Below are 57,671 nucleotides of genomic sequence, written 5' to 3'. Positions count from 1 at the left end.
CCGGTTTTCTAATCAGATACCCCTGTTCAACCAACTTATTGATTGCACTCTTTACTGTCATTCGATTGACTCCATAGGTCTCTGCCATCTTTCTCTCACTGGGTATTGCTTCCCCTGGTAAATATTTTTTTTCTTCAATCTTTTTGATAATAATATCCTGCAACTGAATATATAGCGGCATTCTATAATCCATAGGCTGCCTCCTTTATCTTTTCTTCTATTTTTTTATTGCCTTTCTCAAACTCTACCCAATCCATATTCATTACCGAATGAAGATACTGCAATATATTACCCTCTTCATCATAGGTAATGCCATGTTTTTTTATCAACGCTGTCATCTGATCTACTTTTAACGCTTTTGACTCAAATTCATTGGCATATACAATTTCAATAATCTGATCTTCTTTTTTCGGAATTCTTCCATATTGTGTTCTCAAAATTTCAAATAAAGAATTTTCCTCTAAGTTATATTGTAACAATTTATCTGCCAATGCTTCAGGGATATACGAATACTCAATAGCAATTGGGAAATCCCCGTCCTCTCTTACAACATTTCTAATTCTTGTAATTTTATATACAGATGTACCAATCGGCAATTTCATCTTTTTATATAATTCTTTATCCAGTTCAATAATCTCAAAGGAAATCAGTTTATTTTTCACTTTCATTCCAATATCATTTAATTTCTCCCGAAACGATTTAATCTCCTCCAGATTTTTTTTAATTCTGGTATGTCTCATGTATCTTCCACTTCGCTCACGAATCTCGATAATACCTTCCTCTTCTAAAATATGGTATGCATCTCTAACGGTCGCTCTCTGCACTCCATACTGTTCAGCCATTTCTCTCTCCGAAGGAAGTTTATCTCCTTCCTGATATTTTTTTTCAATGAACATATATTTTATTTCATTGGCTATAAATTCATCCTTATTCAATAATTTCATATAATCCGTGCCTTTCAGATAAAATATGGTACTTATATCTATTTTTACAATATTTTGATTAATACAATTATTATAGCATTTTTTCATTAATATTCAAATTCCTTTTTCTAAAATCGAGTAGGCTGACTCCTACTCGATTTCGCAAGCGAGCATCTCGAAGCACAGCTTCTCGTTGTTCTTACGCCCTGCAAATGATATTTTGTGCAAGCACAATATCGCTTGCAGGGCTTTTGCAACAAAAACCCCCTCGCCACAAGGCGAGGGGTAAAAGTAATTAATACTTTTAGAGAAAGTTATGATATTTATATTTTAAAAAATCTGATAATCTGTAATAAATCATCAATTACCACATCTGCCATATCCTGCTCAAAATGAAATCTGTCATCTCTCTTTGCAAATGTAGTAATCCCTGCACCTTTTGCCGCCTGTATTCCATAAGTAGAATCCTCTATGGCAATACACTCTTCCGGCTTTAAGTTCAATTTGCTTAATGTATAATTATAAATTTCCGGGTTTGGTTTACTTTCCTGAAACATCTCACCACTTACAATAACATCCACAAACTCCACAATGCCAATTTCTTTGATAACATATTGAATACCATCCATCGGTGTAGATGATGCAATGGCAATTTTGTAACCATTCTGCTTCAGCGTACACATGACATCATGAATATCTTTATCCTTAATATCATTATACGAATACGGATGTTCTTTTACATATTCTTCATAAAATTCATCGAATAAACAAAATATCTCTTCACCGGTTTTATGATCTGCTTTCGCCTCATTCCACCATTTTGCCAAAAGTTCTTCTTCCACCTTTGCATAGGCACCGGCGATTTTATTAAATTCTCTATCTTCTACAAAAATATTATTTTCTTCAAGAAACTTCCTATACCACCCCAGATATAATGGTTCACTGTCGATAATGACACCATCCATGTCAAATATAACTGCCTTAATCATGATTCCTCCATTACCAGCATAATTTTCTTTCAATCTCTATCTTCTTTAAAAGTTCTCCTCCTCTTCGTTAGTCTCCACTGCCAAATTGTTGCAATAAATAATCATGTCTTTTGCACCGGCTACCGCCTCTTCTATCATCTGTTTTGTCGGGGTACTACTGTCTGACATAACAATCGAAATTACAACAGCCAGATTGATTCCGGTAACAACATGGACTCTTTCATTTTTAGTCATCAGCATAGCATTATTATTGACACTGCCACCAAATAAATCTGTCATAATAACGATATCATCCTCCGGATTTTCTGCAATTATTTTTTCGAATTCCGGTATCGGATCCTTACACTCATCCGTATATGCATTAATAATTGTAAGGTTTTCCTGCGCACCAATCAACATATTCAACGTTGTATTGATTCCGTAAGCCATATGTCCATGCGTAGCAATAATATATTTTCTCATCTGTTTTGTCATCACCTTTCACTTCTCATTATTTTTATTTTATAAATTTTCAATTTTTATTTCGACTCCCCTTCTACAATGGCAATACCAGCACTTGCTCCAAGAGCTGATGCCCCTGCATCAATAAATGCCTTCGCCTCTTCATAATTATGTATGCCACCGGCAGCTTTGATTTTCACTGCATCTTTCAAAATACTTTTCATTAATTTTACATCATTTAAATCTGCTCCTTTAAAACTTCTTCCTGTGGAAGTTTTCAGATAAACAGGTTTTGCTTTTAAGGCAATTTCACATACTTTTCTTTTTGCTTCTTCATCGCCATCTAATTTACACATTTCAACGATAACTTTATCTTTTATCTTATTCTTTCTGCAGAATTCTGCAATCGTTGTCATCTCTTTTTCAATCGTTTCAAAATCTCTTGATTCTACCGCTTTCTGATTCAAAACATAATCTATTTCAGGAACTCCCATTGCCGCCATTTTTTCAAAATCTTTCATTTTTTCCTCTAAAGACATAACACCTTCCGGGAAGTCGATTGCTCCTGCTAAAACAATATCTGTTCCTTTTAATATTTCCAAACCTTTTTGATAACTATCCAGATCTTCCCCATCGAAAAATACGCATCGGAAATTATACTTTTTCGCTTTCTCTAAATATTCTTCATATGTATCATTTGGATCATCTATATAATCAATATATTTTTCAACTGCCATACCAATACCTCCTTATAACTGGAGACCTGCCTGCTATTCAGACAGGTCCCTATATTTATCTGCCAATTATATCTAACCGTTTTTACTCATCCTAAGCCAGGAATCCGAAGAATGCACCTGCAATACCAAGAATCATGGTACCAATAATAAGAATCATCGGGTTTACCTTCTTCTTTAACAACCAGTAATAAATACCAAGTGCTGCAATTCCTAACATACCAGGCATAATGCCATCTAATATTTTCTGAAGTGTTGTTGCTGAATCACCACTTCCAATCTTTGTAGGGAGTGTTGCCGAGAACATATCACTACTCATTGCACCGATAACCATTGTACCTACAATACCTGCGGCGTACATAATCTTATCCATCAATCCACTCTTTTGTGCATTGGTCAGGAATGAGAAACCTAAATCATATCCAAGGCGTGCGCCAAAAATACGAACTAAAAATGCAGGAATATTGTAAATAAGGAAATAAAGGATAGGTCCTAAAATATTTCCCGTTGCTGCCAATGATGCACCTACTGCTACAGCAATTACTCGGATACATCCAAGGAATATCGAATCACCAATACCTGATAACGGTCCCATCAAAGCTGCTTTTACTGAATCTACTGCGGCTCCCTCAAGTTCCCCTGTGGCAACCTTTTCTTCCATAGATACTGCGATACCACCAACAAAAGGTGCTAACTGTGGTGTAACATTAAAGAATGCAACGTGTCTGGTAAGTGCTGCTGCATATCCTTCCGGATCATCTTTATATATTTTTCTTAAACATTTCTCAATCATCATACAGAATGCTAAGTGCATCTGTCTTGGATAGTTCCATGAATATTCCATACCTAATGCACCGGCATTGACTGCCATCTTTGTCATGTCTTTTTTTGTAAACATTTTTTCATTAGAAGTCTTCATCGTCAACTACCTCCTCATTTCCTGCTGCCGTAGCTGTTTCTACAGCAACTTTATTTTCAAAGAATCCGAACTTAACTGAAGCAATAACGATTGCTATAAGTGCAACACCAAGTACCGGAATATTTGCATAACTTATCAATACAAAACCTAAAATTAAGTATGGAATAAGTCTCTTGCTGATAACCATTCTTAAAAGCATTGCAAAACCCATTGCAGGAAGCATATTTGCTGCAATACCCATTCCATCAAGTATGAAATCCGGAATTGCATCTAATGCTGACTGAACTGCATTGGAACCTGCATAAAATGCGATTGATACAAGTAGGAAATTCTTTATTAAACCAACATGACCCATAATCCAATGTGTCAAACGAATCTTTTTGTAATTACCTTCTGCTGCACCCTTATCTGCGATTGATAAGAATACCGGCATAACTGCTGATAAAAGGTTTCCAATGCCTAATGCAATCACTGCGATTGGCATTGCAAGTGCTACTGCTGCTTCTGTTCCCTTACCTAACTGAATTGCAAAGGCTGTAGCAAGAGTGCCACCTACTGTAACATCTGGTGGAATATATGCACCTACGGAAACTGAACCCATAAACATTAATTCCAATGTTGCACCGATTTCTACACCGGTTTTTAAATCTCCCAACACAAGACCTACTAACGGTCCTAGTGTGATAGGTCTAAATGCATATAATGAACCTAACTGATAATCAAAACATCCATATGCAGCGATTAAACCTATTAAAATTGCTTTTAATAACATGTTTCTTCCTCCTATTTTTTATAAAATTTTATCGTTCACTACCACATTGCAACGTCCCACAATGTGATTTGTAACCTGAATTTGCACTATAATGATTTTGCAACATCTTGCTTTGCATCATCAGCCAGTGCCCGAATTTCACACTCGATACCCTTGCCAATTAACTCGCGAAGAATTTCTTTCTCTTCTTCCTCAAGGAAAACCTGTTTGCTGACCTGTGTTGTTGTTTTACTTTCTTTTGTATTTCCTAAGTTAAGGCTCTTAATCTGAGGACATCCCTCAATTAATTGTTTTGCTTCCTTAATGGTCTGAACAACAACAATCAGTTTATACTTATCTGTCACGCCACTGTTAATGGCTTTTATAGAATCTTCCATATTTTTCATAACGAGCTTCACGCCATTTGGTTTTCCAAGTCTCAAAGTTGTTTTCCAAACTTCATCATTGACAACCATATCACTTGCTACCAGAATACAATCAGCTCCGACACCATTGGTCCAGCTAAAAGCTACCTGCCCATGTAATAAACGATGATCCACTCTTACTAATTTAATCATATCTCTCTCCTTTCTCTCTCCTTTTAATATTCGAACTGACGATAATAACGACGATAGTTCAAATTGTGCTTTGTATATGTCTCGTAGTAACTTGCCAGTCTGTCTGTAAGCAATGCTGTTACAATCATTGGTGAAATAATCGGTCTGAATTCCTTGTCGATTCCATCTAATGCAAACTCTGCCAAATCAATTACAACAGAATCTTCATGTCCAATCTTCTTCAAGAATCCTTCTACTCTTGTATCCTGAGCACGGTACTCATCTTCACCTTTCACTACAAATACCGGAATACCCTTTTCTACCAGCTCTAATGTTCCATGGAAGAACTGTGCCGATGTGACCGGACGGGTTCTTACCCACTGCATTTCTTCTAAAATACACATTGCAAAGAGAATTGTCTCTCCCCATGCTGAACCACTTCCGCAGAAGATACTATAAGGAGCATTGTAATATTTCTTTGCAATCTCTTCTGCTCTGGCATCAAACTGTACTCTGATATCATAAAGATTTTTGAAGATTCCTTTTAATCCGTCAGCAAATTCATTGTATTTTGGAAAATCACCTTTATTGTAAAGAATTCTAAATGCAAGCAGATCAAACAGTACATAAGAATATTCACACATTCCTGTTGTCACATTTGCTTCGATGACTGTCTGAGCAATCTGTCCAAGCTTTCCTTCTTTTTTTGTGAAAGCAACAATATTTGCTCCGGCTTCAACCATCCATGTAGCGGCTTCTACGATCTCGACTGTGTCTCCGCTGGCACTTGCTGTGATAACAAGTGTGTCCTTCGTTAATTTCTTTGGATGAACTGTATTTGCATCTGCTGCGTTTACCAATTCTATATCGATATCGCTATACTTCTTCACCTGATATGCAATTGGTCCCAATTCAAATTCAGTTCCGCCAATTCCTAAAAGAATAATGTTCTTAAATCCGTCGTTCCAAACTTTATCAGCCACTGCTTCTACTTCTGCACGCTGTGCATAAATCTTATCACCTTCTGATAAATATTTTTCACCATCGAATTTCGGTAATACTACTTTTTCTAAAATCTCTGACATTTTCTTTTCTCCCTTTCCTTCATATTTTTTTGATAATTTCCATTATCATTTGTTTTAACGATTCGAAGTAAAATACGATGTATACAGTATGCATCCTGTGGTTCTTCGTATATTCCACTTTCTAAATTCACTATACCAGTTCTATTTTAATTATTCAAGTACTTTTTTATATTTTTTTAATAATTTTTTCATATTCTTTATATACTTTTCATTAAAAACGTTTTTCATTATTTATTTTTACTGGTAATCTTGTCAGTCTAACAGATTGTTTTCCATCCAAAACTATACATTTTGCATAACGCTCTCTTTTTTCTCTCTATGAAAGAATGTGCTAAAGCACATTCGCGCGCCAAGCGCGGTCGCTTTTTGCTACAAAATTCCTTTTCGCGCTTGTGCGCATCCATAGCGGAGCGTTTTTTATTATATAAAAAAACTATCAAATAAAAATTTCTTTTCTATTTGATAGTTCTTTTATCATTACAAATATCATCATAAAATGCACAAACAAAGCTACAACTTCATTTATTTGAAACATTCTATAACATTTGTCTACTCAATTGTACGATAAACATCCATGGATTTTTTATCCGCCTCACCTGGTTTTGCGAAATCCTCACCATTCACACACTCCACAGACAAAATACCACGGTAACCATTTTGGGCAAATGCCTGAATATCCTTTGCCATATTTCTTTTGCCATCGCCCCATGCCAGATGTGTTGTTTCTTTTTCCATATCTACATCTACAAAATGTGCATGAATTACCTTATCGCCAAACACATCGAAATATGTCTGGATTGTATCTTTTGCCCTCGCCATTGCACCGGTATCAAGACATACCTTTAATGCCGGTCTGTCTACTTCATCTATCAATTTTTTCAGTTCCAAAGCGGTATTCGCTATCAGTGATTCTTCCGGCTGCAACGCTTCTATCGCCAGATTCATACCTTTTTCTGCGGCATACTCTGCCACCTTTCTCAGCATAATGACACTTCTATGATATGCCTCTTCCACACTTTCACTTAAAAATCCCCATCCACTGGTGACCACGACCTGATTGGCTTTCACTTCACATGCCACATCTATAGCATTCTTAAAGTATTTCAAAACCCTCTCCTGCATTTTTTCATCCTTTGCAGCCATATTATTCGGCTTCGGATTCGTCTGCTCCGGACAGATTCCAATGACTTTAATTCCATACTTTTCTTCTAATCTTCTCAGTTTTTCCACACTTTCATAACCATTGTAATCCATAAAAAAATGTTGTGGTCCGGTCCAGATTTCTACATACTTATATCCATTCTCTTTTGCACTTGCAAAGAAATCTTCCAACTCATAAAATCTATGATGACAGTTCATTGCTGCCAATTCTATTTTCTGTGTACTCATCTTTTATATCCTCCAATTTCTTATTATAGGAAGGGAGGACGGAAAAAGCAAATCTTCCCGCCCTCAAGAGTTAGACAATATCCATATTTTAATATTCAAACTGACGATAATAACGACGATAGTTCAAATTGTGTTTTGTATATGTCTCATAATAACTTGCCATTCTGTCTGTTAAAAGTGCTGTTGTAATCATTGGTGAGTAAATCGGTCTGAATTCCTTATCTACTCCATCCAGTGCAAACTCTGCAAGATCGATAACCACTGCATCTTCATGCCCAATCTTCTTCAAGAAGTTCTCAACTCTTGTATCCTGAGCACGATATTCATCTTCACCCTTAACAACAAATACAGGCACTCCTTTTTCTACCAATTCTAATGTTCCATGGAAGAACTGTGCGGATGTCACCGGACGTGTTCTTACCCACTGCATTTCCTCTAAGATACACATAGCGAAGAGTAATGTCTCTCCCCATGCTGCACCACTTCCACAGAAAATACTGTATGGAGCATTGTAATATTTCTTTGCTGCTTCCTCAGCTCTGGCATCAAACTGTACTCTGATGTCATAAAGATTTTGGAATACACCCTTCATTCCATCTGCAAATTCTTTATATTTCGGGAATGCTCCCTTGTTATTCATAATCTTAAATGCAAGAAAGTTAAACAGTACATAGGAAAACTCACATCCACCAGTTGTTACATCTGCCTCAATGACAATTTTTCCTTTTTCTGTTAAGAATTTTCCTAACTTTCCTTCTTTCTTTGTAAATGCAATAACCTGAGCACCTGTTTCAACAATCCACTCTGTTGCTTCAACAATTTCTACTGTATCACCACTGGCACTTGCTGTAACAACAACTGTATCTTTTGTGATATTTTTTGGATGTACAGTATTTGCATCTGCCGCATTATACGCTGAAATATCAATATCACTGTATTTCTTTACCTGATACTCGATTGGTGCCAATTCAAATTCTGTTCCACCGATTCCAAGAAGAACGATATTCTTGAATCCGTCAGCGCAAACCTTATCTGCTGCTTTCTCAACTTCTTCACGCTTACCGTATACAATTTCTCCATCCTTAAAATACTTTTCCTTGTCAAACTTTGGTAATATTACCTTCTCTGTTACTTCTGCCATTTTTTCCTCTCTTTCCGCGACTTCTGTTTCGCTTTTTGTTTTTGATTTTTCCGTTTTGAATTTTATTTATTTCATTTTCCGAAGCAGATTCGAATATGCCCAACGTGCACTTTGGTTCTATTAGTAATCCACTTTGTATTTTTAATATACCAATTATTTTTGTGGAATGCAACCCTTTTTTTCATTTTTTATTTTTTTCATTACATTTTTGCGATTAACAAAATGATAAGAATAGCGATTCCAATAACTAAGAAAATATGTTCAAAAAGATACATAACAATCTCCAGTCCGATTTTTGCCATGCGATTCAATATTTTTTTCATAATACACGTTCCTCCTTTTTTCTTTATTCTACTGCAAGATTTCGGCACCATTTTCCACGCTTATAGAAATATGTAGCAATAAATATCTTTAACAAATATGTTGCTTCTGTACACATATATACAATCTGTATCGGCCAAGCTGTGCAATATGTTACAAGCGTGCTAATCAAAAACGGTCCATACAAATTAAATAACCCATCTAACAGCAGAACTGCTTTTACATCTCCACCAGCCCTTAAAATAAAATACACGGTAAGACCATACCCCTGTCCCCAGCTAAACAAAGCTTTTGTTCGAAGAAGCGTCGTTGCCATGCCAAATAAATTTCCTGTAAGAGAAAACAGCATTGGCACGAAACCGGATATTGTAACCACAACAAAACTGCACATCAGACTGACCACCAGCCCTAACACAATTAATTTCTTCGATTTTGCTTTGGCTTCTTCGATATTACCGGAACCAAGAACTTTCCCAATAACAATTCCTGCCGCATGGGCACATCCCATAAACGCTACATTAACCAGATCAAATACGTTGTCCACCACCGTTACTGCCGGAATATATGCCTCATTTACCACGCAATAATTTCGAAAAACTAACGTTAAGGCAACAGCATAAATTCCTTCATTAAACATTAACGGAATTGTTTTTTTCATAATTTCCATTTTCATTCTTCTGCTTAATGAACCATATCCTCGTGTAAAAACTTCTTTTTCCCGACCAATCACCAGTATAATTATCAATAAAGTACTACATTCTATACATCTGGACAATAGAGTAGCTGTCGCTGCACCACTAACACCAAAAGCCGGCATTCCCAGTTTTCCATAAATCAAAATATAATTCAATATAATATTTACTCCAACGGAAACAATACTTACATTCATTGGAATATGCTGTTTTTTAAACACTCTGAAATAAACTGCACAAATCTGATTTATTGCAAAAGGAACATAGGACCATTTTACTACATCCACATATTTCAGTGCCAGATAAACAATCTCATCGCCATTTACAAAGATTCTGATTAAAGGCTCCGGCATAATAGTCAACGCTCCAAGAAATAATATTCCAATTATAATACATGCCTGTAATCCAAACTTATACGTATTTTTTGCCTTTTTTATATTTTCTGCACCATAGTACTGACTCATAAACATACTAATGCCACTTGCCATTCCAAATGTACATAAGGAAAAAATCATAAAAATTTTATTTGATACTGTTACTGCACTGATTGCAATGGACGATACCTTTCCAACCATCATAGTGTCACAAATATTTAAAATATTTCCAGTCAAAGACTGCAACATAATTGGAAGTGCCAGTGCCATAAATTCTAATATAAATTTTCTATTACTGTTCCTGTTTCGCTTTATATATTTCTTCATATTCATCGGTCTTTATCTTTATAGTTTTTTCAAATTTCTCAAAAAACGGGTGACATTTAAAGTTATTTTTTTCGATTGTTACCGTGGCACTAATATACTGAAACAACACTACAGTAAACAACGGTGTCAGCTCTGGAAGAACATCTACATCAAATTGTAGTATATTCTCCCCATCTTGTACTGGTTTGTTGGTTACCAGATATGCGTGACGTATCACCTTTCCTGTTGCCTTAAAGACATCATACATTCTGTCTGTCTTTGGATTCGTATCAATAAAAAACACAGAATACTCCGGCGTCAACTGCATATTCGGTCCATGAACATACTCCTCACTTTCACAATACAGCACAGGAATTTTTAGCGTTTCGCCAAATTTCAGACTAGCCTCTCTGGCAATTCCCATATTAGCCCCATCTGCCACAATAATCGCTCGGTCCATTTGAAATAATTCTTTATAATATTTCTGTGTAAACACCACAGATTTATCATATGCCTCTTTGTTTGCACCACAGCAGAGAATCATATCTTCCACTATTTTTTTATATTCTCCTTCAGAAATAACCTTTCTAGAAAGTGAAACCTCTAGTGCAAACAATATCAGATATTCCACCAGTGTTATCATACCCAACGTCACATATTCTACCGTCTCATTTCCCACACCATATTCTATCAATGTATCAACATATCTTTTCAGACTTCCTTCCATATCTCCTGTCAATGCCATAGGTACAATTCCATCCTGCTTCATATCCAGCACTGCTTCAATAATATTGGTACTACATCCACTCTGGGAAATCACAATAATAAAATCATCTTTCACTAACGCTTTTCTGTAATACATATACTCCGTAGGACTGATAATTGTAACTTTTGCTCCCAAATATTTATTCATAAACATTTCTGCTGTTAGTGCAGCGTTTAAAGAGGAACCTGAGGCTACAATACATATATTATATTTGCCAGAAGATAAATATTTTTCCACCAGGTCTTTTGTCAATGCCTTTCTTCTATGAACATTTTTAAGCATTACCTCATTTGATATTTTTACATAATACTGCATATTCTTTTCCATATGTATCAACTCCCTTTCCTTTTACCATGCACCTTTATATCCAATCGTAACACTACTGTTTTTTGCTCCTTTTATCATACTTTCCTTGATGGATAATCCCTCTGACATACCATATAAAAAACCTGCAATAAAACTATCTCCTGCACCTAATGTATCCACAACCTCACAAGGTTCTATTCCATGATAGATAAATTCCTTACCATCATAAACCACACTGCCCTCTTCTCCTCTGGTAACGACGACCATTCCTTTTATTCGCTGATAAATATCCTTCATAAAATTTTCTAATTTCTTGTCGCCCTCTTCAAAGGAGAAAAACGCATAATCTAAATAAGGTCCAACTACGTCAATGATTTCCGAATCTAATTCTGTAGAGAAATCCATGGCTGTAACAGCACCCAGTTTTTTAATTTTTTCAAAATAATGTTCTGCATAACTCCACACGCTGCTTACAACCACATCACAGTCTGCCAGTTTACTCAAGTCTTCTTCTGTCAAATACAGTTTGGGCAATACGCCCTCTTCATATTCGCCAAACACCCTTTCTTTCTCAATTAAATCAATATGACTGATGGCTGTAGTGCCTTCGATTGTTTTTACCATAGAAACATCTACACCTTTTTTGTTCAGTTCTTCTTTCACCCATTTTCCATAGCCATCGCTTCCTACCACACCTGCATATATTGACTCTCCACCAAGTCTTTTAATATATACAGCCACATTCACTGGATTTCCTCCAACATAAAGTTCACCGATATTATCGTACATATCTACACAGTTATCTCCAACTGCACCTACTCGAATCATATTCTACCACCTAAAATCTTTTGATACTTACATTGAAAACCAAGGCGAAGATTGAAAGTATCTTTCAGTCCCCACCTTCCAATCATTTTATATAAAAACAATTATTCTGTTAGGTTTCTACACCATTTCTTTCTCCGATAAAAATATGTGGCAACGATAATTTTAATAATATATGTTGCTTCCGTACAGAGATAAACAATCTGAATCGGCCAGTTTGTTCCATAAGAAACAATTGTACTCATCAAAAACGGTCCATATAGCATAAACAATCCATCAATTACCAAAACTGCTTTTACATCCCCACCTGCTCTGATAATATAGTATATTGTCTCACTATACCCCTGCGTCCATCCAAACATTGCTTTCATAATCAGCAATGTAGTTGCCATCGTATATACACTTCCCGTCAATGAGAAGAATCTTGGTAAAACTCCCGATGTGGCACAAATTAACACCGTGGCACTGATACTTGTTGTAAGGCAAATAGCAATGAGTTTTTTCGATGTCGTCCATGCTTTTTTCATATTACCTGTTCCAAGAACTTTTCCAATCACAATACCTGCTGCCACGGAACAACCATAATAGGCTACATTCAACAAGTCAAAGACATTATCTACTACAGTTATCGCAGGAATATATGTCTCGCTTACACGGCAATAATTTCTGAATACTAAACTCAATGCAATTGCCCACATTCCCTCATTGAACATCAACGGAATGGTTTTTCGAATAATCTCTATTTTCTTTGAAATACTTAATTTGACAGCACTTGCTTTAAAAATTTCTTTTCCATTATGAAACAGCATAAGAATTGTAAATAAAACCATAAACTCAAGATATCTTGCTACTGTAGTAGCTAACGCTGCTCCCTCGATTTCCAGTCTTGGCATTCCTAGTTTTCCGTAAATAAGCATATAGTTAAATAAAATGTTTAATCCTACAGAAACCATACTCATTACGCCTGGAATATTCTGCTTTTTAAAAACTCTGAAATACACTGCCAGTATCTGACTTAATGCCATGGGGATATAGGACCATACAACAATCCTAATATACTGGGTACCTAAATCTAATATCTCTTTTCCGCTCACAAAGATATGTATAAAAAAAGTTGGAAAAAGTACAATTGCAATAACAAATATTGCTGTTATAATGATACATACCTCCAAGCCAAACTTTAATGTATTTTTCGCCAATTTGTATTTTTTAGCCCCATAATACTGGCTCATAAACATCATAATACCGCTACTGATTCCATATATGAATAATGCGTATATTAAATATGTCTTGTTTGCTACAGTTACAGCACTAATCGCTTTATCTGATATTTTTCCTACCATAATTGTGTCACAAATATTTAAGATCGTTCCTGATAATTGTTGAAGCATGATAGGAAGTGCTAAAACAAAAAATTCTTTCAGGAATACCTTTCTGCCAGATGGCATAATTTCACCTGCTTTCTTTTCTTTTTGGTTTTATTTACATTCCAATTCTTGCTATTATTATACCAGTTGTGTTATACTATTTCAATAGAAAGTTTTTAAGGAGGTATCAAATGATAATATTTGCAAGTGACTTTGACAATACGCTGTTTTACCATCAGGGAGAAAATGGCTATATTCGAAAGGAAGACATAGAAAAAATAGAACAGTTTCAGGCAGTGGGAAATCTCTTTGGTCTCTGCACCGGACGCGCACTTTTCGATGTGTTTTTTGATGCAAAAGATATTATCGATTTTGACTTTTATATTCTTGTGTCAGGTGCATTGATTTTGGATAAAAACTATAAGATACTACATAAAGCCTCCATTCCCTTTTCTGTCATTAAAAATATGTATTTACATTTCAAAAATAAATATGGTTACAATCCATTGCTTGTAACAGAAAAGAGTTTTTGTTGCGTTCAGGAAAAAGTATATGATGTTGACACGGATATTTATCAGTCCATCTATGATATGTCTGATTTAGAATTTATCGGTGTATCCTATGTTTTAGACAGCTTAGAAGCATCCCGCACACTTTGTGAGGAACTCAATGCCCGATACGGAGATACAATCATCGGATACCAGAACTCAACCAGTGTGGATATTGTCTGCAAAGGAAATTCCAAAGGAACTGGCATTAAATTTGTGAAAAAACATTTAAAGGCAAATAAAATTTATGGTATCGGCGACTCCTATAATGACCTTCCAATGTTAGAAACCGTGGATGTCTCATTTACTTTTCATTCTTCACCGGAATCTGTCCAGAAACAAGCTACCCATCTGGTAAGTGGTATTGCCGAAGCAATAGACATCATCGAGCAGGAAAACGAATATTAAAAAGCGAGAAGTAAACAATGAATAATAGAAGTATAGTATATTGATACATTGAATAAGTAAAATTGTTTGTAGATAAAAGAAATTAAGTTATGGAGTATCAATATACTATACTTCTATTATTCATGATACTCCCCTGTCTATCTGACCTGGGCGTATCATAATGCCCGCTACTTTTCTAATATTATATATCTTTATTTAACTGTAACTTTCACTTGTTTGTACACACCATTCTGTGCATAAACATAAACTGAACACTTGCCTTTCTTCTTAGCTGTAATGACTCCCTTTTTGGATACAACAGCCACATCCTGATTATCTGATTCGAAGGCTGTCTTTCTATGTTTCTTTAATTTAACCTTCTTTGATTTAGCAATCTGTTTAACTTTTAACTTGAACTTCCTGCCCTGCTTTAAGTTAACCTTTGATTTGTTCACTTTAAGTTTCTTACAGTTACCTACTTTTCCACCCTTTGTTGCCACATGAATTAACCTGGATATTGCTACCACTTTGCCCTTTTCATTTAATGCAACAGCCATGTACTTATAATAAGTACCTTTCTTTAACTTCTTATTAGTAAATGTCTTGCTGTGAACAGTTGCAATCTTCTTATATGAAGTTCCACATTCTGCACCATATATAACATATGTCTTAGCAACCTGTATCTTCTTCCATGTAAGACTGATAGCCTTCTTCTTGCTCTTCTTAACCTTTACACAAAGTTTTCCGAAAGTAGATCCTGCTAAATCCTTATCATTCTTGCAGTTAAGTATTTCGCTGTCAACCTTACCTGCATCGCTTCCTTCTCCGATTGCTACTGTTGAAGTTTCACTCTGTGTTGTAGGCGCCATTGTTGTCGGTGCCTCTGTAGTAGGAGCAACCGTTGTTGGTACCTCTGTCGTTGGCGCAACCGTTGTTGGTGCTGCTGTTGTAGTATTTTTTCCTACTCCCCCCTTCTGGTTTGCTATTGCAATTACCTTACACATTTCTTTCTTCCTCCTTATACATTTTTTAGAATGAAAACTCATATCGGCTCTGATTATTGTGTTACATTTTCGTCTTACTAAAGAAACAGGAAGACTTCTAAGAGCATGGGGTGAAACCTGCTCCATATATATCGGTTTACGATTTTCTTTTACAGACTCATAATCTTCTCTCAAATTAATTGATTTTACAATCTTATTTATAATTGGTGCAACATTATATCTTGTTGCTGCTGAGCCCATAGATGATGTAAATACTAAATCAGATAATCCTTCTTCATTTTCACTTCTATATCTTTTTCCTAATTCCTTTTTTATCTTATTCTGATTCTTTTTTTGAAGTTTTAACATTTTTTTACAATCCGCCATCATTGGAATATCTCTTACCGAATTAATAGTCTTTGTTGTTGTAAAATGTAATTTCTTTTTGCCATATTCATATTGACTAAATAATGCTCTTCTAATATGAATTACATCATTATCATAATCAATATCTGCCCAACATAATCCGCCCACTTCACTAATACGCATTCCTGTAAGCAACATAACTTTCAGCATAGGGTAATACCAACCATATTCTGTTTCTGCTGTCTCCAAGAATTTTTTCTGCTCATCCACAGTTAAAAATCGCCTTTGTTTGGAATCTGTTTTTTCTAGAAGAATAATCCTTTACCTTTGTATTTTTATTAAACTCTTCTGTATTATTACCTATATTTTCCTGTGAATTATTCACTGTTGTCGCTTCTCCTACATCTGTAATATTATCGTTTGATTTTCCATTACTACTGCATCCACTAATAGTTATGGCTAGCAATACCACAATTATAACTGCCCACTTTGTCATTTATCGACACTCCTTAAACCAATATTCAATCTTTAATTAATAGTTTCTGCCGATTTTATTATAGAAAAATTATGGTCCTTTAAGAAGTCTCTCTTAATTATGCAGTTTTAACCTTTTAGTTATGAGGTTTCATATAAAAATTAGGGTGTCAAGACACAAAAATGTCATATACAATCGCAAAAAAATGTAATAAAATATAACTATATAAATTACCCGATAATTTATGAATTTTATATATCGGAAAAGTCTTTTTCCCTTAACAATATTTTATTTATGAAAGGAACGATGAATATATGAAAAAAACATCTTTAAAATTACTGCTATTTTCCTTTGTTATGAGTTTACTTATGATAATTCCTACAAAGGTAAATGCAGAAGAAATCATTCCGGTCAATATATCTGTAAAGTATGGCCAGACAGAAGCCCGAAGAATCTTAGATATGATTAATGAACTGAGAACCAGTCCTACTGACGCATGGGCTTGGGATAAAACTGATACCAAACAAGTTGCATATCCCGGTTTAAAAGAACTTGTCTATGACTATGATTTAGAGCGACTTGCAATGAAACGTGCAACAGAAATTGCACTATCCTACGACCACACCCGCCCAAATGGTCAAAATCCTTTTACTATTTATACTGAAGAAAATATAACCAGACAGGATACAGGTGAGAATATTGCAGTAGCAAGTCCTACTGTTTATTCTAAGGCAGAAGCAGTAAATAACGGATGGCGTGAAGATAACGAACCTTATGCCGGTCAGGGGCACTGTAGAAATATGTTAGATTATAAATTTACCTGCGTTGGAGTTGGTCATGTTACTTACAACGGCTATGACTACTGGGTGGAAGAATTTGCCTCCAGACCTTCCATTAATACAACAGAAACACCGGCAAATGACAGTGAACAAACTGTTACTGTCTCAGTAACTAAAAGTTGGATTACTAATTATAAGACATCTTTTGACCAAGATTCATATGTTCTTAGATTAGGAGAAACAGTAACTCCAAATATTACACCTATACTTTCTCTTATAAATCAATTTGGACCAATCGGAACCGTGTTAGATACTCCAACCGTTTCCATTAATGACCCTTCTATTGCCACCTATAGTGATGGAAAGATTATAGGTCTTAAAGAAGGTACCACCACGTTAACCACATCACTGTACGGATTGCCATCAACAACTTCGGCAACAATAATCGTACATGACTGTGATAATCATTGGAATAAGGGAGTAATTACAAAGGCTCCAACCTGTATAGGGGAAGGCGAAAATAAATTCACCTGCACCATTTGTAATAATACAAAAATTGAAAAAATTGACGTAGATGCAACAAATCATCTCCACTCTGAAATTCGAAATCAAAAGGAAGCTTCCTGCAAAGAGGAAGGATATTCCGGTGATAAATATTGCCCTGACTGTGGAACTAAACTTTCATCAGGCAATACTATTGCAAAAACAGAAAATCATAGTTGGAATAAGGGAGTAATCACTAAAAAACCTACATGTGCAAAGGAAGGCGTAAAGACCTATACTTGTAGCATTTGTAGTAAGACAAAAACAGAAAACATTGCAAAAACAACAGAACATCTTCATACCAAAATTCGTAATAAAAAGGCTGCTACCTGTGGCGAAACCGGTTATACCGGCGATACATATTGTACTGATTGTGGCACTAAAATTTCATCCGGTAAGACCATTGCAAAATTAACTACTCATACTTGGGATGAAGGAAAGGTCACAACAGAACCTACTTGTACAGCGAAAGGTGTTCGAACATTTACTTGTAGTATATGTGCCAAAACCAAAACTGCGAGCATTGCAGCAACAGGACATCAGCATACTGAAATCCGCAAGAAAAAAGACGCAACCTGCGGCGAAGATGGTTATACAGGAAATACATATTGCACTGATTGTAAGAAAACAATTTCATATGGTCAGACCATCACAAAAACCGGTAACCATACTTGGGATGACGGAAAAGTCACAAAAGAGCCTACATGTACAGCAAACGGCATAACAACTTTTACCTGCATTGTATGTAAAAAAACAAAAACAAGAAGCATAAAAGCAACAGGACATAGTTACGGAGAATATGTAGTTGTAAAAAAACCTACAACCACAGAAAAAGGATTAAAATCCAAGACTTGCAGTGCTTGTGGAAAAGTATATTCTGTAACACTTGCAAAAATTTCTTCTAAGACAACTACAAAAACTCCAACGACTTCGTCTCAGAATGCGCAGACACGCAAAATTACTACTAAAAAGATTAAGCTAAACCGTAAGAAACTGACTTTGAAAAAAGGCAAAACTTTTAAATTTAAAGTTACTCTAACACCGATAAATAGTCGTGATAGAATCACTTACGTAACCTCAAACAAAAAAGTTGTCAAAGTCTACAGAAACGGTAGAATCAAAGCCTTGAAAAAAGGAAAGGCTAAGATTACAGTAATTTCAGGTAAGAAAAAATTTGTCTGCAAAATAACAGTAAAATAAAAGTCTTTATAATAAAAGCAAATTAAAAAGTCAATTATTTTTTGAGACTTTGATGATCTAATGATATATTTAATAAAATATAATTTTTCAATATATCATTACTAAAAAATCCTTTATGATATACAAGGCTTGCAAACCTGTATACATAAAGGATTTTTTGTACCATTACAATCTGATGTTGTATCATAATAGTTGACACTTTATTCTCGCATATAATTATATATAACGAGATAAAGGATGTGCTTTTATGGCACGAAATCAGAAACATTATGACACCGATTATAAGGTACAGTCTGTAAATTTAGCTAAGGGAATAGTTCTTAGCAAGGCTGCACGTGAACGTGGCATATCTCCAAGCACATTAAACTGATGGATACAAGCCACTTGTGAGGGACGCCTGACTGTGATCCCCGGCTCACAAACTCCAAAAGAGGCAATGTCTCTTGCCGATGAGCTTACAATGCTCCGCAAACAGGTTAAGAATCTCAGCAAAGAGAATAAACGCCTTAAAGAAGAAAATGAATTTCTTGAAGAGGCAAGTGCTTTTTTCGCAGCGAGCCGTCGGACTTGTTCATCGTCCAAAACGCAATCCCAAAGGCATTACCAAGGCTGACAGGAATGCCCGTAAATCTGACAATAAATTAAAACGAAATTTCAAGTCAGACAAGCCTCTTGAAAAATGTGTTACAGATATCACTGAAATAAAAGGCAAGGACGACAAACTATATGTATCAGCTATTTTTGATTGTTTTGATGTAACCGTCTTAGGTTTAGCAATGGATACCAATATGAAGGCTCAATTGTGCGTGGCAACTCTTAATAATGCCTATACTTCACACCCGGAAATAAGTGGCTGTATCTGCCACTCATACAGAGGAACACAATATACCAGCCAGCTCTATAGGGATAGAATCAATGAACTTGATATTATCCAAAGCATGAATAGTGAAGGTGGCAGATGTCACGATAATGCCCGATGTGAGAGCATGTGGGCAAGACTAAAGGACGAACTGTTCTATAGCTGTAATCTCAAGTCTACTGACTTTACTGTAGCTCAACTCAAGAAAATGGTATGGAGATATTTCATGAGCTACTGGAACAACAGAAGGATAGGCTCATCTAATGATGGGCTTCCTCCTAAAGTTAAAAGAGATAGGTACTATGCTGCTCTACCTATGGTTGCATAGTTGTCTGATCTATACGAGTTAAAAGTGTAAACCATTATTGACAATATCAAATGTATATACTTTAAATTTTTTAGTAGCAACACTTTAATAATATCTTTTTAACGAGTCCACCATAATTGATTATTTTTTGTGAATACCAAATCTGATATAAACTTTTCAAAAGGAATTATAATTTACATTAAAAAAGACAGATTTTTTAATCTGTCTTATAAATAAATATTATTTTACTAATTGTACATACCAATCTTGTGGAAAACCTATATGCTTTAACGATATATCATGCTCATATTCTTCCACGATTGAGTTTAATTCAACCAAAAATGAATTATTCCACTCATCTTTGTCTGGATACAACAACTTTAAAACCAATATTTGTGAAAATAATTTTCTATTTCCAGATAATTCCATTTCCTTTGGCATTTTAGGCAATGCTGGAAAAGACCAATAATATAATCTTGAATAATGAGCACATCTGTTTCTTAACTCCGTAATACATCTTAACCAACTTTTTAAACATGACACAGAGGTTTCATATAACGCTTTTGCTATATGCTTCTGATCTACTGATAGCATATCAGCATAAAAGTACGATAACATTCCCATTGAAAAGAACTCAACTATAACCCATATAGGAAACTTTCCGTTATATTTTTCATTATGATGTTTAACAACCAATGCTCTCTTATTTTCTTCAATACATACCTGAATCAAATTCTTAAATTTTTCATCGTTATGCTTTTCATTATATATGTCTGCATTCATATAGCCTAAAGCACCATGGTTATGTCCACTGTAATAAGCTAACTGCGTTCTCAAATATAATTCAATTTGTACTTCTTTTTAATCTATCCTTAATTAAAATTTTATTCTAACAATGTTATTGTACTGTTTGGTAATAATTCTTTTAACTCTTTTATATTCTCATTCTTTTTTCCCTCAGCCATTGTTGGACTAAACCTTATTTGTAACTCATCAAATGCATTATCTTTTAATTCAACTGCCATTTTAGGGAAAACTATATCTCGTGGTAAAATATCGTAATTTGATTTTACACCTATTTTTAACCTTACCTCCTTCTCAGAAGTCCAATCCTTATCGTACGTTTCAGTATTAGGTCTTTTGCATAATCCATGAGTATTTTTAATTATTCCAACAGCCTCTGGTGTAATAAATCTTCCCCCTTTTAGGACACTATCATCCATCTTTAATACACATTCACCTGACATTTCCCTTTTTAAATTATCATCATATACAATCTTATAAAAATTAAAATCAAAAATAAAATATGGATTGTAAATTCTCTTTGGTTCTTCTAAGATAGCATTCCATGTTGCCTTTAATGCCTCATCGTAATTTTTATATATTTTAAAATTGTCATCTTGAACTTTGTCCCCTGGTCTATACATAAATTTTGCTTTTTTTGATATCCATTCTTTTTTGAAACTGAAAAGGACACCATTTTTCTCATTTCCATATTCTTTCCAATGTTCTTGAGGTATATTATTTTCATATGTAAAACAAGCTACATAAAATGCCTTTTCAAATTCCGGAACTGTTATCCGCTTTACTTCCTCCATATCATTTACATTTTTCAGATTAGAAAGCCATATTTCTTTACTCTTCAATATACTTTTCAACGCCTCCATCGTTGTACACTGATACAACCATTCATGACTTTTCGCCGCCTCTTTTGACTCATATATAAACCTATTGTTTTCAGATAACTTACTACTTTCTACTTTTGCTCCTACTAACTGCCCCATATTAATTCTCCTATATAATATCTAACTAATTATTGCTTCTTTTTCAAAAATCACACCTATGATTTCCCATAAGTGTGATTTTATTTTTACTATCCCTACGCAAACACTTTCATCATATGACTCAATGCTGCATACATATGTTTCTGTTGTTCAGCATTATATTTTCCTAAAGAAATCATTATTTCCGGAATTATAACATTGTTTTCTGATTCACAACCATTAAGTAAGTAGTCCATTGAAGTATTGTATAAGATGCAAACTTTTGCCAATACTTCTGCACTCATAATGCTTTTTCCTTTTTCGTAGGCGTACAGAGAATCCTTTGATATATCTAAGTCTTCCGCTGCCTTTTCTCTGGAACTGTTAGCCTTTTTCCTAAGCATCTCTAGTCGTCTGCCGACCCCTGTTTTGTCATATTCAAACTCTATCACCAAATCACCTCCACTACATCCATACGTTATGTGGAGGACGAGGTCCTTCCTGTCTGACTGCAACTGTTAGTTTCTTTGGCAATGATTCCTCTGCCATCTTTCGGGTACCATACAGTCTGCTTACTCTTACTGCTATTGCTCCATCTGTATCAGCAAATCTTACTGTACAGAAATCTCTGCTTATCTTTATGATTGTAACTTTTCTTACACTACGATTACTCTCAATAATGTAGGCTTCATCTCCTACATTAAATGTATTCTTTCCATTAGTATCTATTCTGTTCAATTGTGTTTCTCCTTGTTATACAAATATTTAATCGTTAAATTTTTGTACTCACGAAGGATGGGAAACTATTCCTTGTAAGCCTTATGTAACCATCATCTGCGCCTGTTTAGCCTTACGCACGTGACCTGTTATTCAGCTGATCTTATACTTCGGTAATTTCCATCTCACACATCTACTGTAATATTGTAATTGCTCTAGGATGTGTAGGATATCTTTTTATGTATCCCTTTGTTTCTAAAGCCTTTAAATGCCCAACTATAGATGATGTGGAAGCTAAACCTGTTAATTTGCACAACTCTCTGACGGTGGGTGCAAAACCGTATTCCTGGATATGAGCTTCCATTGCCTAACTTTTCGATTAATGTATTTATTCTTGGTGTTGCCTCGGTATGAAATAGAACTTCTGTCATTCCGTCTGACTTATTTATGTCAGGAAGTTTTGAATAAAGAATTCCATATTTCTTTGCAAGTTTTTTAAACTTCTTTATGTCTTCTTCTCTGATTTTTAATACCTGCAAACTGCCATCCTTACTTAACATCTTTTTCAATGATGTCTTTCCCTGAAGCTTTTCTCTTGTAAGCAGTGCATAAATGAACACTGCCAGATTTTTTGCCTGCTTCACTGTTCCACCTGTTACGTCCATTCCAAATCTCAATCCGTCAAATTCAAGTCTTATTATCTGTATTGCCTGTGAAATTTCATCTGACATATGCTCACCTCCTCTGCCCATTGTTAAGCATGATTGCTATGTCTATTATTGTTGCCATTGCCTTTTCATCTTTCTTACAATTAATCAGTGAATCAATCTGTTTTTCAGACAGTTTATTTTTTATTGCAATTTTTATCTGTTTCATCTGTGCAATTGTTAAATCTCCATCTGCCAATCTCTCCACCAAATCATTATTGTATTTTTTAGAGAAAAACAATCTCTTAATCAGGGATACCGGTTCTCCTTTTCTGATGTTTTTCTCAATTCTCATATTCTCTTTTCTATTCTTCTGGGCTATCTGAAATTCACTTTTAAATTCCTTTGCCTGTTCCACATAAATCACTTCCTTTTAACATATTTTTTCTCCTGCTCTTCCTGTTTGTTTTTTTCTTCTTTAATTGCTCTTTCCTCAATTTCTTTATTCTCCTGCCTTACTTTTACTTCCTTTATGATTTTGTAACCTACAACAATTTCTTTCCTTAGTTGTTTTGTTTCCTTTTCATTTGCCTGCAAAAGTTCTGTATAATATTCCTTTAATTTTTTGCTTCCTCAAATGACAATCCCTCTTCTTTAAGTGTTGCCCTTGCTTCTGATACAATCTGCTCTGATTCCTTAAATGTGTCATCACCCATCTTATAGAAAATGGTTGCTTTCTTTTCCTTATCTATATTCTCCACTGCCTGAAATACCTTAAGGTGTTTATCCATTTCATTAACAATTACCTTTTTTGCCTTAAGCAATACTGACACCTTTTTTCTCAAATCTTTTTGCACGTCAGATATTTGTTCCACATCAGTAACGTCATACTTTGCAAGGAATAAATACTGCTTTTGTAATAACTGAAACTTCTTAACATCCTTCCTATATTTCCATACCTGTGAGTACGGTTGCTTTCTTATTTTTCCTAAACGATACATTTCCCTAAAATACTGTCTTTGCAATCCTGTCATCCTCGTTTTTCTTACTTTTTTTGACTTAAACATTCTGATTTTTGGAGCTCTTACTACCTGATTACTTCTGTAAGTATTAAGGTTTTCCTTTACAATTCTTTCTTTTAATTCATCAATTCCATAGCCTTGTCCTAACGTCTTTGTACGTCTGAATCTTTCCATTCCCGGCGGTTTTACTGCCAGATATTTCCCCTGCTTTATTTCATATCCTTCTGCTTCGAGCATTTGCAGAAACATTGAATAATCCGAAGCTCTTAAAACACACGCATCTATGTCCTGTTTAATTTGTTCATTCCATATAAACGGCCCGTTCTTTAAAACATCCCATTCTTTTTTGTCTGTCTTTTTAATTGATTTCTCCAGTGTTGAAAGATTGTACTTTTCACATATTCTGTCTATTCTTGGCTGAATATCTTTTTCCCAATCACCTTTTTTGTAATGATATTTATATCCGTCTGTGAAACGCACACTGTTCCAGATGATGTGACCATGAATGTGGTCTGTGTTGGTATGAACTGCATATACTACCTCGTAGTCGCTTTCCAGATACTCGTGAACAAATTCTTCTATAACCTTCATTGCTATATCTCCATCACACTCATTTTCTTCAAATGAAATGATGAGATGATACCCCTGTCTTTTGTCCATTTTTCCATAAAGTCTTTTTGTCTCCTTCATACACTCATAGGCATTTTCTTTTATGCAGTTAACACTTCCTGTAAGCAGACCATTCATGGTCTTTTCATCCTTTAAGATGTAATCAATTGCCACCTGCAGATGTGAGCCTTTAGAACGGTGATGGCTGTTCATGTGTAATATTCTGCTAATCGCCATACTTTTCCATAAAAGCTCCCACCTTAAGATTCAGTAATCGCATGTACTCCATAAGCCTTGTCTTATCACTGTCCATATACAAACCACTGTTATTATTGCGGACAATCTGATTAACGTTATTACCTATGTGATTGACTTCATTAATCAGTTTAAGAATATGTTTTCTCATATCAGTATTTGGCATCTTTATGTTTGAAATCGCATATCTGACATAGGCTGAGAAATTCATGTTACAGGCATTTGCATTTTCCATTACTATCTGATATTCCCTGTCATTGAATCTTATAAGTTTGGTAATGTCTCTTTTATCTGAACTCATGTGTCCACCTTCCTTCTGTAAAATAATGTAGGCTATGTCTTTTGCAAGATACGCATTTGTATATACAAATGCATTCTTGTTAGGAAGAATCCTAAAACCTCTGTATCTAGCCTTCAGGCTTTGTCACTGCTACTGCTCAGGGTTATCCACTGGATAACCGCACCGTAACACTCTTTTATTTATCTGACCTTTACTTCTTCGGCTATTCTTATGTCCTTATCTGTCTTAAAATTTAAGAATTCTAACCTGTCCGAATATGCACTGCTTTTTCTAAAATCAACTAACTGCTTATCCCTCATGCTGAAATACCTCCCCTTCTCCGGACCAACAATAATGTGGTTCAGAAGGGGTATATCCATCAGATTGCAGATATCAATCAATTTTGCTGTAGTCTGAATGTCTTCCTTAGACGGTTCTAATATATTGGATGGATGATTATGTAAAATCATCATGTTTGCTGCATTTGACAATATTGCTGATTTTAGTACTTCTCTTGGTGAAGCAATTGCATAATTTATGGCTCCAATGCTTGCCAGATTAAAATTTATTGGTTGAAGCTTGCTGTTAAAGTTGATTACACACAAAACTTCTCTGTCTATGTTTCTTATGTAATCTCCAACAGTCATTGCCACCTTTTCAGGAGATGTGAGTTGTTCTTCTGATAACAGTGGACGCTCTTTTACAAGTCTAATTGATACCTGATTTACCTTTTCCATCCGCTACCACCTCAACTTTTATAAAAAACTCTTCATTCTTGCCACAGTTAGCAACTTCACTTTTTATTCTCTCTGCTAATTCTTTTTGAAAATCTTCCATGACTATCTGACCTCTCTTTCCGGGGTTGATATTACTCCACGGTCAACGTCATCAAGGCTCTTGTTTATCGTGTCTGTTGCAAGTCTTAGTGTCCTTAAATCCTTGTCATAGCAATATACCTGATTTGAAAGGCGGTCATTAATGTCTACCTGGTCCATATTGATTTCATAAACCATTTCTGCCAATTCATCAGGTGAACCAAAATCTGCTGATACGGCAATAACTTCATGGATGCTTGATGGCAAAATATATAGGTCACTTCCAATTTTTTCTGCCAATTTGTGTAGTGGCTCCTCATACAACATCGAAGCTGCTCCGAACAATTTGCTTTCATTTGTTATAACGTACATTGAGCGTTCATCCTGAGTTTCCATCATTACTTCTTTGAATTCTTCCTCCATTTCTCCACTAAGTTCACTTTCACCAAATATGATTTCACTAATGACTTCGTTCATGTTCTTAATTGACACCGGAAATAATTCCTTTGTGTTCTTATTTGCTGCATTGTATAAGTCATTTTCTGTAAGACCTTCCTTTGCTGCTAAATCATTGTTAACAAGATTTGTATATGTTCCTAATGAATCATTTCCAAGATTCCATCTGTACACAATTGCAAGGTCCTCAAACTCCCTATGGGGAACCGTCTTTAATAACTCTTTGTTCTGCTCGGCATTTATTAAAGTAAAAAACACGTTATCTTTAAGTCTTGATGTATCCAAAAGCTCTGCCTTGATTTCATCATTAAATGACTTGATTCCTCTTTCCATTGTTTCAGCTGCAATTCTTATGATCTCTTCATATTTTCCTGTTCTTTCATATTCTTCATAAAGATTATTTACATATATGGTTGGTGTGGCATTTTTTAACCCCGGAATGTCATAGAAATTCAATCCATCAACTTCACGGTTGGTTTTATTAACCTTTCTGATTACAACTCCACAATCCTTGTACTTTTCGTCCATATAATCCTTAATATCATCCTTAATTTTTTCCTTAAATTCTTCGTAATTTAAATTCATGTTCGTCCTCCTAAAAAATCCTTAATTTTAATTTTTGCTCTGTTTCACTCTTATGGTGGAACAACTAAAATGCTTTCACTTTTCATAAGACACCTCCATTTTTGCAATAAAAAATGCCCTATTGAAAAACAGTCAGTTCTTAAACTACTGTTCTCAATAAGGCATTTATTTATTTTTGATTTAAAGTTTTAAGGCCTGTTGCTCTCAAACTTTATGGTTATATTTTACTATTGCGGTGTGTCGATGTCGAATTCTATCGTGGATGGGATTTAGGATAATAAACCATATTGTGGTTTAAATTATTTGGTTGATGTGCAAAAAGGAAAGGTTGGGACACGAGGTCCCAACCTTTTTCATTGGTAATATTATACTTTAATGATAGTATATGAATAGATTCACCCTAGTGTTTCAATGCTTTAAATAGTTCTTTTCTTCTAATTAAAACCAATAGAATATTCCGAATGAATATTTTTTCTACTTAACATCTAGTACTATTATCTATTGACCTATTACCATTTTCCATACATTGCAATACTAGTAGGTGATGAACCTGATTTTAAACCGGTATCAACAAATCCATAATTCTTGCCATCACCAGTTACCTTCACCCATTTTCCTGATGTATTTTCCACATAATGAATCTGTTTAGTCCACTGCTTTGTCTGACCTGCACAGGCATCGAGACATGCAACTCTGCATCCACTTGCAACACTTCCCCAACTGTTACCATTTGGAGTTATTATTGTTTTTTTGCTTCTCATTTTAAAAGTATAATACTTAGTATTATTAATTGTTACTGTTCCATATGGATAATTTGTACACGGTGTAGTAGCTTTTGATGCTGGAGCCTTCAACATTCCTGCAATAAATTTACCATTTGGTCCAAGAAAATGAATACTGGTTAGACTACCTTCATTTCCGTACCTTGCATATGCCTCATTTTTTTCTAATTGTCCAATTTTTTTAGCACCATTACTATCATACACTGGTACCACCTTTCCACTTTTGTTAATTAAAATTGCTGGTGATAATGCCATACATATTCCTCCTTTTGTCTTTTTAATTTCATTTGTTTTTAGTTACTTTATATTAATTATGCACATAAAAAATATCATATTTTGTTATTAGTGTTCTTTCTTTGAAGAACTCTTTACTATTAATAAGTTCCAAACTCAGTATTTAGCAACTAAAAAATAACAAAAATATTAATCTATGTTTAATATTTTTGTATCAAACTGGCTATAACTTTTATAACCGCACTTATATAGAATCTAACAGATTAACATTCTTTAGATTCTATTGCTTTCCTTTTCACCTATAAACACAATAATGTATTTATGAATCACCAAACATTTTTTAATTATTATTTTGTTATCTTCACACTCTTTCTCTTACTCCAGGCACCGTACACTTTTCTTTTATTTATTTTTTTATACCCTCGTATCTTTACATAATAAGTTTTATTTTTGCTTAATTTCTTTAATTATTATAGCTTTTGAACTTGCCTTTACATCCATTATTTTTCTTCCTTTTTTTAACTTCTTATCGTTAGCATACCATATTTCGTATCCTCCTACTCCCTTACTTTTTTCCCATGTTATCTTAATCATTCTGCCCTTTTGATTTACTATCTTTGACAATTTTACTTTTGCTGGTTTTATAATAAATTTCTTATTCATTATCCCTTTATACAATTTCTTAAATTTAACTTTCACCTCGGCATAACCAGGCTTGATATTATTACTATACGAAACCGTATAGTATAACTTTGAAATAACCTTTCCTGAGCTATCCTTTATTGTAACGGCTGGCTTATTTGCCTTCCCATTATATACAAAACTCCCCTTATTTAAAGATACCTTTTTCAATTTCTGAATCAGATCTTTTTTATTATTCCCACATACCTTACATTTATATGTAGCCACTCCCAAGTGTGTTGTCGTGGCTTTTTTTATTACTGACTGTAACGCATATGTATGACCACTCACACTACATTCTCTTGCTAATAGAATATTTACACCTACACTTTCCGGAATTCCAGGGACTTTTCCGCCATCAGTAAACTGCCATATATTATATTGTCTACTATAATCACAGCTTGAATTGTACTGAGCCACCCACTTATCCCAGTTTTCAAATCTTTTGTCTGTCAATCTATTATTCCACCAATAAAGATTTGAATAAATCCCTACTTTATACCCTGCTTCTAATATTTTGTTACAAAAAGTCTCTGCAATATTACCAAGCAAATCATTTGATAACTTTTCCTGTTCATTGGCTTCTATATCATAATAAATAGGATATGTAGGATTTGCATTTGTTTCTCTTACTAGTCGTAAAACATGATTTACTTCACTTTTTGCCATTTCAGTATTAATAGCATGAGAATAAATGTAAATTCCATATTGGATATTATTCTCACTACATCCCTGAATATTTTGCTTGAAATATTTATCATCCTGTCCAATATCATCATCACCATACCCACATCTTATAAGTACAAATTCAATATCTGTCTGTTTTACCTTCCCCCAATCAATTATGCCTTGATGATAACTTACATCAATACCTTTTGATAAAGCTCCTTTTATTACCTCACCTTTATCATTATAAAATACACCGTCAACGTTCGTCCACGCTGTAGCTGCCTCTACCAATGTACTACACCAAACGCAGCAAAACAAAACTACCAAAATCAATTTTATTTATCTCATTAGCTCCTCCTTATTAGATATTATTCTACTATACTTTTTTACATAAGTTTTCTCTACTTTATTTAAAAAAAGGCAGTTTTCACTGCCTTTTTAATCTTTATACTAATTATGCTATTTATACTTATTGATCCCTTCTTCACGCTTGCTACTTAATAAATCAAACAAATATGAATTAATAGTACATCCAGAATTTAACGCCCCTCCAGTGGTATGAATTCCCCATGCTATTCCATCTTCATCAAAGACCGGTCCTCCCGCTTGAGCCTCAGTTGTGCTTGCGTTATAACCAATTATTCGTTCATTTTGTTGTTTTATCTGTCCATAGATTTCAAATAGGTGTATATTCATAGATTCCCATTGTGTGAATCCTGCTACCCTTATATCTTTATTCACTAATGATGAACTTACTCCAAAACCTAACCAACCAGTTGTTGCTCCCACATTCTGTTGCATTGTCACAACACACCAATCATACTCTGGATCACCACCTTGTGTATACGCAGTTGAAGTAATCCATGATGCTGGATAATAATATTCTCTAGAAAGGTTTTGTTCATACATTAAATATGTCCTCACCTCTTTTGCCCAACCATATTTTTTCGACCAAAAGCAGTGACCTGCGGTAACCATTACATCTGGACCAACTATATAACCACTTCCATCACACCAATAATCTGCCTTTCCATCCCCAGTAGTATCAAAACCAATGTCTAAATGTGTTATTGTTGTATATGGAAATTTTGTTCTATCGACCATATTTAAATTATGACCTTGAATAATTGAATATGTTGATACATCCCCATTACAACTAGACATTGAATCTGGAATAAAAGGTTTCGCAATAGATTCTCCAATAGATTCTTTCTTTTTTGTTTTTTGCAATTTTCTATCTAATCCTATAGAATATTTGTGTTCAGTCTGATGCACATAATCATACATTATTAAGTCATTTTCCTCAGCTTTAACATTAATTGCAAAACACCAAAACATGATTGAACACACAATAACACAATACATAATTTTCTAAACAGACAATCTATACAAGATACTATTTATCCTGATAATCTATCTTGTAGTATTCTAGCACTCAATTTTCCATTATGTCTAAAACAAGTGATACTATTGTAACTAACTTCAGATACCAAACTAAAAAGTATCTTCTTTTTTAATTGGACATTTTTCTTTCTTTAATCTTCCTCCTTTATATTTTTCTAGATATTTTATATTAATTAAGCGCGCATAAAAATATCTCATTTATTTTAAATCTACATCGTCTAATGTTCCAAAATATACATAAATTCCATGCCAATCAGCCGGAGCAATTTTTAAATCTTCAAGTGGATAATTAATTGCCCAATATGATAAGTCATGTGTTTCCTGATGTATTTTGTAAAACAGTTCTATATCATGTGTTTTCTTTAACTGTTGCAGTTCCCCTACAATATGGTTTATTCTTTCCGAAAAAGATTCCTTGTTTATAATTGTTGATACTCTTTCTAAATCTGAAATCATATCTGGTATAGTGTATCCTGATATAACGTTATCTTTTGGATTATCATCTATATTATTCCATACTTTTGAATCTTTTGAACAATCACCCTTAAAATTCTCCACAAGTTCACATTCTATATAGGAATGCACATTAAATATCTTATCTTTAACAATCTTACGACTACTCTCATTTAAATCATCCAGCCACATTTTCTTTAATGCTTCCGATTTTTCCTTTGAAATGCTAACCCCTGTATCGTAATGTAGTGCCCGTTGTGAAAGTTTTAATGCAACTGCCGTAGTCTCATCATGTTCTGTATCTTGTTCATTTTGTGTAGTTTCTACTATCTCTGCAAAACGATTCGACATTTTATTATTTTTCGTATTTTTATGAACAAATGCCCCTGTAATAATACACACAGCAAGTGTAACAACTATCATTCCTCCACCCAATAAAGCGTATAACTTCTTATCAGACACCTTCTCATTTTCTAAAAAACAGTTATCTATTCTTTTCTTTATTTTCATTTTTGAATTGTTAAATGAAATCATATAATTTCCTTTAACAGGTACTGTGTCCAATATAGTTCGGCAATATATTCCAATTTGCTTCTTTTCCAATCCATTTACAACTCTAGAATCACATACATACTCAATATCCTCCAATGCTTTATTTTTTACAATATATATAAAGGGATTAAACCAATATAATATCATTACGCAATTCATAATCTTTTTGTATAAAATATCTTTAGATTTTAAATGTATCATCTCGTGTCTAATTATATTGTTAATCTTGGAATCATTAAAGTCCATGTCTACAGGGAAATATAACTTTGGACTTATTATTCCATAAATAATTGGTGAACATATCTCTGTACAGTAAAAAACGTCTAATTTTCTTTGATATCCAATTTCCTGCTTTATACTCTCTATTAAATTAAAAGTATTACCATCTTCTATCTTAAAAGATGTATCAAATAACAATTTCTTTAATCGCTTTTCTTTTAATATTATAATGTTCAAGCTAATATACATACCCAAAAACCAAAAAATCACAAAAAACATAGAATTTTCAAATACAGTGTCTCTTATTCTTTCCATAACCGGCATTTTCAGAAATATCGCATCACTTTTTTCTTTAATCGCTTTTGTTTCAAATACTACCTGATTATGTTCTTTTTGCTTATTATCTTCAATATTTTTTTTACTTTGACTGTAATTCTCTACATCATTTATTTTTCTTTCTTCTTGGCTATATAATTGTGTCGTTTTTTCTGACAAACTTATTGGATTAATTCCCCAGGGAATTATCGCACATACAAGCATAATTAACCATGCAATCTTTCTCCATCTATATCCTATATATTTTGTTACAAATTTTGAGATTATCAAAATTACTATACTTAAAATAGTAATTATAATTGATGTTCTAATCAAAGCCTCAATAATATAATCTGTCATAAGACTCCCCCTTTTTTATTTTTTAATCTTCTGGTCTATATATTCTTGTAATTCTTCTAATTCCTTATCATTTAGCCCTTCTCCATCATATAAAGCACATACAAAATTCTTCAGTGAATTATGATACATTTCTTTTAATATACGCTTACTTTCATTTTTCATATAATCCTGTTCTGTTATAATACTTGTGAAAATATTGTTTTTGCCCTCTTTTGAAATTTCTACAAATCCTCTTTTTTCTAATCTTTTTAAATATGCTAATACTGACGTTTTATCTAAGTGTCTCCCCCTTTTTTCTAATTTTTCTTCGATTTCCATTCTCGTTACCGGACGATTATATTCCCATATAATCATTATGATTTCTAATTCAGAATTTGGTAACTGTTTCATTCCTTTTTCCTCCTATCCTTTTTTTAGTATATAAGCATATTTTACATTTGTCAAATATGATATCAAAAAAATTTTCTATTACTCTATCTAAACATTTAAATAATTATCATAATAATCTGATAATGACTTTAAAAATTCTTTTCGTCTACTCTTGCTAACCCAAACAACCTTGTTATTCGTTAGATATATTTCATTTCCTCTATAACTTTTAATATAAGCCATATTTACAATATAACTATTATGACATCTTACAAAACTACTGTTCAATCTTGCCATATGTTGTTTCATGTTTTTATAACTTAGAATATCTTCATTAAGTGTATGTACTAAAGTATTTCGATTATATGTTTCAATGCATAAAATTTCATCAAAATAAATTTTAAAAAAGCCTGAATCATTTTTTTCAATAATGAATTTACCATTTCTATCAATTAATTGATTCGACCAGTCTTTAACTATTGGATCTATTTTATCCTTATCTACTGGTGTAATATTATTTTTTATAACCTTTATCTCATAACATTTTAATATATTATGATACATCAACGGTGTAAATATCATTTTCATTTTTTGATTACTCTCACTAGTTTTTTTCATTAAATTTAAAACATCTTCTTCTATAAAAATATCCAGTAGCATTACATCTATATTATTGTTGCAGATATACTCTTTTAAACTATGTGCATTTTTAGGCGTTAATAAAAAAATATATAATCCATTTTCCTTACCAATACTTTCCAATATACTATACAGCTTTTTCAGGATTTTTTCTTTGTCTTTGTACACCATCATTTTCATATGTTTTATCCCCTCCTATTAAACCTAACATTTTGTTTCTTTGACCTTACTATTAAACATTTACTTAATAGAGCATAATACAATACTATTATGGTTCTTTATCTCCATATCACATTAAATGCTTTTTTAAACATTAATTATAGTAATTATAATTATTAATCACTAGCAATTACTTCTATCATTTCATTATGCCAACATAATTTACATTATTCCTTGATTAATCTTAACCAATATAAGTTTATTAAACTTTTCTATAAAAAAACTCCCCCCATTATACATAACCATTTTTTTATTTACTCCCTATCCTTATTCTTTCTTTTTCTTAACAAGTCTATTTTTTCATAATCATTAATTGCATAACTGCAACATTGAAGAACTAAAGAATTAAATGAAACCTGCTCTATTTCAGCAATTTCAAATAACGAATTGTATGTCTCTTCCGAAAATCTAATTGTTCTCGAAATATTAGATTTTGATAAAGAACTATTTACTTTAAACATAATAACCTCCAAAATTGTAATATTCCATTATTATAATCATTTTTCAAACCTCTTTATATAACCATTTATGTAACCAAACATCAAATTATACTGATAAATTTATTTAAATAGTTCTTTCTTTACTCTATTAATGTATTGTCTAGAATTTCCTAGTTCTTTTGCAATTTCGTTATCTGTATATCCTAAATATAAATACGTTAAAATTTGTTTTTTCTTTTCTGATAATTGCTGCACTTTACTTTTAAAATCTATAGTTTTTTCAACTTCCAAACTTGTTTCACCTACCAATACTTCTTTTAATTCTTCTACATACTTTCCTTCTGCTTCTTCTCTTCTAATATTAGATTTACACAAATGTGCATATTTAAATTTAATAGCATTTTCAATATATACTATACACTGTCCATCATATTTACAATTTGATATTCTTTGAATAGCTTCTATTATTGCTAAATTCAATTCCTGTTCAGCATCTTCCTTATCCATAAAATAAATTTTCTTTACATATTTGTTTATTATCGGTTTCATAATTTTTAAAATCTCCATTACTGCTTCGGAATTATTTTTTGCCTTATTAACTAAATTTGCGAACTTTTCTGCCTTCATACTTGTCTCCTTTTCTTTTTAAAAAGAAAAAAGAGACAAATATGTAAACTCTTAAAAACATTTTTAATTAATTTCTATATAACTTGCACTCACAATATTTACTTTTTCAAACTATACTGTATTCTAAATATTTTTAACCTCATATGCTTTTTAATCTTGTTTAACTTACTATGTTGATCTCCATTTATTTTTGCAAATATATTTACAAATAAGCTGTTTTTCTCTTATTAATCAATATACTAACTCAATGTATAAATTATCAACTATAGAAAGAAGGCGATATTATGAGAAAATATTTAAACAGATTAAAAAATCCAGCTACAATAATTGGACTAACGGGATATTTATTAACAATTCTTTCATCACTTGGATTTATTATAGACAATGATACTATAATGACAGTAGTACAAAGCATTTGTGCAATATGTGTTTTGTTAGGCATTCTAAATAATCCTGACACATCCGGTATAGACTTTCCACAAAAGAAATAATTTTTTTTGGTAAAGTTTTAATTAAACGTACGTTGAGTTAGTATTTTATTATTACAAGAATTTATATTTTTATATAACATTTTTTTAAATCATTCTACCTTATTTGCTTAATTAGGTAATAACATTGACTAATTAGCAAACCACCTCTCTTGACAAAAAAAAATTCACATTATAATATTAGGATAATTGTTTTTAAAGGAGTTTCTATATTATATGATTAGAATATTGTTTGAAAGATTTTTACCACTTACCTTATATTTTACGACTCTCGTTTCAATAATGATTATTGGAACATTTATCCCTCATTCATCAGATTTATTCTACTTATGGTATTTTGGTTTCTATTGGATTTTTTATCATGCTATAATCTATGTCACAAGTTTTTTTATTGGACTCATTACACAAAAAAGAAATAAACGCACTAAACCATATTATTTTTTATTGTCTTCTCTAATATTTTTTATCATAAATACCTTTGCTTTATTTCTTCCTTTGTTAAGCATTATTAAAAGTTCATACCATAATTATAACTTTGAAACCATTATATACTTTGCCTTTATTTCTTTTATTTCAACACTCATATTTTTATTAGGTCAATTAATTAGCAAAAAATTTTTTCATAATAAATTATGATTACACTTACAATTAGACAACCCTTAAATTTTCTCTCCTGCAATTTGACTAAATATTGGTTTTAAATCCAAAATGTGACTGTTGCAGAACACAACAGCCACACTCCTATTATTTAATTTAAATCATACTATATACATAATTTGCAAATGAAGAACAACATGCTTGAATTACTTCATCAGAAGGATTATCTGCTTTCAATAAAAGCAATCCTACTTTTTCGTCCACACCTGTCATCTTATCATATACTGCAGCTTTTAATCCTCCTAGAGTTTTTGAGCATCCAATCTCATCAAAAATCTGTTCAAATCTCTTTGCGTATTCTGCTGTATAATACCATGATAATGCTTTTGAAAATCTATGATAATCCGTTTCATCTGTATAACTTCTAATTTTTTTCTGTATAGCATACGCATCAAAATCACAGCAAAAATCTGAATAATTACACGTTAATGTATTTTTTCCGATGGTCATATTTGCTATAGTTTGTAAATCTTTATCCTTATATATCTCAAAACCATCCTTATTTTTATTTTCGTAATTAATAGTTGTATCACTCATACCAGTTGCAAGGTCACCTCCCCAGCCAGCCCAAAATGAAGGAGGTAATCCTGTTCCTAAATAAGCTTCTATCGTTGCTGCCATATGACTTAGATCTATGAGCCCTATATTCCCATCTGATAAAAGAAATCTCTTTTCTTTAGATGTTTCCTTTCTTATGTAAGGTTTTAGTCTACTATATAACTCAGCATTATTTTTCTTCACATAATTGGAAAATGCTTCGTCAACTGCATGACCTGTAGTAAAGAACCATTGCCATCCTTCATATTCTTCACCCCTTAAAAAGTTAGTTATTCCATTAACAACCACATTTGGTGTGACAATACTTGGATTTGTTGTTGAACCCACATTCTTTTCATAATAAGTTACATACATACTTTCCAAATTTTTAATATCATCAATTAATGTATTGATTGATGGTTCCTTTACTGTTGGAATTTCTGGTCTTTCATAACTGCTATGTTCCACTTTGCTTACTAATGGAAAACGTCCTGAATACATTGTTTTATCTAAATCAAAATCCCATCCAGATTCTGATACTTTTATTTCATAGTATTGATCTAAATTCCATTTTTGAGGAATTTTAAATCCCATATTTCCACTAAATCCATATGACATATCACTTACAAAACTTGTTTCTGCAAATCCTTTATTGCAAACTTGTGTGCACACATTACGTGTTCCATATACCCCAATTTTATATTCTGGATCAAAATTTTCTGACAATGATTTAAAATATGGTAATATCTTTCCTGTAATATCTCCATCTAATGGATCTGTATCAACAGCAAAATATATTATACTATCTTTTGGAATGCCGTATTTTCTTGCTGCTTTTGTTGATTTTTCTGCATCTATTTTTCCTCTCGCAGATGTAAAATATTCAAGATTTGCACCTGATTCTTGAAAAATAGGAAACAGTTTCATACCATTAGAAATAATTCGCTCTACTTCTCCTTCTCTTAATTCTTTAAAACTACCTCCTGTTAAATATCGTCCTATTACTTCATAACCATTTGCCTTTAGTATATTTAAACGATCTTGTGTCATTTCAAATCTTGTATCACAACCATTACTTGATCTGTCAGTATTGCCTCTACTCACCAATAATGCCATCCAAGTATTAGTATCTGCTTTTTTTGTTCTAGTTAGTAACATGTCTTTTTGAAATTCATCTATTTTATTTTCTAAAGCTGTATCCCAAGTTGTAGACAGCAAGACATCATATCCGTTACAACATAATGCTGCCCTAAATAAATAGATTGCCTCTTCATTCGTTTTTGATGGCAACATTGGTAATCTATTCTTTGTACCTTCTCCAAAATATCCCGTTGCCTCACTTACAGAAAATTTTTCGATTGCCTGTAGCACCTTAATCATAGCTTGATTCATTTCTCTTCCATAAACTCCATCACATGGAGCAAGTCCTATATAATCAATATACTTATTATTAAAATGCTGCTGTATTTGTCTTATCTTTTCGTTTCCTCCTCTTAAGGTTAAAGTGACGTACTGATTCATGGATAACAATGCTTTCATTACCGCAAGTGTAACTGTAGAATCTGTATTAGTTAAACCTGCGTCTTCTTTCATTTTCTTAACAGCTCCTCCTGTACCACTATAAAAGTGTTTTGTTATTCCTGTTGCTCCTGTTGAATAGCCTTTACACCATAATGCCCCTTGAATAATTGCATATATGTTATTTTCTGTAGTATCGCTACTATTTTGCTGTTTTATTCCATTCGGAAATTTAGAATTAAATTTTGAAATTGTAGTTGGTCCAAAGCTATCTGCTGTTGCAGTAATTCCTAATTCAATTTGCAAAGCTCTTGTTAATGCATAAATTGTGGTCCAACCAGTAATTCCATTTTCTGGTATAACTTCGTACCCTGAATTTCCTCCATACATTGCATTCAAATAAACTTGCGTTCTTTTTACCATTTCATCCATAATATTATTCTCCTTAATTTTTTTCATAAGCGCTTATACCATATAAAAAGGTAATATACATATTTTTGTAAACTTCTTATTCAAAATTATTTTCTTATACTGCACTTTTTTCCTTTTTACGTTAAGAATATACACACTTGGCTATTAGAACAATTCTCCAGTCATCCCCTTTTCCATTATCACAAGTTGACAACATCAGCATCTGTTCTCCATACTTGGGTTTATTCCCCTGTCTCCACAAACTATGCTCTTCCACCTTGTCAACGAACTCGTCATACTCTTTCTTATCCCTTGCCATTACAAATTTCCAGTATTCAAACTTATGTATGTTAACACTCATCACTGCAAACACTTCATACTCTCTCTTTTTATCCGTTGTAAAATATATCTTCCTGTGCTTATTAAAGAACTCCTTATCCTTATACTTCTCCAATGCTCCAAACATTTTTCCTCCGTTTATGTTGTGACCATAAATAATCAGGTTATCTGATTTTTTCACATCACAGTATGCACTTAAATATGGTGTTCCATAAAAACCGTAATTCCTGTTAAAATCATGATTCAAATAAAAATCCGGTTTGTCCTTTGTCTGCATCACAGGATAACTTATTGTTGTTCCCGGTATTTCCACATAACCTATGCAGTCCTTGTTTTTCTTTACAAGACCATTTACATCAGACTTCTTTTCTGTCACACTCTCCTGTATGTTCTTAAATTCATTCTCATACTTTCTCTCTGTTCTTTTTTCCTTAAAAAAAGGGACAGCTGCAATCACAGCCATCCCCACTAAAAGAAGTATCAGAGATATTTTAATTATCCTCTTCATCGTCCTTCTCCTGTTTAAAATTGTATTTTGACCTGTCCTTTGCTCTTACGCATGCAAAACATCCAAGTGCAAGTAATAATGAAATAAATGAAACCACCATTCCTGCTGTTTTTCCATTAATGCCTGTCTGTGGTGTGTCAGGTACCACAGGGATTCTTTCATCCGTAACTGTAAGTTTCTGAACCTTTCCCGTGTCCTTAATTCTTATTTTCTTATCCTTTGCAACCTTGTAATGCTCTGGTGCATCCACTTCCTTAAATGTGTAGGTTTCTCCTGCCTTAAAGATGCCTTCGATAAATTTAGCTTTCTTTCCGGTTGTAAACTCATACACCTTCTTGCCCTTGCTGTCATATACATTGTACTTTGCACCACCAAGCTGTTTCTTTGTGTCTGATGCAATCTTGTTGAATTCAACCTTGATTGTGTCATCCACCATGTTTACCTTCTGGACTTTTCCATCATCAGCCACCGTGAATTCAATACTTGTTGCTGTTGCGTATCCGTCTCTTGGTTTTGTTTCCATTAAAACATAAGTTTTTCCCACGGCATACTTTCCTTCAATCACATGGCTCTGTCTTGATGAAACCCATTCATCCATTACCTTTCCTGTGTCCTTTTCAGTTACCTGCATATGACATCCCGGAAGTTCCTTTCCATTTGTAATGTCTGTCTTTGAAAATTCAATCTTTGTTGTGTCATCATACATTACCACCTGATTGTCAATATTTTCATTAAAAGCATCACCATCTTTTATAAGTACCCTTGTCTTTGCATTTTCATCATCACTTTCCACAAGTTTAAAGGTAATGTCATTTGTGGTTACAAAACCGTCCGCCGGCTTTGTTTCTGTTAATGTGTATTCCCTGTCATGGAGTAAGCCGTATATCTTAACTGCATAACCGTCACCTTTTTCTACACGAACGTTATCATATCCCATCTCATCAATCTTTTCATTTAACTTAACTGATGAAATGTCACCTGTAATCCAGCTTACGATTTCGTTACCATTTTCATCGCTGATTTTCAAATGGCAGTCCTTAATCTCAACTGATGATGCAATCATTCTTTTGCTGATTACTGTTTCAGTCTGTTCTTCCTTAACCACTGCCTTGGTTGATACAGCTGCAGTTTTCTGATCCTTGTATTCAAGATGTACCTGATGCTTTTCCCTGTTAATGTAATAACTGTCGCTAACACTTTCTTCAAGGAAATAGTAATCTCCTGAATTTAAGTTGCCTTCCATCTTTCCATAACCTTCATCCATTACAGGTACATCAAATGGGATTTTCGCCTTTCCTTCCTTGTCAGTTGTTACTGTTGCAATCTTTTCACCTGCAGCAACAATCACATTTCCATTCTTATCGTAAATGTTGTCCCTTGAATAAAATCCAAATCTTGCATTTCCAACAGGCTCATTTGTCTTTGAATCCTGCTTTTCAAGTGTAATGTCTGTCTTTACCATGTCATTGTGTATGTCAATCTTTCCATCCTTTGAGTTTTCAGAAATGTCAAACACATACTCATCATCCTTGTTATTCCACTTAAAGCTTAAGTTCCAGAATGACTGTTCTGGAAGAACATAACCATAGTTTGTCTTTACTTCTTTTAAGGTGTATTCTCCAAGTGGAACATTAAGTGTCATTGTTCCGTCATCGTTTAACACGTAACCACAGATACCATTGCAATCATTTGTAAACTCTGCCTTTTCACCTGTTGTAATTTTTGCAACAACTGAATCCTTTTTAAACAATACTGTTCCCTGATTATCCTGTGACATGATGTCTTCTCTTGCAGTAAGTTCAAATACAACACCATTTAGCAATGTGTCCTTGTAGTTAAATGGATTAAATAAGTCTGATGTTGTTTCATTTTCACCATTCTCTGCATTACTTCCCTTTGTTCCATTCTTTTCTGTGTTAACTAAATTATTGATTTCCTCATCTTTATCTGACTTACTTTCTTCTGAATTGCTTTCATCATCTTTCTTGCATAATTCAGGACCACTTTTATTTATTGTAAATTTTCCGTAAGTCACATCATTATAGTACTCACACTCTGCATACAGATATTCCTTACCAAGCTTGTCCACCATTGTCTTGTATGAGTTACTGCTAATCTCAACCATTACCGGCTGTCTGTTCACCCTGTATCCTTCAGGTCCTTCGATTTCATAAACCCTGTATGTGCCGGCTTTCAATTTCTCATAAGTAATGATTTCTCCTGTTTCATCTGTTACAAATCTGTCCACAACCTCTATTGCATTTCCATTGCTGTGTGTCTGTGTCACAAGAGTTTCCTTGCCATCTTTATCAACTTTGTAAATCTGGTATGTTGTTCCAGCCTTTAAAACTGTCTGATTTGTTTTTGAATCCTTCTTTACGATTTTTAGATATGCGTTGAATTCCGGATTGTTTAAAAGATACTTGTATGTCTTTCCGTTTTCCTTCACATTCACGTAAAAGTCAGGACACTTTTCAGTGTTTGTAGCTCCAACAGTCTGATGAACCACATATGTTCCATATGGCATCTTCTTTGACTTTGCATAACCTGTTAAATCTGTTGTAAGAATGTCTCTTTCTGTTGCCTTTGCCTTGTCATATGAACCTGCACTTGCAAGGTAAATCTGAAACTGTGCCTTGTTTTCAGGTGCAACAATACCTGCAAGACCATTTCCCATTCCCTTAATAATTGATACGTCACCTTTTACCACGTCGTCATCAACCTGTGTTTCTGCCGAATTGTATTCGTTGGTAAACTGCTGACCATCCTTTGTGATTGTGTATACCTTGTCATTTTTAAGGTAGCCTTCAGGCGGTGTAATTTCCTTTAAGTACATGTTTACACCACATCTGTAATAGTCTGTTTCAAATGTACCCTTGGCATTGGTCTTGTATGACTTTACAAGTTTTGTGCATGCTACATCTGAATATACTCCATACACTGCGCCTTCCAATGTTGCATCTCCCTGTGGTGTACTGCCTGTTTCAGAATCCTTTTTCCACACAGTCATTTTTACTTTCTTGTATTTGTCCTTAAGAACAGGCTTGTATGCAAGCTTGTAATTACTGTATAACTCTTCTGCAGTCTCGGGCCACTTTCCGTCACTGTTCTTCTTCCATGAATCAGACTTTGTAAGTGTTACTGTAACCTTGTTTGATGACTGACTGGTAATCTTGTTTAAACCTGCATCAACAACAAACGATGTAAGAATGTTGTTGTTACCTGATGAGATTTCCTCTATAACATAATTGTTTGAGATATCATCCATCTGGTCATTGATGTCATTCTTTATTAACTTTTGTGCTCCTGCTTTTGACAAATCTGATGCATATGAATATCCTTTGTCATCTAAAGTATCTTTTATCTCTTTCTTCTCATCATTTGTCATTCCCTTTAAGTCATTGTCCTTTACATAGTAATACTTCTTTGAATTTAACTGATATGTAAATCTAAAGATAATCTTACCATTTGAATCTGTTTTAACATCCTGTGTAAACGTTGTAGCATCACCATCTACGTCTTCCTTAACTGAGTCTCCCCAACCATTGTACTGATAAGAATATAATTCTTTAATATTCTTTGTTGTAAATCTAAATGTAACCTGTGACAATGCCTTGCCATCTTCATCCTGCTTCTGTAAAGTTATTCTCTGACGATAATAGTCACTGGATTTTAACGGATAAAAATTATATTCTGTTTCTGTTGAATTTATCTGTAATAACCTCTGAACCTGATTCTTTTTTGTACTTCCTGAATATTCCCAAATATCCACATCACATGATACTGTCTTTCCAGGATTAAAGATATCTGAATATATGGTATCGTTTGAATAATAACCGGTGTTTTTCTTTACCTGGCTTATTATGTCCTTTAATCCACTTTCGCTTGTAATTCCTTCTTCAACAGCCCATATAAGACACTGTGCATATACCCAAGCCTTATTACTTTTATTCTTGCTTATGGCATACCAATATCCAATTTTAGCTTCCAACGCATCTTTCTTATTTGAACTGTCACTGCTAATTGTCTTTGTCTTTGAAATATAGGTATATCCTGTATGACATGCCAATCCCAAATCCATACAAAAAACCGGCTTTTCATTTACAAGTGTCTGTAGCCATATGCCACTTTCACTTTTCGAGCCCACGTTGACTGTTCCAAGCTTTCCTAAGGAATCCAACGATGCTGTTCCTGATGCTGCTTTTACATTACTTGTTGGCAATGTGGCTGTAAGTAACATTACCATTGCCAATAATCCTGCTATAATTCTCTTAACTTTCATTTTCACATTTCCTCCTAAAAATTTTGTCTTTGTGCAAAAAAAGAACGCCTTAACTTAATAAGACGTTCTAACTATTTTATTTACTTGTTTCATTGAGTATTTTGTCTACATTAATGTCTGAAAACAAGGCTACCCAATATGTGCCGTTACCTGATTCATAACATGCTATTGCTCCGCTTTTATGACTGATACTTTTCAAATTATTGTAATGTCCCGGACTGTTCTTCCACTGTTTCATAGCATCTTTATAATTGGTTGCACCCATTGCAATATTCTCACCTGAAACATATGGCTCTCCATATTCCATGCCATTATCACCTTTGTACCAATAATATTCTTCATCTATGCCATAATTCTTATGTAGAAAATCAAACGCTGTGTCTGACCATCCGTTATGTGAAAAGTTCTTGCTTATTTGCTTTGCCCTTATAAGGCAAATCTTATATAACGTATCCGACCATTCAATTTTATCTGCTCCCGCTTTGGTTCTGTAACCATTCTGCACTATGAAAGCATTTTCCGCTGCCACTCTGTCATGAAATCCTTTTTTTATTTTTCCATTGGATTTCTTAACATATGTAAGACTCTTTGTTTTCACTGTTATGGTCTTTGAAAACTTTCCCTGCTCATTTGCTCCATTATCTGTAGATTTATAAGCTCTTACCTTTAGCTTAACTTTTTCATTGGCTAATAGATTTGTCAGTGTATATTTATTATTCTTTGTTGTCTTAACGCATTTCCATTGTTTCACTGCCGGATAATAAACATATACCTTATAACCTGAAACATTTTTCATTTTCTTCCATGTTATCTTATAACCTGCTTTGTACTTAACTGATGTTTTTCTTAAACTTGCATCCATTATTGTCTTGTACTTTTTTGTAATGGAAGAAACCTTAACGTTTGTTACTTTTCCCACTGACTTGGCATTTACGGTTTTGGTGGTAAAACAAAACCCTAGTGTAACAACCAGCATTGCCATAATCAAATATTTACTTTTTTTCTTAATCATTGTTCCAACCCTTCTGTCGAATTGTATTTTAACCATTTATAACAAATATCCATCATTCTTAGTGTTGTGGTAATTCCACCAAGAATTGATAAATATATTCTATCATAGTAATCTTCGATTTCAAATTCTAATGTGGTTGAATTTCGACTCTTTCAACCATACTCTGTATTTTAAACATTGGGACCCGGTGTCCCACTTTCTAATTTGCAAGTTCCGGCATGTCATGTTGCACTCTTGCCTTATAATAACTGTCAATTGTTGTTGGTGCATTATAAAGTGCTGCCAACAGGTATTTCTTAATGTTTTTTATGTTTGTTGTATTATGATTCATACACTCTAACACATACTCAATATGACTGATGTCCAATTTTGAGAATCTGGACTTTACAGTCTCTTTTGGAAACTTTGTACTTGAAATAATAATATAATCATTTTCACTGATAATAGTTTCAACAATAAGATTAACCATTCCATCTATCATTGACTTTTCAAGATAATGTCTACTAATTAAAACATCATAGTCTATGTTATCCTTTACCATTTTTGTATATTTTTCAAAAATTGATTCTTCTTCTCTTCCCATCACATCAACTGCATTTTTCACCATGGGATTAGATAAGATATTATTACTCTCTTTAGTATTATTTATATTAATATTATTACTATTAGTCTTACTAATAAGCGGACCCCTTTTGGTTACTTCTTGAAGTTCACTTTTTACTCCTCTTGATGTAACCTGTCGTACACTTTTAGAAGTTTCCACATCTCCACTTCTTGAAGTGTAAGTTCCTACACCTCTTAAAGTTTCCTTCTGTACACCTTTAGAAGTTTCCATATCTACACTTCTTGAAGTGTGAGTTCCTACACCTCTGGAAGTTTCTCTCTGTATACCTCTTGAAGTTTCCATATTTTCATTCAAATTGTCATCTTCTGCTACATCATCAAAATCTGTGTCATCAGGCTCCGAATGGTCCTGAAACACAACAAAATTCTTTACATATAAGAGGCTTGGAAGTCCCAAACCTCTTCTTTTCTTTTCAACCAATCCAAAATTTTCAAGCTCATTTAAATATCTTACAGCTGTCTTTTTACTAAAGTTAAAGTCCTCCATTATTTCTGCAATTTGATAAATTATGTACACTCTGTTTTCTGAATCGAACCATCTGTTCTTCATTGACAGGTTCATTCGGTCAAGCAAAACTCCATAAAGAAGTTTTGCATTGACTGACAAATCCGCAAACATTGGGTCCACAATCATTGCTTTGGGAATTCTTATGAAATTAAACTGCTCTGCCTGAGCTCCATAATAATAATCAAATGTCATAACCATCACTCTTCCATTTCTCCAATAACTGGTAAATTATGTTCTCCATTTCCGCCTTTGTATAATTTTCAGGAAAATACTGATTAAGTTTCTTTCGGGATATTGTAACCTTTGCACTCTCCTTAGTTTTCTCTTCCGTTCTTTCAATGATGTCTGTTGATTTTTCCTTATTTTTAATTGCCTTAATCTGCTCTAAACTAACCTTATATCCAAGATTGAAATAATCTAAAATATCCTGCTGTTCATTCTCTGACAATTCTGCTATTTCCACTGCAAGTTTTATGGCAATCTTTTTTTCATCTACCATTTCAAGTAACTCCGGTAACAGATTAGTAAGCTTTATGTATCGTGATACCTGTCTCCCTGACAAGCCATTTGCCTCTCCTACAACTTCCCTGCTTTCTGCTCCTTTTATTCCTTTATGGTGAATCGCTTCAAGTTTCATTTGAAATGCATAGGCTTTTTCACTTGGAAGTATTTCTTCCCTTTGAATGTTTGAATCAACCATTACTATTGTTGCATCGTCATCACTTAATTCTCTTATAATAACCGGCACCTTTTCAATTCCTGCAAGCCTTGCTGCATGTGTTCTTCTATGCCCCGATATTATCTCGTATTCTTCGTCATTTGTTTTCCTAACCAATATAGGAAGAAGTACGCCTCTTTCCCTTATTGACTCTGTTAATTCTTCCATTTTTTCATCATCCGACACCTTAAATGGATGATTGCTAAAATCATGTAATTTATCTACATCTATTTCTTTTAATCCGTCTGTTGTTTCCACTTTCAATAATTCATCGTAACTTGTTAATTTTATTTTTTCTCTTACTTTACTCATGTACAAGCACCTCCTCTGTTAATTCTTCATAACTTCTTGCCACTTTTCCCTTTGGATCATGAATATATATACTCTTCCCCTCAGCACTTGTTTCTGCAGCTCTCACTGACATTGGTATTCTGCTGTCAAATATTCCAATTGTTTCTCCGTAGGTGCTCTCTAATGCCATTAATATGTCCTTTGTATAGTTAGAACGCATATCTACCATTGTCATAACCATACCTTCTAGTTTTAGTTCCGGATTTATTTGTTTTCTTACTCTGCTTATCGTCTTTATTAACTGTTGTAATCCTTTTACCGGTAAATACGATGCCTGAACAGGAATTAGTACTGAATTGGCACACACAAGTGCATTAATGGTTATCATTCCAAGACTTGGCATACAGTCAATGAGAATATAGTCATAGTTTTCTTTTATATTAGAAATAAATCTTTTCATTACTAATTCTCTACTCATTACATTAACCATAGAAACCTCTAATCCTGCCAACTCTATGTTTGCCGGGATAAAATCAATATTTTCTTCATGTTTTAAAATAATTTTCTTATAATCAATTTTTTCCTCATTTACAACGTCCATTAACACATTTGCTAATGAATACTCAATCTTGTCTGGTTCATCAATTCCAAGACTTACTGTCATGCTACCCTGTGGATCTGCATCTATTAGCAGAACCCTTTTCCCCTTTCTTGCTAATCCAATACCTAAATTAACTGTTGTAGTAGTTTTTCCTACTCCACCCTTCTGGTTTGCTATTGCAATTACCTTACACATTTCTTTCTTCCTCCTTATATAATTTTTAGAATGAAAACTCATATCGACTCTGATTATTCTGTTACATTTTCGTCTTACTAAAGAAACATGAAGACTTCGCATCTAATTTGGTTGAACCAAAATTTTCCCAAATCAAACCAAAATAAACCAAAATTCTACGATAAGACGTGATAATTTATGATATTTTATGAATTTAAGATATTTTGCATTTTCAGGATTCAGAAAGCAAAAAAAATCCCTCAAACATACTAAAAATAGTACATTTAAGGGATTTTCTCCTCTATAATGTGGGTTTTCACCCATTATAAAATAGAATTCTTTTTTTATAATATCAAGTTATGATAACTTACAATTTATTTCATCTGAAGTGCTAATTTTTTCTATCACTTCCTATTATAATAGGCAAATCACTATATATTTTTTATTGCTCGTCCAACTCACAAGTTGGACTATAAAATCATTGTTATCACACAACTAATTTTTCAACCAAACTCTAATTTTAAGAAAGTTGGACTATTCCAAAACTTGGACGACCCTACAGAGCTAATAACTTAGAATTAAATAGTTCAATTTCTTCATTCATTTTGTCAGGCATAACTTCTGTATAAATATTTGCTGTAGTTGCATAATTGTTATGCCCCATAATCTTCTGAACAACTTTAATATTCATACCTGCCTCAAAACATCTTGTACAAAAACTTCTTCTAAGTGCATGTGGCGATACAGGTTTCATATATACCGGTTCACGATTTTCCTGTACAGATTCATAATCTTCTCGAAGATTAATTGATTGAACAATCTTGTTTATGATTGGTGCAACATTATATCTTGTCGCTGCCGATCCCATTGAAGATGTAAATACTAAATCAGACAGTCCTTCTTCATATTCACTCCTGTACCTTTTCCCCAATTCTTTCTTAATCCTGTCCTGATTCTTTTTTTGAAGCTTTAACATTTTCTTGCAATCAGCCATCATAGGAATATCTCTTACTGAATTAATAGTCTTTGTAGTTGTAAAACGTAAATGTCTTTCGCCATATTCATATTGACTATATAATGCTCTTCTGATATGAATAATATCATTTTCATAATCTACATCTGACCAACATAATCCTCCAACCTCACTGATACGCATACCTGTCAGCAACATAACTTTAAGCATTGGATAGTACCATACATATTCTGTTTCTGCTGTCTCCAAGAATTTTTTCTGCTCATCCACAGTTAAAAATCGCCTTTGTTTGGAATCTGTTTTTTCTGGAAGAATAATATCAAAACAAGGATTTATAGCAATCAGTCCATTATTCTTAGCAGATTCAAAACATTCCCTGAGACTACCGAGAGCATCTTTTATTGTAGTAACACCAATGCCATCACTCATCATTCCATTAATAGCTTCCTGTATGTCAAAATAAGTTATACTGTTTAACTTTCTCTTTCCAATCCTTTCACCAAAAGTTCTTTCATATCTTCTAGTCATAGGGTATACACTTGTAGCTTTTATTTTAGGAACTTTAAATGTATTAAACCATCTGTTTCTGAAAGCATTTACCGTAATATCACTACTTATAAGTATAGGATTCTCAGCCTCTTGAACTTTCTTATCAAATTCTGCCAATACCTGTTCCTTGTCGAATCCTGAAACACGAACTGAATTTCCATTAACCTGTTTTCTTGCTTCCCATAAACCATTGGAGCGTCTTCTTAAATTAGGTTCTTTTTTATTCTTTTTAGTTGTTGTTTTATTCATTTGTTCTACCTCCTGCATAGTCGCAATAGGGAACAAACGTTCTAATTGTATTTTAGCAAAGTTTGCTCTCTTTTACAACCCAATTCTTTGGTTATTTATATATTTTCTATACAAATATTTTTTAATTTAGGATTTAGTCTGTTCAGCTATCCATTTGTCTAATAATCTTTTATTTGCATATGACCTGTTTCCTATGCGTACAACAAACTCATGTGCATGCTCCTTAAAGAGTCTTCTGCAAGAAGTTTTTCCGATACATAGATACTTACATGTTTGCTCTAAATTTAGCAAAGCTGGTTCAAGATAATTTATATCTTCTTTAACGCTTTTTGACTCCATCTTATACTTCATCTATGCCTATCCTTTTTGAATTATTCAAGTATTGTTCTATTATATTTATCAACTCAACCGGTAAATCCTCTTTCCAATATAATGATTCCTCTAAATCAAGTTGTTTCATCAAATTTCTATCCAATAACTTTATAATCCTTTTATTATTGGATAAGTTTCCCAAATGTCCCAACACCTGTCTTTTATCTACTGTTAATATTTGTTCTGTCAGTATTAAAGAATTCTTTTCCAAAAATCCCTCCATGTTTTCCTTATTTACAAAAATATGCATTGGATGCCTATTTTTGTCCATTCGTGAAGTGAACGGACATACATTATAAATCATTGAATTCTGATTACTTTTTTTATTACTAACAATTACACACGGTCTTATACCCGATTGCACACAACTGTTTATATATTTGTCTAATTTAACGTACACAACATCTCCTCTAATCAGATAGTTCTTCCATAAAAGTCTATCATTAACTTTGAATTTTACTTTTTTCACTGTATTGTCCTCCTGCTACTCTATCTTTTTCGTATTGGTAATTCTAGTATTCCTTCCATAACTGATACCACTGTTCCTCCAGCTTCATTTATCATTCCTACTTTTGTATATGCATCAACGCTGTTACGGGATATCTTTGCAATCTCCGTAACAATAATTGCATTTGCATCGCCTTTTTTAATAGATTCAACAACGTTCTGAATTTGTTTATTCATAATCATTGGTCCCATTGCATTTCGCCGAATTATATTTACAATCATAATACCGTGAGCTTTCGCATACTGCTGTATAAACTTCAACTGTTTATTTTCTTTCTTATCTGCTTCATATATGCTTCCATCCTCAGACAAATAAGCTATTGCTCTTAACTTACCTTTCTTTGCGTTTATTACACTCCCATTTCTATGTTTTGACATTTAATGACCTCCTTATATAGCTACATAGGATTATTTTTCTTTTGCAACACTATCTAAAATACTGTTAAAAATTTCCATGCATTGTTTTCTCTTGCTTATTTCTAAACTATTAATTTTATGTTCAAATTCTGATACATTAACGCTAAATCCTAATATTGTATTAGCATCTGTCTCCAATGCATTTGCCACTTGAACTAATGTTTTAATAGTCAAATTTCTAATCCCTTGTTCCACCTTATTTATTGTATCTTCTGATTTTCCAATGGCTTCACTTAAATCTAAAACCGACATATTATTCTCTTTTCGTATTGTTCTAATGTTTTGCCCGACTATATAAGAATCATATATGTTTAAGCTATTTTGTCTCATTTCTATTCTCCTTAGTTTTTAATTCATAATTTTACATTACAGCTTATTTTTTATAATTTATTTAGCAACCACATTCGTAATTGACTGTTGCAAAACATCCCTCGTCAAACAGATAAACTCCTACTCCACAATCTATCATTACCTCAAGAAATGCCTGTCTTTCAAGTTCATTATCGCTGATATCTTTTAATGTTCTGACTACAACAAATTTAATGTTTTCTTCTTCCATCTCATAAAGAAATTGTTTTATCATTTCTCTTTCAATCGTTGTTTCATCACTGGCATCAAGAAACCAGTAATCTACATTTAATCCACGATTTCTACACTCTTTTCCTATACGCTTTGCAACATCAACAACTGTATTAAAATCTTTTCCCGACTTAATAAAAATCACTCCATTAGCTACTTCTCTTCCGTCAAATATTTTTCGCATAAACTTGTTCCTTCTTTCATTATTATTTGACTAATCAATGTGCACGTTTCTTAATCACACGATAACTTTATCGAATTTTCACGATGTTTTCTATGTGGTTACTTGCGTACTTACTACGTATCGTTTACGTATCCTTAAATGTTATCCAATATACCCTTTAATATCTTCATAGCAAGATTCTTTTTTTCTTCCGGAATATTATGCAATAAATCATTATTTTCTTTTCCCACAATTATGTAGTCTAATGATGTTTCCAAAGTCCGTGCCATTTCTACAAATGTTTCTATGCTTGTACTATGTGCTCCAGACTCTATTCCACTATATGTTCTTGGGGATATTCCAATCTCATCTGCAAAGCTTCTCTGCGTATAACCCTTTTGCTTCCTTAAATATTTAATTCTACTTCCGCTCTCTTTTATGTCGTAATACAAATCAGCCCCAACTTTCCGGCTGCTGTCGAAAATATAGAAGTCTGATATATAAAACTTTTCGTGGCAAACTTGTACTTACATTTTGACATCTTGGCATAAATGCAAATTTTTCCCTAATCAATTGAAAAAATCTATAATTATATTTTGCACAATAAACTTGGAATTTTTCCTTTACCATCTATATCTTCTCCTACGAATCTTTGTTTAGAACACTTCATCTTCCTTTAAGCCAACTTGTTTCAATTACTGGTTTCCTTAAATAATCATATATTTTTCTTTTGCTCTTTTCCTCCCAACATTATTCGGAAATACATTGAAATTATCCGAATCATATTCCGATTTATCCTTTTTCAACAAAAAGAATTACTCAACTCCTAAAATCTACCAATTTAATTAATAGCAAAAATCCTAGAATAGATATACGATATAAGTCTATTTAATTTACAAATGCAAAGGAGATTTTATTATGAGCAACTTACAGACAAATATTGAAAATTATTTAAAATACTGTGAAGAACAAAAAAGACTGGACTATAAAACACTAAAAGCATATAGAATTGATTTATCTCAATTTTGTCAAGATATTTCTACACCTAATGTGACGGATATTACATCGACTATGCTTGAGAACTACATAAGTAAGCTTCACCGAAAATACAAGCCTAAAACTGTAAAAAGAAAAATAGCATCTATGAAGGCTTTATTTCATTATTTTGAATACCGTGAAATTATTGATTTAAATCCATTTAATAAAATACTAATTAAATTTCGTGAACCGACAAATTTACCCAAAATAATTCCTTTAAACACTGTAGAAGAAATGCTATCTACTATATATATAAAAAAGGCAGTTGCAAAAACTACTTATCAAAAGAGAAATGCTCTGCGTGATGCAGCTACAATAGAATTGCTATTTGCTACTGGTATGCGAATATCTGAACTATGTTCATTACAGGTAGATGATGTTAATTTAGAAGACGGAACTATTTTAATATCCGGAAAGGGTTCGAAAGAGAGACGATTGCAGATTGGAAATATTGAAGTTCTTAATATTTTAAAAGAATATAGATTAGATTTTTCTAAAGAAATTGCAAACTGTGGACATTTCTTTGCTAACCAGTCTGGGCATCCTTTATCAGATCAGACAGTACGAAGAATAATAAACAAATATACTTCTCTCGCATCTATCTCCCAGCATATTACACCTCATATGTTTCGTCATACATTTGCAACCAGCCTTTTAGATGCAGATGTGGATATACGATATATTCAAGAAATGCTCGGACATAGTTCAATTAATATTACAGAAATATACACTCATGTAACTACTGCAAAACAAAGAGATATTCTGACTAATAAACATCCACGGAATGGTTTTCATATTTAGATAAATATGCTATTTATATTATTTACGAAAATCATAATTTCAACAATATTATTCAATATAAAATCAATGCAGCAACATTTGAATTTTCAAAGTTGCTGCATTAATATGTTCTCTATTCTACTTCACATATGGATACTTTATATTGCTATGAGGATTTTTTACTAGAACAGGATTTTTTACAAACTTATTTCTTTTTCTTGTAAATGAGCCTTTATATCCTTTATTTTTAGAAACGATTTCCCAAAGCCTAAGTTTAACATGTTCAAACACATCATCTCTCCTTAAATACTGTATATATTGTTTTTCAATAAGTAATTTAGATATTCTCACGCTACTATCTGAATCCGAAATTTCATTTAATTCAAGTAAATATTTTTCAATATCTTCGTCTGATTCTAAGCAAACTAAAACAAATTCTACTACATCAAATGTTTGCTTGAATTTTTGAAATGGTCGTACCATATCAAAATTACATTTTCCCATATAACAGAACATATTTTTATTATAAACATATTCAATAAAATCATCATTACTTATAAGATAATTGAGTATTTCTGATTCTTCTCTATAAAGCAAAATAATTTTTTCAACGGGAACTCCTTCCATAGGGAATTCGAATTTGTTTTCATATAAAATTTTTCCCACTATATAATACTCATAACATTCATCTTCTAATAATTTATCCCTTATATTGCTATTTAATGGATAAGATGGTGTAAGAGCTTTTATATTTTGTATGGTACATTTTGAACACATATTTAGCTGGTTAATGAAATCAATATATTTATCAGTATTTAGTTCAGTATATACTATTTTTTCCAACTCCTCATCTAAATAATTTACTGATAACATGAATTTTTTTGCTTCTTCAGCTATATTTAAATTCAGTGGAGCTGTCAACATCTCTATAACTTTACTAATTTGTTCTTTAGTCATAGAGTTAAACATAATCTTTTTATTGTCTAATCCATAAACAATTTTTTCAATTATAGTATTGTCAGCACATGCGTCCACATATTCATCATTAAATAAATATTCAAATATAATGTAGCACTCTCTACCTTCTCTTATATCTGAATTAATACATTCTAATACTCTATCTAAATTCGTTTCATTTATTCTATCTCCAGAAAGCCACTTAAGCCCATATTCAAATTTTTCCATTTGAAATATTTCCTTATTACAAATGAGTTCATATCTATCCGAATATAATTTCTCGTAAAATTTGGGAAATACACCATTATTTTGTTCAATTATCTCAAATCTTATTTTAGGGACATAATAAGAATCTATATTGTTAATATTTTCACATGCAGAAATTATTCCCGCTGCATTTTCTTCCTCTGTAAAGTTCATTTTCTGCAAATTGTCCTTTTCGCAATAATGCAATAACGGCGTCTCATACAATTTCTTTTCTATCAGATTTGTTATAATTTCATCACTCAATCCTTCAGTTAACTCTAACCTATTTATTAATTCAAAATATAAATCTGTTAGTCTTTCAACCGGCAAATTATTAACATATTCAACCATTTTTATCTTTTCAAATTTTCCAGCTATTGCTTGATCTGCTAAAACTGTAAATATCGAGTCCCGTACAATTTTATTATTACTTATAAAACTGTATACACAATCGACTATATTTTCAAAATCGACAACTTCCATTATTGCTTCTTGTACATTGACTGCATTTTCTAAATTTGATTCTACAAACTCATCTTCTACTAACATATCCTGTATATAAGCATAATTTTCAGAATCAATGTAACTCATATCGACAAGTTTTATTGCTTTATTCACATTATTAATCTCTTTGATTTCTCGTTCTTCAATTATTGGTAATTGAACATCTGCATTAATAAACATATTTCTTACAAAATCTATGTCATCTATAAAAATGAGTGTTAGAAGCATCCTTCGATTTATGATTTCTTCTATAGACAAATTATCGCTTTGCGACACTATGCTATCTACAAATCGTCGTAAAAAATCTATATGTTCAATACAATGATTCTTTACATTAGTTAACAGTCTAATATCCTCCTTATTTATTGAAGCTCCGCTATATTTCATTATTAAATCTAGTGACTTTATTAAATTTTCACTATCACATTGTAATGCCATATTAAATAATCTATTATTTTCAAAAATAACTTTTGGAAAAAGTTGACCTCTTCTTTGCACTTTTCTAATAGAATCACTTAACGTCTTTTCTTTATTATTATTATAAATACGTTCTACCTGTCCCCCAAGCTCTTCAATTTTATATTCACTTTCATCAGGTAATTCTATATAATTGCATACTTGTTTTTCGTCGATATTTTTAATATAGCTTCCTTTAGGAAAAGAATAAAAATACATTTTAAAATCTATATCTAATATTCTATTTCCTATCACCATAGCTAATTCTTCGTTAATCTCTTTTGTTCCCAATTTATCAGCTATCATATCCATAGTAATTTTTTTACTGTAAGATTCTTGTATGATTTGTGAAAAAATTCTTTCCTTATGTGTAATTATATAAAACTCTTCATTATATTCTGCTTCTAAATACGTAACCACACAACAAGCTTCTAAATTAATATATGGATTGCTAATATACTTTTTATTTTTCAAATCAATATATAATGAAATAGCTTTATTTAGCCTATCTTTTATTTCTCTTATAGTTAAATTATCCCCTTTATATATCCATTTAAATTCTTTTGGCAATGTGTCATTCTCTGATTCTCTTTCTAGTAATTTATTTAATTGTCTTTTTTTATCCGGCTCGCTATTAATAATATCTCTTAATACAATTTCATAATCATCATAATGAATAGGCTTTAACTCAATAACATAATCAAATACTTTTGAATACATATTTATTCTTTTTGATTGCTTACTTATTTTATCCTCATTATCGTTATCCTCTGCTTTTATATCACTTTGAATTTTTCCCAAAAGACACTCTGGTGCAATTGATACTATAAAAGCAGGCTCTTTCCTCGTACTCTTTTGGTTAAATAAATTATTAAATCTATATAATTCCTTCAAAAAACTAATAACTATATCTTTATTCTCTATTCTATCTAAATCTTCAATTACGATAATTTTTTGTTTTTTTATAGATAACAAAAGTTTGTAAACATATGAATATGCATAAAACAATTCATTAATTTCTGTGATTCTGCTATTTTCATCTTTCCATTTAGAAAATGCCACATTTGTACCAACTAGTCCTATTGCGATAAGTATAATTGATATCAATAACAATGCTGGCGAAAAGACTTTGAAAATATATACTGTTTCTTGTTTTATCCCCCATATTGGCATATAATTTTTTATATTTATTCCATCTAATATGAAATATAACGAAGTGGATATTAATGCTATTATTAAACAAATCCAATATCTTTTTAGACCAATACTAAATGATATAATTCCATAATTTCTGCTAAGTATTTTATTAACATGATTTGCTTTACCTTGACCTATTCCTTTAGCCAACTGGTATATAAAGGTCTTTTTTAACGAGTCATTATCTTTGTCGTCACCTTTATTATCAAGTGCCTCCCACATATTAACCCTAATTTCTTTTTTCTTTGGCTTTGATTTAATTAGCATTTCCGTAAGGCTAGATTTTCCAGTACCATATTCAGCCACAACTCCAACCATTTTTGCTCCATCTTCCAATGCAATATTTATTGCATCCACAGATGATGATATCCCAATAACATCATCGTCTTTATTCATTATCGGAGTATTCATAAATATTATAGGTTCGTAATTTTTTTCCTCTTTTGCCATTTGCAGATCTTTCCCTTTCCTTTTATCCCGTAAACAATATCCTTTTTTATATTATACATTATTAAGAATATTAAGCAAATATGGAGTCTTTTAATAAATGCTGGATAATAGCTGATTATCT

At 32.9% G+C, this 57,671-nt stretch carries 59 protein-coding genes and 1 pseudogene (1 of these 60 running past the window's edge); 6 read left to right on the top strand and 54 right to left on the bottom strand.

Annotated features, from left to right (window positions below):
- The 16 genes from DW006_RS11300 to DW006_RS11230 all read right to left on the bottom strand — a co-directional run.
- On the bottom strand, window positions 1-193 hold the beginning of the coding sequence (locus DW006_RS11300) for a GntR family transcriptional regulator (RefSeq protein ID WP_118000684.1). It extends 545 nt beyond the left edge of the window; 193 of the gene's 738 nt are visible here — the first part of the coding sequence; it begins with the start codon at window positions 191-193; its stop codon lies off the left edge, out of view.
- Complete coding sequence (locus DW006_RS11295; RefSeq protein ID WP_118000692.1) at window positions 183-944, bottom strand: GntR family transcriptional regulator; 762 nt, start codon at window positions 942-944, stop codon at window positions 183-185. Before DW006_RS11295 ends, DW006_RS11300 begins: the two co-directional genes overlap by 11 nt.
- A gap of 302 nt (window positions 945-1,246) precedes the next feature.
- Complete coding sequence (locus tag DW006_RS11290; RefSeq protein WP_147337655.1) at window positions 1,247-1,912, bottom strand: HAD family phosphatase; 666 nt, start codon at window positions 1,910-1,912, stop codon at window positions 1,247-1,249.
- A gap of 45 nt (window positions 1,913-1,957) precedes the next feature.
- Window positions 1,958-2,386 (bottom strand): hypothetical protein, encoded by a 429-nt coding sequence (locus tag DW006_RS11285; RefSeq protein ID WP_118000680.1) that lies wholly within the window; start codon window positions 2,384-2,386, stop codon window positions 1,958-1,960.
- A gap of 44 nt (window positions 2,387-2,430) precedes the next feature.
- Window positions 2,431-3,090, bottom strand: a complete 660-nt coding sequence (gene deoC, locus DW006_RS11280) for a deoxyribose-phosphate aldolase (RefSeq protein WP_118000678.1) — start codon at window positions 3,088-3,090, stop codon at window positions 2,431-2,433.
- A gap of 91 nt (window positions 3,091-3,181) precedes the next feature.
- Window positions 3,182-4,006, bottom strand: a complete 825-nt coding sequence (locus DW006_RS11275) for a PTS system mannose/fructose/sorbose family transporter subunit IID (protein ID WP_118000676.1) — start codon at window positions 4,004-4,006, stop codon at window positions 3,182-3,184.
- Window positions 3,993-4,778, bottom strand: a complete 786-nt coding sequence (locus DW006_RS11270) for a PTS sugar transporter subunit IIC (RefSeq protein WP_118000673.1) — start codon at window positions 4,776-4,778, stop codon at window positions 3,993-3,995. Before DW006_RS11270 ends, DW006_RS11275 begins: the two co-directional genes overlap by 14 nt.
- A gap of 86 nt (window positions 4,779-4,864) precedes the next feature.
- On the bottom strand, window positions 4,865-5,335 hold the full coding sequence (locus DW006_RS11265) for a PTS sugar transporter subunit IIB (RefSeq protein ID WP_118000671.1): 471 nt from the start codon (window positions 5,333-5,335) through the stop codon (window positions 4,865-4,867).
- A gap of 23 nt (window positions 5,336-5,358) precedes the next feature.
- Window positions 5,359-6,399 carry an SIS domain-containing protein gene (locus DW006_RS11260; RefSeq protein ID WP_118000668.1) on the bottom strand — a complete coding sequence of 347 codons (1,041 nt, stop codon included), beginning with the start codon at window positions 6,397-6,399 and terminating at the stop codon, window positions 5,359-5,361.
- 549 nt (window positions 6,400-6,948) lie between these two features.
- Complete coding sequence (locus DW006_RS11255) at window positions 6,949-7,788, bottom strand: sugar phosphate isomerase/epimerase family protein (protein ID WP_118000666.1); 840 nt, start codon at window positions 7,786-7,788, stop codon at window positions 6,949-6,951.
- 88 nt (window positions 7,789-7,876) lie between these two features.
- Complete coding sequence (locus DW006_RS11250) at window positions 7,877-8,929, bottom strand: SIS domain-containing protein (RefSeq protein WP_118000664.1); 1,053 nt, start codon at window positions 8,927-8,929, stop codon at window positions 7,877-7,879.
- 200 nt (window positions 8,930-9,129) lie between these two features.
- A complete protein-coding gene (locus tag DW006_RS12400) occupies window positions 9,130-9,252 on the bottom strand; it encodes a hypothetical protein (RefSeq protein WP_278286640.1) in 123 nt (40 codons plus the stop codon).
- 23 nt (window positions 9,253-9,275) lie between these two features.
- A complete protein-coding gene (locus DW006_RS11245; protein WP_118000662.1) occupies window positions 9,276-10,649 on the bottom strand; it encodes an MATE family efflux transporter in 1,374 nt (457 codons plus the stop codon).
- Window positions 10,609-11,715, bottom strand: a complete 1,107-nt coding sequence (locus DW006_RS11240; RefSeq protein WP_118000660.1) for an SIS domain-containing protein — start codon at window positions 11,713-11,715, stop codon at window positions 10,609-10,611. The genes DW006_RS11245 and DW006_RS11240 overlap by 41 nt, the downstream gene beginning before the upstream one ends.
- Before the next feature lie 21 nt (window positions 11,716-11,736).
- Window positions 11,737-12,522 (bottom strand): fructoselysine 6-kinase, encoded by a 786-nt coding sequence (gene frlD / locus DW006_RS11235; RefSeq protein WP_118000658.1) that lies wholly within the window; start codon window positions 12,520-12,522, stop codon window positions 11,737-11,739.
- Between the two features lie 101 nt (window positions 12,523-12,623).
- Window positions 12,624-13,967, bottom strand: a complete 1,344-nt coding sequence (locus tag DW006_RS11230; protein ID WP_118000656.1) for an MATE family efflux transporter — start codon at window positions 13,965-13,967, stop codon at window positions 12,624-12,626.
- A gap of 110 nt (window positions 13,968-14,077) precedes the next feature.
- On the opposite strand from DW006_RS11230, the gene DW006_RS11225 reads away from it, so the two are divergent.
- The gene (locus tag DW006_RS11225; protein ID WP_118000654.1) at window positions 14,078-14,842 is read left to right on the top strand and encodes an HAD family hydrolase; all 765 of its coding nucleotides are present in this window, start codon (window positions 14,078-14,080) and stop codon (window positions 14,840-14,842) included.
- Between the two features lie 191 nt (window positions 14,843-15,033).
- Here DW006_RS11225 and DW006_RS11220 read toward each other — a convergent pair whose 3' ends face one another.
- Entirely contained in the window at window positions 15,034-16,440 is a 1,407-nt protein-coding gene (locus DW006_RS11220) for a tyrosine-type recombinase/integrase (RefSeq protein ID WP_118000652.1), read from the bottom strand.
- On the bottom strand, window positions 16,433-16,666 hold the full coding sequence (locus DW006_RS11215) for a hypothetical protein (RefSeq protein ID WP_117910478.1): 234 nt from the start codon (window positions 16,664-16,666) through the stop codon (window positions 16,433-16,435). The genes DW006_RS11220 and DW006_RS11215 overlap by 8 nt, the downstream gene beginning before the upstream one ends.
- Before the next feature lie 347 nt (window positions 16,667-17,013).
- Here DW006_RS11215 and DW006_RS11210 point away from each other — a divergent pair, with 347 nt between their 5' ends.
- The 3 genes from DW006_RS11210 (at window position 17,014) to DW006_RS11205 (ending at window position 20,354) form a co-directional block, all read left to right on the top strand.
- Window positions 17,014-19,167, top strand: a complete 2,154-nt coding sequence (locus DW006_RS11210; protein ID WP_158561131.1) for an Ig-like domain-containing protein — start codon at window positions 17,014-17,016, stop codon at window positions 19,165-19,167.
- A 247-nt stretch (window positions 19,168-19,414) separates the two neighbouring features.
- Window positions 19,415-19,537, top strand: coding sequence for a hypothetical protein (locus DW006_RS12395; RefSeq protein ID WP_278286639.1), 123 nt, complete (start codon window positions 19,415-19,417; stop codon window positions 19,535-19,537).
- Window positions 19,538-19,616: 79 nt separating this feature from the next.
- Window positions 19,617-20,354 (top strand): IS3 family transposase, encoded by a 738-nt coding sequence (locus DW006_RS11205; RefSeq protein WP_118000648.1) that lies wholly within the window; start codon window positions 19,617-19,619, stop codon window positions 20,352-20,354.
- A 219-nt stretch (window positions 20,355-20,573) separates the two neighbouring features.
- Here the strand turns inward: DW006_RS11205 and DW006_RS11200 are convergent, their stop codons facing one another.
- The 21 genes and pseudogenes from DW006_RS11200 to DW006_RS11110 all read right to left on the bottom strand — a co-directional run bounded on the left by DW006_RS11200 (window position 20,574) and on the right by DW006_RS11110 (window position 35,445).
- Window positions 20,574-21,182 carry an Abi family protein gene (locus DW006_RS11200; protein ID WP_118000645.1) on the bottom strand — a complete coding sequence of 203 codons (609 nt, stop codon included), beginning with the start codon at window positions 21,180-21,182 and terminating at the stop codon, window positions 20,574-20,576.
- A 35-nt stretch (window positions 21,183-21,217) separates the two neighbouring features.
- Window positions 21,218-22,117, bottom strand: a complete 900-nt coding sequence (locus tag DW006_RS11195) for a hypothetical protein (protein WP_118000643.1) — start codon at window positions 22,115-22,117, stop codon at window positions 21,218-21,220.
- A gap of 95 nt (window positions 22,118-22,212) precedes the next feature.
- Window positions 22,213-22,548, bottom strand: coding sequence for a helix-turn-helix transcriptional regulator (locus DW006_RS11190; protein ID WP_118000641.1), 336 nt, complete (start codon window positions 22,546-22,548; stop codon window positions 22,213-22,215).
- Between the two features lie 13 nt (window positions 22,549-22,561).
- A complete protein-coding gene (locus tag DW006_RS11185) occupies window positions 22,562-22,834 on the bottom strand; it encodes a hypothetical protein (RefSeq protein ID WP_118000639.1) in 273 nt (90 codons plus the stop codon).
- A 172-nt stretch (window positions 22,835-23,006) separates the two neighbouring features.
- A complete protein-coding gene (locus DW006_RS11180; RefSeq protein WP_118000637.1) occupies window positions 23,007-23,177 on the bottom strand; it encodes a LexA repressor in 171 nt (56 codons plus the stop codon).
- A 13-nt stretch (window positions 23,178-23,190) separates the two neighbouring features.
- A pseudogene (locus DW006_RS12330) lies at window positions 23,191-23,478 on the bottom strand (PcfB family protein); the annotation flags it as partial.
- Window positions 23,479-23,548: 70 nt separating this feature from the next.
- Window positions 23,549-23,878 (bottom strand): hypothetical protein, encoded by a 330-nt coding sequence (locus tag DW006_RS11170; RefSeq protein WP_040445922.1) that lies wholly within the window; start codon window positions 23,876-23,878, stop codon window positions 23,549-23,551.
- Window positions 23,879-23,883: 5 nt separating this feature from the next.
- Complete coding sequence (locus DW006_RS12110) at window positions 23,884-24,057, bottom strand: hypothetical protein (RefSeq protein ID WP_158561130.1); 174 nt, start codon at window positions 24,055-24,057, stop codon at window positions 23,884-23,886.
- 20 nt (window positions 24,058-24,077) lie between these two features.
- Window positions 24,078-25,328 carry a relaxase/mobilization nuclease domain-containing protein gene (locus DW006_RS11165; RefSeq protein WP_118000635.1) on the bottom strand — a complete coding sequence of 417 codons (1,251 nt, stop codon included), beginning with the start codon at window positions 25,326-25,328 and terminating at the stop codon, window positions 24,078-24,080.
- A complete protein-coding gene (gene mobC / locus DW006_RS11160; RefSeq protein ID WP_118000633.1) occupies window positions 25,318-25,647 on the bottom strand; it encodes a plasmid mobilization relaxosome protein MobC in 330 nt (109 codons plus the stop codon). The genes DW006_RS11165 and mobC overlap by 11 nt, the downstream gene beginning before the upstream one ends.
- Window positions 25,648-25,826: 179 nt before the next feature.
- Window positions 25,827-26,363 carry a JAB domain-containing protein gene (locus DW006_RS11155; protein WP_118000631.1) on the bottom strand — a complete coding sequence of 179 codons (537 nt, stop codon included), beginning with the start codon at window positions 26,361-26,363 and terminating at the stop codon, window positions 25,827-25,829.
- A complete protein-coding gene (locus DW006_RS12390; RefSeq protein ID WP_256278886.1) occupies window positions 26,335-26,463 on the bottom strand; it encodes a hypothetical protein in 129 nt (42 codons plus the stop codon). The genes DW006_RS11155 and DW006_RS12390 overlap by 29 nt, the downstream gene beginning before the upstream one ends.
- A 2-nt stretch (window positions 26,464-26,465) precedes the next feature.
- Entirely contained in the window at window positions 26,466-27,482 is a 1,017-nt protein-coding gene (locus DW006_RS11150; RefSeq protein ID WP_118000629.1) for a DUF5688 family protein, read from the bottom strand.
- A 509-nt stretch (window positions 27,483-27,991) separates the two neighbouring features.
- A complete protein-coding gene (locus tag DW006_RS11145; RefSeq protein WP_118000627.1) occupies window positions 27,992-28,519 on the bottom strand; it encodes a hypothetical protein in 528 nt (175 codons plus the stop codon).
- Between the two features lie 423 nt (window positions 28,520-28,942).
- On the bottom strand, window positions 28,943-30,181 hold the full coding sequence (locus DW006_RS11140; RefSeq protein WP_158561129.1) for a GH25 family lysozyme: 1,239 nt from the start codon (window positions 30,179-30,181) through the stop codon (window positions 28,943-28,945).
- Between the two features lie 126 nt (window positions 30,182-30,307).
- A complete protein-coding gene (locus tag DW006_RS11135) occupies window positions 30,308-31,135 on the bottom strand; it encodes a trypsin-like peptidase domain-containing protein (RefSeq protein WP_158561128.1) in 828 nt (275 codons plus the stop codon).
- Window positions 31,136-31,450: 315 nt separating this feature from the next.
- Window positions 31,451-33,151, bottom strand: a complete 1,701-nt coding sequence (locus DW006_RS11130) for a M56 family metallopeptidase (RefSeq protein ID WP_118000621.1) — start codon at window positions 33,149-33,151, stop codon at window positions 31,451-31,453.
- A 15-nt stretch (window positions 33,152-33,166) separates the two neighbouring features.
- Window positions 33,167-33,541: a BlaI/MecI/CopY family transcriptional regulator gene (locus DW006_RS11125; protein ID WP_118000619.1), complete on the bottom strand. Its 375-nt coding sequence runs from the start codon at window positions 33,539-33,541 to the stop codon at window positions 33,167-33,169.
- A gap of 87 nt (window positions 33,542-33,628) precedes the next feature.
- Complete coding sequence (locus DW006_RS11120) at window positions 33,629-34,339, bottom strand: response regulator transcription factor (protein WP_118000617.1); 711 nt, start codon at window positions 34,337-34,339, stop codon at window positions 33,629-33,631.
- A 293-nt stretch (window positions 34,340-34,632) separates the two neighbouring features.
- Window positions 34,633-34,839, bottom strand: a complete 207-nt coding sequence (locus DW006_RS11115) for a hypothetical protein (RefSeq protein ID WP_118000615.1) — start codon at window positions 34,837-34,839, stop codon at window positions 34,633-34,635.
- A 99-nt stretch (window positions 34,840-34,938) separates the two neighbouring features.
- A complete protein-coding gene (locus tag DW006_RS11110) occupies window positions 34,939-35,445 on the bottom strand; it encodes a helix-turn-helix domain-containing protein (RefSeq protein WP_118000613.1) in 507 nt (168 codons plus the stop codon).
- A 284-nt stretch (window positions 35,446-35,729) separates the two neighbouring features.
- On the opposite strand from DW006_RS11110, the gene DW006_RS11105 reads away from it, so the two are divergent.
- Complete coding sequence (locus DW006_RS11105) at window positions 35,730-35,936, top strand: hypothetical protein (protein WP_118000611.1); 207 nt, start codon at window positions 35,730-35,732, stop codon at window positions 35,934-35,936.
- A 750-nt stretch (window positions 35,937-36,686) separates the two neighbouring features.
- Here DW006_RS11105 and DW006_RS11100 read toward each other — a convergent pair.
- The 14 genes from DW006_RS11100 to DW006_RS11035 form a co-directional block, all read right to left on the bottom strand.
- Complete coding sequence (locus DW006_RS11100) at window positions 36,687-39,077, bottom strand: glycoside hydrolase domain-containing protein (RefSeq protein WP_158561127.1); 2,391 nt, start codon at window positions 39,075-39,077, stop codon at window positions 36,687-36,689.
- A gap of 121 nt (window positions 39,078-39,198) precedes the next feature.
- Complete coding sequence (locus DW006_RS11095; protein WP_118000607.1) at window positions 39,199-39,903, bottom strand: class B sortase; 705 nt, start codon at window positions 39,901-39,903, stop codon at window positions 39,199-39,201.
- Window positions 39,887-44,185, bottom strand: a complete 4,299-nt coding sequence (locus tag DW006_RS11090) for a SpaA isopeptide-forming pilin-related protein (protein ID WP_243002618.1) — start codon at window positions 44,183-44,185, stop codon at window positions 39,887-39,889. The genes DW006_RS11095 and DW006_RS11090 overlap by 17 nt, the downstream gene beginning before the upstream one ends.
- 76 nt (window positions 44,186-44,261) lie before the next feature.
- Window positions 44,262-45,197: a CAP domain-containing protein gene (locus DW006_RS11085; RefSeq protein WP_158561126.1), complete on the bottom strand. Its 936-nt coding sequence runs from the start codon at window positions 45,195-45,197 to the stop codon at window positions 44,262-44,264.
- 199 nt (window positions 45,198-45,396) lie between these two features.
- Complete coding sequence (locus tag DW006_RS11080) at window positions 45,397-46,527, bottom strand: DUF6017 domain-containing protein (RefSeq protein WP_118000601.1); 1,131 nt, start codon at window positions 46,525-46,527, stop codon at window positions 45,397-45,399.
- Complete coding sequence (locus DW006_RS11075) at window positions 46,511-47,359, bottom strand: ParB/RepB/Spo0J family partition protein (protein ID WP_118000599.1); 849 nt, start codon at window positions 47,357-47,359, stop codon at window positions 46,511-46,513. Before DW006_RS11075 ends, DW006_RS11080 begins: the two co-directional genes overlap by 17 nt.
- The gene (locus DW006_RS11070; protein WP_118000597.1) at window positions 47,352-48,134 is read right to left on the bottom strand and encodes an AAA family ATPase; all 783 of its coding nucleotides are present in this window, start codon (window positions 48,132-48,134) and stop codon (window positions 47,352-47,354) included. The genes DW006_RS11075 and DW006_RS11070 overlap by 8 nt, the downstream gene beginning before the upstream one ends.
- Window positions 48,135-48,669: 535 nt before the next feature.
- Entirely contained in the window at window positions 48,670-49,884 is a 1,215-nt protein-coding gene (locus DW006_RS11065) for a site-specific integrase (protein WP_158561125.1), read from the bottom strand.
- 126 nt (window positions 49,885-50,010) lie between these two features.
- On the bottom strand, window positions 50,011-50,235 hold the full coding sequence (locus tag DW006_RS11060; RefSeq protein WP_243002617.1) for a molybdate-binding protein: 225 nt from the start codon (window positions 50,233-50,235) through the stop codon (window positions 50,011-50,013).
- Window positions 50,225-50,725, bottom strand: coding sequence for a type II toxin-antitoxin system PemK/MazF family toxin (locus DW006_RS11055; protein WP_118000593.1), 501 nt, complete (start codon window positions 50,723-50,725; stop codon window positions 50,225-50,227). The genes DW006_RS11060 and DW006_RS11055 overlap by 11 nt, the downstream gene beginning before the upstream one ends.
- Window positions 50,726-50,745: 20 nt before the next feature.
- The gene (locus tag DW006_RS11050; protein ID WP_118000591.1) at window positions 50,746-51,141 is read right to left on the bottom strand and encodes a recombinase family protein; all 396 of its coding nucleotides are present in this window, start codon (window positions 51,139-51,141) and stop codon (window positions 50,746-50,748) included.
- A gap of 30 nt (window positions 51,142-51,171) precedes the next feature.
- Complete coding sequence (locus DW006_RS11045; protein ID WP_118000588.1) at window positions 51,172-51,510, bottom strand: helix-turn-helix transcriptional regulator; 339 nt, start codon at window positions 51,508-51,510, stop codon at window positions 51,172-51,174.
- A 61-nt stretch (window positions 51,511-51,571) separates the two neighbouring features.
- Complete coding sequence (locus DW006_RS11040; protein ID WP_118000586.1) at window positions 51,572-51,943, bottom strand: hypothetical protein; 372 nt, start codon at window positions 51,941-51,943, stop codon at window positions 51,572-51,574.
- Window positions 51,944-52,077: 134 nt separating this feature from the next.
- On the bottom strand, window positions 52,078-52,374 hold the full coding sequence (locus DW006_RS11035; RefSeq protein WP_158561124.1) for a helix-turn-helix transcriptional regulator: 297 nt from the start codon (window positions 52,372-52,374) through the stop codon (window positions 52,078-52,080).
- A 466-nt stretch (window positions 52,375-52,840) separates the two neighbouring features.
- On the opposite strand from DW006_RS11035, the gene DW006_RS11030 reads away from it, so the two are divergent.
- Entirely contained in the window at window positions 52,841-53,761 is a 921-nt protein-coding gene (locus tag DW006_RS11030; protein WP_118000582.1) for a tyrosine-type recombinase/integrase, read from the top strand.
- A gap of 117 nt (window positions 53,762-53,878) precedes the next feature.
- Here the strand turns inward: DW006_RS11030 and DW006_RS11025 are convergent, their stop codons facing one another.
- Window positions 53,879-57,550, bottom strand: coding sequence for a hypothetical protein (locus DW006_RS11025; RefSeq protein ID WP_118000580.1), 3,672 nt, complete (start codon window positions 57,548-57,550; stop codon window positions 53,879-53,881).
- Between the last annotated feature and the right edge of the window lie 121 nt (window positions 57,551-57,671).

The organism is Eubacterium sp. AF36-5BH (assembly GCF_003460505.1).
Lineage (GTDB): Bacteria > Bacillota > Clostridia > Lachnospirales > Lachnospiraceae > Eubacterium_G.
The sequence above is the reverse complement of the archived record's forward strand: the minus strand, read 5'-3'. Positions and strand labels throughout refer to the sequence as shown.

Excerpts from the sequence above, each read along its gene's own strand:
- DW006_RS12390 (WP_256278886.1), bottom strand. The coding sequence starts at position 26,463 with ATGGAAGATTTTCAAAAAGAATTAGCAGAGAGAATAAAAAGTGAAGTT.
- DW006_RS11290 (WP_147337655.1), bottom strand. The coding sequence starts at position 1,912 with ATGATTAAGGCAGTTATATTTGACATGGATGGTGTCATTATCGACAGT.
- DW006_RS11090 (WP_243002618.1), bottom strand. The coding sequence starts at position 44,185 with ATGAAAGTTAAGAGAATTATAGCAGGATTATTGGCAATGGTAATGTTA.
- DW006_RS11225 (WP_118000654.1), top strand. The coding sequence starts at position 14,078 with ATGATAATATTTGCAAGTGACTTTGACAATACGCTGTTTTACCATCAG.
- DW006_RS11165 (WP_118000635.1), bottom strand. The coding sequence starts at position 25,328 with ATGGCGATTAGCAGAATATTACACATGAACAGCCATCACCGTTCTAAA.
- DW006_RS11240 (WP_118000660.1), bottom strand. The coding sequence starts at position 11,715 with ATGGAAAAGAATATGCAGTATTATGTAAAAATATCAAATGAGGTAATG.
- DW006_RS11245 (WP_118000662.1), bottom strand. The coding sequence starts at position 10,649 with ATGAATATGAAGAAATATATAAAGCGAAACAGGAACAGTAATAGAAAA.
- DW006_RS11255 (WP_118000666.1), bottom strand. The coding sequence starts at position 7,788 with ATGAGTACACAGAAAATAGAATTGGCAGCAATGAACTGTCATCATAGA.
- DW006_RS11050 (WP_118000591.1), bottom strand. The coding sequence starts at position 51,141 with ATGTCAAAACATAGAAATGGGAGTGTAATAAACGCAAAGAAAGGTAAG.
- DW006_RS11295 (WP_118000692.1), bottom strand. The coding sequence starts at position 944 with ATGAAATTATTGAATAAGGATGAATTTATAGCCAATGAAATAAAATAT.
- DW006_RS11130 (WP_118000621.1), bottom strand. The coding sequence starts at position 33,151 with ATGACAGATTATATTATTGAGGCTTTGATTAGAACATCAATTATAATT.
- DW006_RS11025 (WP_118000580.1), bottom strand. The coding sequence starts at position 57,550 with ATGGCAAAAGAGGAAAAAAATTACGAACCTATAATATTTATGAATACT.
- DW006_RS11150 (WP_118000629.1), bottom strand. The coding sequence starts at position 27,482 with ATGAATTTAAATTACGAAGAATTTAAGGAAAAAATTAAGGATGATATT.
- DW006_RS11250 (WP_118000664.1), bottom strand. The coding sequence starts at position 8,929 with ATGGCAGAAGTAACAGAGAAGGTAATATTACCAAAGTTTGACAAGGAA.
- DW006_RS11065 (WP_158561125.1), bottom strand. The coding sequence starts at position 49,884 with ATGAATAAAACAACAACTAAAAAGAATAAAAAAGAACCTAATTTAAGA.
- DW006_RS12395 (WP_278286639.1), top strand. The coding sequence starts at position 19,415 with ATGGCACGAAATCAGAAACATTATGACACCGATTATAAGGTACAGTCT.
- DW006_RS11230 (WP_118000656.1), bottom strand. The coding sequence starts at position 13,967 with ATGCCATCTGGCAGAAAGGTATTCCTGAAAGAATTTTTTGTTTTAGCA.
- DW006_RS11210 (WP_158561131.1), top strand. The coding sequence starts at position 17,014 with ATGATAATTCCTACAAAGGTAAATGCAGAAGAAATCATTCCGGTCAAT.
- DW006_RS11155 (WP_118000631.1), bottom strand. The coding sequence starts at position 26,363 with ATGGAAAAGGTAAATCAGGTATCAATTAGACTTGTAAAAGAGCGTCCA.
- DW006_RS11085 (WP_158561126.1), bottom strand. The coding sequence starts at position 45,197 with ATGATTAAGAAAAAAAGTAAATATTTGATTATGGCAATGCTGGTTGTT.
- DW006_RS11075 (WP_118000599.1), bottom strand. The coding sequence starts at position 47,359 with ATGAGTAAAGTAAGAGAAAAAATAAAATTAACAAGTTACGATGAATTA.
- DW006_RS11265 (WP_118000671.1), bottom strand. The coding sequence starts at position 5,335 with ATGATTAAATTAGTAAGAGTGGATCATCGTTTATTACATGGGCAGGTA.
- DW006_RS11275 (WP_118000676.1), bottom strand. The coding sequence starts at position 4,006 with ATGAAGACTTCTAATGAAAAAATGTTTACAAAAAAAGACATGACAAAG.
- DW006_RS11260 (WP_118000668.1), bottom strand. The coding sequence starts at position 6,399 with ATGTCAGAGATTTTAGAAAAAGTAGTATTACCGAAATTCGATGGTGAA.
- DW006_RS11180 (WP_118000637.1), bottom strand. The coding sequence starts at position 23,177 with ATGGAAGCTCATATCCAGGAATACGGTTTTGCACCCACCGTCAGAGAG.
- DW006_RS11195 (WP_118000643.1), bottom strand. The coding sequence starts at position 22,117 with ATGGGGCAGTTAGTAGGAGCAAAAGTAGAAAGTAGTAAGTTATCTGAA.
- DW006_RS12400 (WP_278286640.1), bottom strand. The coding sequence starts at position 9,252 with ATGAAAAAAATATTGAATCGCATGGCAAAAATCGGACTGGAGATTGTT.
- DW006_RS11045 (WP_118000588.1), bottom strand. The coding sequence starts at position 51,510 with ATGAGACAAAATAGCTTAAACATATATGATTCTTATATAGTCGGGCAA.
- DW006_RS11115 (WP_118000615.1), bottom strand. The coding sequence starts at position 34,839 with ATGTTTAAAGTAAATAGTTCTTTATCAAAATCTAATATTTCGAGAACA.
- DW006_RS11110 (WP_118000613.1), bottom strand. The coding sequence starts at position 35,445 with ATGAAGGCAGAAAAGTTCGCAAATTTAGTTAATAAGGCAAAAAATAAT.
- DW006_RS11285 (WP_118000680.1), bottom strand. The coding sequence starts at position 2,386 with ATGACAAAACAGATGAGAAAATATATTATTGCTACGCATGGACATATG.
- DW006_RS11270 (WP_118000673.1), bottom strand. The coding sequence starts at position 4,778 with ATGTTATTAAAAGCAATTTTAATAGGTTTAATCGCTGCATATGGATGT.
- DW006_RS11060 (WP_243002617.1), bottom strand. The coding sequence starts at position 50,235 with ATGAAGTATAAGATGGAGTCAAAAAGCGTTAAAGAAGATATAAATTAT.
- DW006_RS11120 (WP_118000617.1), bottom strand. The coding sequence starts at position 34,339 with ATGAAAATGATGGTGTACAAAGACAAAGAAAAAATCCTGAAAAAGCTG.
- DW006_RS11125 (WP_118000619.1), bottom strand. The coding sequence starts at position 33,541 with ATGAAACAGTTACCAAATTCTGAATTAGAAATCATAATGATTATATGG.
- DW006_RS11040 (WP_118000586.1), bottom strand. The coding sequence starts at position 51,943 with ATGCGAAAAATATTTGACGGAAGAGAAGTAGCTAATGGAGTGATTTTT.
- DW006_RS11135 (WP_158561128.1), bottom strand. The coding sequence starts at position 31,135 with ATGTATGATTATGTGCATCAGACTGAACACAAATATTCTATAGGATTA.
- DW006_RS11070 (WP_118000597.1), bottom strand. The coding sequence starts at position 48,134 with ATGTGTAAGGTAATTGCAATAGCAAACCAGAAGGGTGGAGTAGGAAAA.
- DW006_RS11095 (WP_118000607.1), bottom strand. The coding sequence starts at position 39,903 with ATGAAGAGGATAATTAAAATATCTCTGATACTTCTTTTAGTGGGGATG.
- DW006_RS11145 (WP_118000627.1), bottom strand. The coding sequence starts at position 28,519 with ATGGCATTATCACCAGCAATTTTAATTAACAAAAGTGGAAAGGTGGTA.
- DW006_RS11205 (WP_118000648.1), top strand. The coding sequence starts at position 19,617 with ATGAGCTTACAATGCTCCGCAAACAGGTTAAGAATCTCAGCAAAGAGA.
- DW006_RS11030 (WP_118000582.1), top strand. The coding sequence starts at position 52,841 with ATGAGCAACTTACAGACAAATATTGAAAATTATTTAAAATACTGTGAA.
- DW006_RS11100 (WP_158561127.1), bottom strand. The coding sequence starts at position 39,077 with ATGGATGAAATGGTAAAAAGAACGCAAGTTTATTTGAATGCAATGTAT.
- DW006_RS11215 (WP_117910478.1), bottom strand. The coding sequence starts at position 16,666 with ATGACAAAGTGGGCAGTTATAATTGTGGTATTGCTAGCCATAACTATT.
- frlD (WP_118000658.1), bottom strand. The coding sequence starts at position 12,522 with ATGATTCGAGTAGGTGCAGTTGGAGATAACTGTGTAGATATGTACGAT.
- DW006_RS11105 (WP_118000611.1), top strand. The coding sequence starts at position 35,730 with ATGAGAAAATATTTAAACAGATTAAAAAATCCAGCTACAATAATTGGA.
- mobC (WP_118000633.1), bottom strand. The coding sequence starts at position 25,647 with ATGAGTTCAGATAAAAGAGACATTACCAAACTTATAAGATTCAATGAC.
- DW006_RS11080 (WP_118000601.1), bottom strand. The coding sequence starts at position 46,527 with ATGGTTATGACATTTGATTATTATTATGGAGCTCAGGCAGAGCAGTTT.
- deoC (WP_118000678.1), bottom strand. The coding sequence starts at position 3,090 with ATGGCAGTTGAAAAATATATTGATTATATAGATGATCCAAATGATACA.